The organism is Cobetia sp. Ld8, from assembly GCF_045066615.1.
GTDB lineage: Bacteria > Pseudomonadota > Gammaproteobacteria > Pseudomonadales > Halomonadaceae > Cobetia > Cobetia amphilecti.
Window position 1 is genome coordinate 515,164 of sequence record NZ_JBISHF010000008.1, and the last position, 57,671, is coordinate 572,834.

At 64.3% G+C, this 57,671-nt stretch carries 48 protein-coding genes, 1 tRNA gene and 1 riboswitch (1 of these 50 running past the window's edge); of the genes, 28 read left to right on the forward strand and 21 right to left on the reverse strand.

Annotation, left to right across the window (positions count from 1 at the left end; genetic code table 11):
* Positions 1-416 precede the first annotated feature (416 nt).
* Complete coding sequence (locus ACJJV2_RS13145; RefSeq protein WP_405281525.1) at positions 417-647, forward strand: hypothetical protein; 231 nt, start codon at positions 417-419, stop codon at positions 645-647.
* Here ACJJV2_RS13145 and ACJJV2_RS13150 read toward each other — a convergent pair.
* The 6 genes from ACJJV2_RS13150 to ACJJV2_RS13175 form a co-directional block, all read right to left on the reverse strand.
* Entirely contained in the window at positions 636-2,093 is a 1,458-nt protein-coding gene (locus ACJJV2_RS13150) for an NAD-dependent succinate-semialdehyde dehydrogenase (RefSeq protein ID WP_043332412.1), read from the reverse strand. The genes ACJJV2_RS13145 and ACJJV2_RS13150 overlap by 12 nt on opposite strands.
* Before the next feature lie 98 nt (positions 2,094-2,191).
* Positions 2,192-2,536 carry a hypothetical protein gene (locus ACJJV2_RS13155; RefSeq protein WP_405281528.1) on the reverse strand — a complete coding sequence of 115 codons (345 nt, stop codon included), beginning with the start codon at positions 2,534-2,536 and terminating at the stop codon, positions 2,192-2,194.
* 124 nt (positions 2,537-2,660) lie between these two features.
* On the reverse strand, positions 2,661-3,065 hold the full coding sequence (gene folX / locus ACJJV2_RS13160; protein ID WP_043332416.1) for a dihydroneopterin triphosphate 2'-epimerase: 405 nt from the start codon (positions 3,063-3,065) through the stop codon (positions 2,661-2,663).
* 86 nt (positions 3,066-3,151) lie between these two features.
* Complete coding sequence (folE, locus tag ACJJV2_RS13165) at positions 3,152-3,703, reverse strand: GTP cyclohydrolase I FolE (protein WP_043332418.1); 552 nt, start codon at positions 3,701-3,703, stop codon at positions 3,152-3,154.
* Positions 3,704-4,037: 334 nt separating this feature from the next.
* The gene (locus ACJJV2_RS13170; RefSeq protein ID WP_084589292.1) at positions 4,038-5,135 is read right to left on the reverse strand and encodes a serine/threonine protein kinase; all 1,098 of its coding nucleotides are present in this window, start codon (positions 5,133-5,135) and stop codon (positions 4,038-4,040) included.
* A gap of 182 nt (positions 5,136-5,317) precedes the next feature.
* On the reverse strand, positions 5,318-6,187 hold the full coding sequence (locus ACJJV2_RS13175; RefSeq protein WP_405281533.1) for a ComF family protein: 870 nt from the start codon (positions 6,185-6,187) through the stop codon (positions 5,318-5,320).
* A gap of 162 nt (positions 6,188-6,349) precedes the next feature.
* On the opposite strand from ACJJV2_RS13175, the gene bioB reads away from it, so the two are divergent.
* The 6 genes from bioB to ACJJV2_RS13205 all read left to right on the forward strand — a co-directional run bounded on the left by bioB (position 6,350) and on the right by ACJJV2_RS13205 (position 11,580).
* Positions 6,350-7,528 carry a biotin synthase BioB gene (gene bioB, locus ACJJV2_RS13180; RefSeq protein ID WP_215823958.1) on the forward strand — a complete coding sequence of 393 codons (1,179 nt, stop codon included), beginning with the start codon at positions 6,350-6,352 and terminating at the stop codon, positions 7,526-7,528.
* Between the two features lie 6 nt (positions 7,529-7,534).
* The gene (locus tag ACJJV2_RS13185; RefSeq protein WP_405281536.1) at positions 7,535-8,893 is read left to right on the forward strand and encodes an aminotransferase class I/II-fold pyridoxal phosphate-dependent enzyme; all 1,359 of its coding nucleotides are present in this window, start codon (positions 7,535-7,537) and stop codon (positions 8,891-8,893) included.
* Complete coding sequence (locus ACJJV2_RS13190; protein ID WP_405281539.1) at positions 8,890-9,693, forward strand: alpha/beta fold hydrolase; 804 nt, start codon at positions 8,890-8,892, stop codon at positions 9,691-9,693. Before ACJJV2_RS13185 ends, ACJJV2_RS13190 begins: the two co-directional genes overlap by 4 nt.
* Before the next feature lies 1 nt (position 9,694).
* Complete coding sequence (locus tag ACJJV2_RS13195; protein ID WP_405281541.1) at positions 9,695-10,549, forward strand: methyltransferase domain-containing protein; 855 nt, start codon at positions 9,695-9,697, stop codon at positions 10,547-10,549.
* Between the two features lie 94 nt (positions 10,550-10,643).
* A complete protein-coding gene (gene bioD, locus ACJJV2_RS13200) occupies positions 10,644-11,396 on the forward strand; it encodes a dethiobiotin synthase (protein ID WP_405281544.1) in 753 nt (250 codons plus the stop codon).
* Positions 11,397-11,495: 99 nt separating this feature from the next.
* A tRNA-Leu gene (locus ACJJV2_RS13205) sits at positions 11,496-11,580 on the forward strand.
* Positions 11,581-11,851: 271 nt separating this feature from the next.
* On the opposite strand, the gene ACJJV2_RS13210 is transcribed toward ACJJV2_RS13205, so the two are convergent.
* Positions 11,852-12,223, reverse strand: coding sequence for a hypothetical protein (locus ACJJV2_RS13210; protein WP_043332422.1), 372 nt, complete (start codon positions 12,221-12,223; stop codon positions 11,852-11,854).
* Positions 12,224-12,370: 147 nt separating this feature from the next.
* Entirely contained in the window at positions 12,371-12,757 is a 387-nt protein-coding gene (locus ACJJV2_RS13215) for a YnfA family protein (RefSeq protein ID WP_405281547.1), read from the reverse strand.
* 171 nt (positions 12,758-12,928) lie between these two features.
* Here ACJJV2_RS13215 and ACJJV2_RS13220 point away from each other — a divergent pair, with 171 nt between their 5' ends.
* Together ACJJV2_RS13220 and ACJJV2_RS13225 are read left to right on the forward strand one after the other, a co-directional pair.
* Complete coding sequence (locus ACJJV2_RS13220) at positions 12,929-13,381, forward strand: nucleoside diphosphate kinase regulator (RefSeq protein WP_153635215.1); 453 nt, start codon at positions 12,929-12,931, stop codon at positions 13,379-13,381.
* 221 nt (positions 13,382-13,602) lie between these two features.
* Positions 13,603-14,148 carry a DUF962 domain-containing protein gene (locus tag ACJJV2_RS13225; protein ID WP_405281551.1) on the forward strand — a complete coding sequence of 182 codons (546 nt, stop codon included), beginning with the start codon at positions 13,603-13,605 and terminating at the stop codon, positions 14,146-14,148.
* 146 nt (positions 14,149-14,294) lie between these two features.
* On the opposite strand, the gene ACJJV2_RS13230 is transcribed toward ACJJV2_RS13225, so the two are convergent.
* The 5 genes from ACJJV2_RS13230 to ACJJV2_RS13250 all read right to left on the reverse strand — a co-directional run bounded on the left by ACJJV2_RS13230 (position 14,295) and on the right by ACJJV2_RS13250 (position 20,842).
* Complete coding sequence (locus tag ACJJV2_RS13230) at positions 14,295-16,124, reverse strand: acyl-CoA dehydrogenase C-terminal domain-containing protein (protein ID WP_405281554.1); 1,830 nt, start codon at positions 16,122-16,124, stop codon at positions 14,295-14,297.
* A gap of 323 nt (positions 16,125-16,447) precedes the next feature.
* Positions 16,448-17,653, reverse strand: coding sequence for a uroporphyrinogen-III C-methyltransferase (gene cobA, locus ACJJV2_RS13235; protein ID WP_318833285.1), 1,206 nt, complete (start codon positions 17,651-17,653; stop codon positions 16,448-16,450).
* A gap of 263 nt (positions 17,654-17,916) precedes the next feature.
* Complete coding sequence (gene serS, locus ACJJV2_RS13240) at positions 17,917-19,194, reverse strand: serine--tRNA ligase (protein ID WP_405281559.1); 1,278 nt, start codon at positions 19,192-19,194, stop codon at positions 17,917-17,919.
* Between the two features lie 131 nt (positions 19,195-19,325).
* Complete coding sequence (crcB, locus tag ACJJV2_RS13245; protein WP_166019221.1) at positions 19,326-19,703, reverse strand: fluoride efflux transporter CrcB; 378 nt, start codon at positions 19,701-19,703, stop codon at positions 19,326-19,328.
* A 254-nt stretch (positions 19,704-19,957) separates the two neighbouring features.
* The gene (locus ACJJV2_RS13250; protein ID WP_054555055.1) at positions 19,958-20,842 is read right to left on the reverse strand and encodes a hypothetical protein; all 885 of its coding nucleotides are present in this window, start codon (positions 20,840-20,842) and stop codon (positions 19,958-19,960) included.
* 358 nt (positions 20,843-21,200) lie between these two features.
* On the opposite strand from ACJJV2_RS13250, the gene ACJJV2_RS13255 reads away from it, so the two are divergent.
* From ACJJV2_RS13255 to cobO, 5 genes are all read left to right on the forward strand, one after another.
* Positions 21,201-24,446, forward strand: coding sequence for an FAD-binding and (Fe-S)-binding domain-containing protein (locus ACJJV2_RS13255; protein ID WP_405281564.1), 3,246 nt, complete (start codon positions 21,201-21,203; stop codon positions 24,444-24,446).
* Between the two features lie 281 nt (positions 24,447-24,727).
* Positions 24,728-26,665 carry a cation:proton antiporter gene (locus ACJJV2_RS13260; RefSeq protein ID WP_405281566.1) on the forward strand — a complete coding sequence of 646 codons (1,938 nt, stop codon included), beginning with the start codon at positions 24,728-24,730 and terminating at the stop codon, positions 26,663-26,665.
* Positions 26,666-26,928: 263 nt separating this feature from the next.
* Positions 26,929-28,170 (forward strand): NupC/NupG family nucleoside CNT transporter, encoded by a 1,242-nt coding sequence (locus ACJJV2_RS13265; protein WP_043332439.1) that lies wholly within the window; start codon positions 26,929-26,931, stop codon positions 28,168-28,170.
* Positions 28,171-28,427: 257 nt separating this feature from the next.
* Positions 28,428-28,699: riboswitch (cobalamin riboswitch) on the forward strand.
* Between the two features lie 131 nt (positions 28,700-28,830).
* Positions 28,831-30,717, forward strand: coding sequence for a TonB-dependent receptor domain-containing protein (locus tag ACJJV2_RS13270; protein ID WP_405281570.1), 1,887 nt, complete (start codon positions 28,831-28,833; stop codon positions 30,715-30,717).
* Between the two features lie 124 nt (positions 30,718-30,841).
* A complete protein-coding gene (gene cobO / locus ACJJV2_RS13275; protein WP_284892186.1) occupies positions 30,842-31,441 on the forward strand; it encodes a cob(I)yrinic acid a,c-diamide adenosyltransferase in 600 nt (199 codons plus the stop codon).
* A 34-nt stretch (positions 31,442-31,475) separates the two neighbouring features.
* On the opposite strand, the gene ACJJV2_RS13280 is transcribed toward cobO, so the two are convergent.
* Entirely contained in the window at positions 31,476-32,324 is an 849-nt protein-coding gene (locus tag ACJJV2_RS13280; protein WP_405281575.1) for a helical backbone metal receptor, read from the reverse strand.
* A 166-nt stretch (positions 32,325-32,490) separates the two neighbouring features.
* On the opposite strand from ACJJV2_RS13280, the gene ACJJV2_RS13285 reads away from it, so the two are divergent.
* Positions 32,491-33,315 carry an SIMPL domain-containing protein gene (locus ACJJV2_RS13285; RefSeq protein ID WP_405281578.1) on the forward strand — a complete coding sequence of 275 codons (825 nt, stop codon included), beginning with the start codon at positions 32,491-32,493 and terminating at the stop codon, positions 33,313-33,315.
* Positions 33,316-33,435: 120 nt separating this feature from the next.
* On the opposite strand, the gene pyrF is transcribed toward ACJJV2_RS13285, so the two are convergent.
* Complete coding sequence (pyrF, locus tag ACJJV2_RS13290) at positions 33,436-34,137, reverse strand: orotidine-5'-phosphate decarboxylase (protein WP_153635206.1); 702 nt, start codon at positions 34,135-34,137, stop codon at positions 33,436-33,438.
* A gap of 294 nt (positions 34,138-34,431) precedes the next feature.
* Between pyrF and ACJJV2_RS13295 the strand changes: the two genes are divergently transcribed.
* On the forward strand, positions 34,432-34,869 hold the full coding sequence (locus tag ACJJV2_RS13295) for a ComEA family DNA-binding protein (RefSeq protein ID WP_405281581.1): 438 nt from the start codon (positions 34,432-34,434) through the stop codon (positions 34,867-34,869).
* Positions 34,870-35,516: 647 nt separating this feature from the next.
* On the opposite strand, the gene ACJJV2_RS13300 is transcribed toward ACJJV2_RS13295, so the two are convergent.
* A complete protein-coding gene (locus ACJJV2_RS13300) occupies positions 35,517-36,023 on the reverse strand; it encodes a peptidylprolyl isomerase (RefSeq protein ID WP_043332448.1) in 507 nt (168 codons plus the stop codon).
* Positions 36,024-36,091: 68 nt separating this feature from the next.
* The gene (gene rfaH, locus ACJJV2_RS13305; RefSeq protein WP_176676340.1) at positions 36,092-36,619 is read right to left on the reverse strand and encodes a transcription/translation regulatory transformer protein RfaH; all 528 of its coding nucleotides are present in this window, start codon (positions 36,617-36,619) and stop codon (positions 36,092-36,094) included.
* Positions 36,620-36,872: 253 nt separating this feature from the next.
* On the opposite strand from rfaH, the gene ACJJV2_RS13310 reads away from it, so the two are divergent.
* From ACJJV2_RS13310 to ACJJV2_RS13350, 9 genes are all read left to right on the forward strand, one after another.
* The gene (locus ACJJV2_RS13310; RefSeq protein ID WP_082388128.1) at positions 36,873-38,078 is read left to right on the forward strand and encodes an AmpG family muropeptide MFS transporter; all 1,206 of its coding nucleotides are present in this window, start codon (positions 36,873-36,875) and stop codon (positions 38,076-38,078) included.
* 225 nt (positions 38,079-38,303) lie between these two features.
* Positions 38,304-38,663, forward strand: coding sequence for an STAS domain-containing protein (locus ACJJV2_RS13315; protein WP_043332452.1), 360 nt, complete (start codon positions 38,304-38,306; stop codon positions 38,661-38,663).
* Positions 38,663-39,835, forward strand: coding sequence for a polysaccharide biosynthesis/export family protein (locus ACJJV2_RS13320; RefSeq protein ID WP_405281587.1), 1,173 nt, complete (start codon positions 38,663-38,665; stop codon positions 39,833-39,835). The genes ACJJV2_RS13315 and ACJJV2_RS13320 overlap by 1 nt, the downstream gene beginning before the upstream one ends.
* A gap of 58 nt (positions 39,836-39,893) precedes the next feature.
* Complete coding sequence (locus tag ACJJV2_RS13325; RefSeq protein WP_286987162.1) at positions 39,894-41,348, forward strand: hypothetical protein; 1,455 nt, start codon at positions 39,894-39,896, stop codon at positions 41,346-41,348.
* A gap of 7 nt (positions 41,349-41,355) precedes the next feature.
* Positions 41,356-42,729: an O-antigen ligase gene (locus ACJJV2_RS13330; protein ID WP_197738704.1), complete on the forward strand. Its 1,374-nt coding sequence runs from the start codon at positions 41,356-41,358 to the stop codon at positions 42,727-42,729.
* 146 nt (positions 42,730-42,875) lie between these two features.
* Positions 42,876-44,252, forward strand: a complete 1,377-nt coding sequence (locus ACJJV2_RS13335) for an oligosaccharide flippase family protein (protein WP_405281591.1) — start codon at positions 42,876-42,878, stop codon at positions 44,250-44,252.
* The gene (locus ACJJV2_RS13340) at positions 44,249-45,331 is read left to right on the forward strand and encodes a glycosyltransferase family 2 protein (protein WP_286987165.1); all 1,083 of its coding nucleotides are present in this window, start codon (positions 44,249-44,251) and stop codon (positions 45,329-45,331) included. Before ACJJV2_RS13335 ends, ACJJV2_RS13340 begins: the two co-directional genes overlap by 4 nt.
* Positions 45,331-46,785, forward strand: a complete 1,455-nt coding sequence (locus ACJJV2_RS13345) for a WecB/TagA/CpsF family glycosyltransferase (RefSeq protein ID WP_405281595.1) — start codon at positions 45,331-45,333, stop codon at positions 46,783-46,785. The genes ACJJV2_RS13340 and ACJJV2_RS13345 overlap by 1 nt, the downstream gene beginning before the upstream one ends.
* Before the next feature lie 70 nt (positions 46,786-46,855).
* Positions 46,856-48,100 carry a hypothetical protein gene (locus ACJJV2_RS13350; RefSeq protein ID WP_405281598.1) on the forward strand — a complete coding sequence of 415 codons (1,245 nt, stop codon included), beginning with the start codon at positions 46,856-46,858 and terminating at the stop codon, positions 48,098-48,100.
* A 161-nt stretch (positions 48,101-48,261) separates the two neighbouring features.
* Here the strand turns inward: ACJJV2_RS13350 and ACJJV2_RS13355 are convergent, their stop codons facing one another.
* Both ACJJV2_RS13355 and ACJJV2_RS13360 read right to left on the reverse strand, forming a co-directional pair.
* Positions 48,262-50,088: an SEC-C domain-containing protein gene (locus tag ACJJV2_RS13355; protein ID WP_054555069.1), complete on the reverse strand. Its 1,827-nt coding sequence runs from the start codon at positions 50,086-50,088 to the stop codon at positions 48,262-48,264.
* Positions 50,089-50,243: 155 nt separating this feature from the next.
* Positions 50,244-51,182, reverse strand: coding sequence for a homocysteine S-methyltransferase family protein (locus ACJJV2_RS13360; RefSeq protein ID WP_405281601.1), 939 nt, complete (start codon positions 51,180-51,182; stop codon positions 50,244-50,246).
* A 267-nt stretch (positions 51,183-51,449) separates the two neighbouring features.
* On the opposite strand from ACJJV2_RS13360, the gene ACJJV2_RS13365 reads away from it, so the two are divergent.
* The 3 genes from ACJJV2_RS13365 to ACJJV2_RS13375 all read left to right on the forward strand — a co-directional run bounded on the left by ACJJV2_RS13365 (position 51,450) and on the right by ACJJV2_RS13375 (position 56,674).
* On the forward strand, positions 51,450-53,357 hold the full coding sequence (locus tag ACJJV2_RS13365) for a hypothetical protein (protein WP_043332458.1): 1,908 nt from the start codon (positions 51,450-51,452) through the stop codon (positions 53,355-53,357).
* 69 nt (positions 53,358-53,426) lie between these two features.
* The gene (locus ACJJV2_RS13370; RefSeq protein ID WP_405281604.1) at positions 53,427-55,544 is read left to right on the forward strand and encodes a DNA topoisomerase III; all 2,118 of its coding nucleotides are present in this window, start codon (positions 53,427-53,429) and stop codon (positions 55,542-55,544) included.
* Between the two features lie 71 nt (positions 55,545-55,615).
* Positions 55,616-56,674, forward strand: coding sequence for a ketopantoate reductase family protein (locus tag ACJJV2_RS13375; protein ID WP_405281607.1), 1,059 nt, complete (start codon positions 55,616-55,618; stop codon positions 56,672-56,674).
* Positions 56,675-56,905: 231 nt separating this feature from the next.
* Here the strand turns inward: ACJJV2_RS13375 and ACJJV2_RS13380 are convergent, their stop codons facing one another.
* Positions 56,906-57,568, reverse strand: coding sequence for a bifunctional 4-hydroxy-2-oxoglutarate aldolase/2-dehydro-3-deoxy-phosphogluconate aldolase (locus ACJJV2_RS13380; RefSeq protein ID WP_043332465.1), 663 nt, complete (start codon positions 57,566-57,568; stop codon positions 56,906-56,908).
* A gap of 56 nt (positions 57,569-57,624) precedes the next feature.
* On the reverse strand, positions 57,625-57,671 hold the end of the coding sequence (gene pgl / locus ACJJV2_RS13385) for a 6-phosphogluconolactonase (protein ID WP_054555072.1). Its footprint extends 646 nt past the window's final position; the window shows 47 of its 693 coding nt (coding positions 647-693); its start codon lies off the right edge, out of view; it ends in the stop codon at positions 57,625-57,627.

The following is a 57,671-nucleotide window of genomic DNA, read 5'->3' on the forward strand; positions in this document are numbered from 1 at the left end:
AGGCCTGAGAAGTGAGCGTTGCGGCATGAGGATTGCGGCACGAGAGCCAAGATCCGAACCCGAGATCAGAGATAAGAGATAAGAGTTCCGGCAATAAAAAAGGGCGAGTCGCGTCCGCCACGCCACTCGCCCTGTCTTCAATCCTTGAAGACTATCACCACAGGTCCCGCTCTTTGACTGTAGCGTAAATAAGCATATACACAAGTAAGAGAATGCCGACAAAGCACACCTGTCTTTGGCCCTGATCTGCGGAAAAAGACCGCGATATACCGCTTTGGTCTGACACGCGCAGCGCGAGACACTCCATCTCTACGACCAATGACTCATGCGCCTCTTGTCGCGAGCTTGCCCGCCACTCGCACATGCTGTTCTCTCATCAACAGTGAAAGATCGCTCTCATCAGCAGCGAAAATTCCATGGCCAAGTTGCAGGCACACTCGGCGCAGACCGGTGGGATAAATGCATGGCATGAAAAAGCCCGCCCGGTTTCCCGGGCGGGCTTTTTCATGCTGATGGCGTGTCCGATCATTGCCTTGAGCGCTGGCTATCAATCAGCGATGCAAGGTTCCAAGATGCAAGGCTCGAGGATGCAAGGCTCAAGCAAAGATCGACATTGCGGACCCGATGACGATGGATCAGCCAAGTGAGAGACACAGATACTTGGTTTCCATGTATTCCTCGAGGCCATACTTGGAGCCTTCACGGCCCAGCCCCGATGCCTTGGTGCCACCAAAGGGCGCCGCGGCGTTGGAGATCAGCCCGGTATTGATACCGACCATGCCGTAGTCCAGACCTTCCGAGACGCGCCAGACACGCTTGAGGTCGCTGCTGTAGAAGTAACTGGCCAGGCCGAATTCGGTGTCGTTGGCCATCTCGATCGCCTCTTCCTCGCTCTCGAAGGGGAAGATCGCCGCCAGCGGACCGAAGGTTTCCTCACGGGCGACCTTCATCTCCGGCGTCACCTGCGAGATCAGGGTCGGCGTGAAGAAGCTGCCCCCCAGCGGATGCGGATGGCCGCCCAGCAGCAGTTCGGCACCCTTGTCGAGGGCATCCTGCACGTGCTCGGTGACCTTCTCGACGGCGTCGCCATCGATCAACGGACCGACCTTGACGCCCTCTTCCAGGCCATTGCCCACGGTCAGCTCGGCGTTCATGGCGGCGGCCAGCTTCTCGCTGAAGGCATTGACCACGCTGGACTGCACCAGGAAGCGATTGGTACAGACGCAGGTCTGGCCGGCATTGCGGAACTTGGCTGCCATCGCGCCTTCCACCGCCGCATCGAGATCGGCGTCTTCGAACACCAGGAAGGGCGCGTTGCCGCCAAGCTCCAGCGAGATCTTCTGGATATGCTGCGCGGCATTTGCCATCAGGCCGCGCCCGACTTCCGTGGAGCCGGTGAAGGTCACCTTGCGCACGATGCTGGAATCGGTCATCGCCTTGGCGATGTCCTTGGCCGAGCCCGGCACGACATTGAAGACGCCTCGCGGCACGCCAGCGCGTTCCGCCAGCACCGCCAACGCCAGCGCCGAGAACGGCGTCTGGCTGGCCGGCTTGACCACGATCGGGCAGCCCGCGGCCAGCGCGGCGCCTGCCTTGCGGGTAATCATCGAGGCCGGGAAGTTCCACGGCGTGATCGCCCCCACCACTCCGACCGGCTGCTTGAGCACCAGAATACGCTGGTCACGCTTGGCGGCCGGAATGGTGTCGCCATACACGCGCTGACCTTCTTCGGCGAACCAGCGCAGGAAGCTGGCCGCGTACTGGATTTCACCGGCGGCTTCGGCGAGGGGCTTGCCCTGCTCCAGCGTCATGATCTGCGCCAGGTCATCCTTGTGCTCCAGCATCAAGGCGTACCACTTCATCAGGATGTCAGCGCGCTCCAGCGCCGGCGTCTCCTTCCAGTCCGCGAAGGAGTGCTGCGCCGCCTCGATGGCGCGTTCGGTCTCGGCGTAACCCAGCCGAGGCACGCGGCCGATGATCTCGCCGGTGGCAGGATTGTCGACCTCGATCTGCTCGCCGGAATCCGCGGCTACCCAGCCACCGTCGATATAGGCAAATGGACGAAACAGACTGGTATCGTTGAGATGTTCCATGAAGACTCCCGAGGCGTGCTTGTGGGTCAAGGCAGTGATTCCCGGCTAACCGAGACTACTCAAGACTAACCTGATATAGCCTAGATGCGGGCGTGGCGCTAGATCCACAACCCTGCCAGTACTAGTACCACGATGGCCAGCCCGGCGAGCCACCAGCGCTTGCGCGTCGCAGGCCTGGCGGTGTCGGCCGTGGGCCCGGGCGCCTCGCCGGCCTCGTTCTCGGGCGGCATCGAGACGACTCGCCGCGCCTTCTGCTGCTTGATTCGCGCATTGAAGACCTGCACTGCACGGCCATCGCGAAGCTCGAAGTCCACCGCCAGCCCCGGCCCCGGCAAGCCACGCCCGCGCCAGCCGACCAGATCGAAGGCGTGCTCACCGCCCTTATCGTCCCGAATGGTGCCCTGCTGTTCTGCATCATCGAAATGGATGATTTCCCCGATCACATCATGTCTCCCGACTCTTCAGGCTTCTGCGCCTGATCTTCTCGACATCTGAGCTTCTCGATATGTGAGCTTCTCGACATCTGACCTTCTCGACACCTGAGCTTCTCAACGCCTGCCCGGCTGACTAGTCATGCGCTTCGCGACTGTCCGACAGGGTGATAGACACCGAGTCAGAGAAGCGCAAGGCATGCGGCTTGTCGATCTCGACCTGCGCTGTCAGCACCTGTTCGTGCGCCATCACGATATCCAGCACCTCACGGGTCATGCGTTCGAGCAGCGCGAAGCGCCCTTCCTCGACATGACGGATCAACTGCTTGGTGATGGTGCGGTAATTGAGCGCTTCACTGATGTGATTGAACTGCACGGCGCGTGCCGCGCGATAGCGGATCACCACGTTGATCACGACATCCTGGCGGTTCTGGATCTCGTCTTCATTGATCCCGATATAGGTTCTCAGGCGCAGATTCTTGATGCGAATGGTGGCGAGGTCGTGATCGAGATGTTCATCGTGCAAGGCATGCATCGGCATCGGCAGGGACTCCTGATCAAGGGAAACGCGCGAGATGACTCCCAGACAAGAACGCCGCCTCGAAAGGCGGCGTCTTCACTCTGCTGTCAGCTGATCAACGTCAGGAATTCCTGACGGGTCGGCTGATTGTCGCGGAAGGCGCCCAGCATCACGGACGTCTTCATGCTGGAATTCTGCTTTTCCACCCCACGCATCATCATGCACATGTGACGCGCTTCGACCACGACGGCCACACCACGTGCACCGGTGACCTGCTGAACGGCCTCGGCGATCTGCTTGGTGAGGTTTTCCTGAATCTGCATGCGACGCGAATACATGTCGACGATACGCGCGAACTTGGACAGACCGAGCACCTTGCCAGACGGCAGATAGGCGATGTGGCACTTGCCGATGAACGGCAGCAGGTGATGCTCGCACATCGAGTAAAGCTCGATGTCCTTGACCAGTACCATCTCGTCCGTATCGGAGGTGAAGACAGCGCCGTTGACGATCTCCTCCAACGACTGTTGATAGCCATGAGTCAGGTACTGCATGGCCTTGGCCGCGCGCTTGGGCGTATCCAGCAGGCCCTCACGCTCTGGATCCTCACCCAACGCGGTGATGATCTGGCGGTAGTGGTTGGCAATCTCTTCGGTCATCCGTCTGCCTATGGTATCGGTCAGGGGCGCGCACTAGCGCACGCATAGCAGGGGTAAAGCACAAAAGTCATACACAAGCGATCAGATGGCAAGAAATCGTATAACTTCGTGTTCAATGTCAGGGCCAGATTCTACCTCAGGCATGCCGTCAACGCAGGTCTGTTCACGCGATTGTCGTATCCATGCAACACATGCGCCCCCATCGGTAACCGATGGGGGCGCATGAAGGGGCGATGTCACTCACTTCGCCAAAGGGGCTCAGGCCTTGCGACGACCTTCAGGTCATGTCACGACTGCCAGGCCATTTCACGACTGCCAGGCCATGTCGCGACCGCTAGGCCAGCCAACGCGGCGCAGACAGCGCGACGCGCTGCTGTTCCAGGCTGCGAATGTGGTCGTCCCAGTAGCCCAGGCTCGCCACGTGCGAGAAGGCCTGCGGGAAGGCGGGGTCCGACCAGCGCCGCACCACCCAGGCGCTGTGACGCACCATGCGCAGTGTGCGCAGGGTCTCGATCCACTTGAGCTCACTGCGATTGAACTCACAATGCTGCTCGTAGCCCTCCAGCACCTCGGACAGCTGCATGTGCAGCTCCGGGTCGCTCTGACCGGTCAACAGCATCCACAGGTCCTGCACCGCCGGGGCGCTCAGACAGTCATCGAAGTCGACCAGCGCAAAGCTGTCATCGCGCCCCAGCATGTTGCCGATGTGGCAGTCGCCGTGGGTACGGATCAAGGCGCTTTCCGGCCAGCTCTGCTCCGCGACCAACGGGCGCAGCGCCTCGATGACACGCTGGTAGCTGTCGCGCTGGCGCTCACTCAGCCAGTCGGAGGCCAGCACGCTGGCGCAGCTCTCTTCGAGAATCCGCAGCGGCGAGAGCGTCTCCCGCTCGCGAAACGCGCTCTTGCGCCCCACCGCGTGCACGCGACCGATCAGCTCACCCAGCTGATAGAGGTGCTCGGCAGATTCAAGCTCCGGCGCGCGCCCCACCACATGCGGGAAGAGAGCGAAGTCGAAGCCTTCGAATCGATGCAGCGTCTCGCCGGCCTCGTTCGCCCACGCGGGGGCGCCCGGAACACCGGCCTCATCCAGCTCGGCCAGGAAGGCGTGTTCCTCGAGAATCTGGGCACGGCTCCAACGCTCGGGGCGATAGAACTTGGCCACCCAGCGGCGTCGGTCATCATCGGCGAGATGGTAGACACGATTCTCGTAACTGTTCAGCGCGAACGGCTCGCCGGGCAACCAGAAGCCCAGCGATTCGACAGCGGCCACGACACGGTCCGGCGCGAGAGCATCGAAGGGATGAAAACGCGTGTCTCCATGGCCCTCTGGCGCGGATGTCGTCGACCAGGTGTTGCCATTGGAGCGCGCATCCAACTCGCGCGAGGTGCCGGAAGATTGCGAGTCATCGGGGGAAACAGGATCAATAGGCATGGCAATTCCTCGGGCATGGACCAGCAAACGGCTGCCGGACCTTGCATGCTATGAGATTAGACCCTCTGCACGCCAGTCTTCTCCCTGATTGACCCCGCCTGCCCGCTGAGTTCAACGCCCGTTTCGAGGCTCAGCCCCGGCGGCATGTGTCGGGCAGCTCTACTTCGTGTCGCGTTTGCGGGTCACAGCGCCCCGCGCAAGGCCAGGGGAGTCCGCGCCAGCACGCAGGCATCGACCTCACGGGCACCGGCTCGCAGGCAGGCCTGAGCAAGACTGTCGAGCGTCGCACCGCTGGTCATGACGTCATCGATCAGCAGCACGTGCTCGGGCAAGAGGCCGTCAATGTCATAACGCCCACGCTGCGCTTTCAGACGCTCGCGCCGATCCCGCAGGCGCTGATCCGGCGCTGCCCTGGCCACCGCGACTGACGCCTCGTGCGGCATGCGCCTGTCGCGCACCCGCGCCATATCCCGCTGGTGACCGGCGATGACCGGTGTCAGCCCGCGACACAGCTCTGCCAGCGCATCATGGCCGCGCTGGCGACGGCGATAGGCATCTGCCGGTACCAGCAGCACTGCGCCGTGAGGGTGCGTCTGGCCCCACTCGCGGCAGAAGTGCGCGAGCTCCCGCTGCATGAGTTGGCGCAGCAGTCGCCCAGCGCGGCGCTGATGCTGGTCCTTGTAGCGCTGGAACAGCCCCGCCAGCAGCCCTTCATAACGCAGCGGCGCAAAGCAGCGCGCAAAGGCGGGCGGTGACGACAGGCACCGCGCACAGGCCTGCTGACTCAATGCCAATGAGGCGACAGGCTCAGCACAACGCGGACAGGCATGCTGATTGCGCGCGATTCTCGCCTCGCAGGCGTCGCACCACTCGCGGCGCGATGACAGCTCTCGCTCATGACGCGAGCGAGTCGCTAGAGAGGAAAATGAATGGGTAGGTGAAACTGAAGCGCTCTGCCGTTCGGTCGCGCCGGACATGGCTGCCGTCAGCTGACGCTGACAGAAGGCGCAGGGTCGCGACAGCTGCCAGTGGTCAACCAGCAGAGCTCTCATCGTTGACAGCGCCCACGGAAACTCTATCATCTCAGTTAACCTGACCTTACATGATGCGTTGACTGGCCACTTGCCAGCTCGGCTGCCGACTCCCGGACTCACCCACGGATGACCGGCTCAGCGCGCTCTCGCTCTGCCCGCCTGATGAAGGACCTCAAGCTCATGACCGTAGAAGCCTCCCGCGTGACAACACAAGCCACGAATATCCCTGCGCCTGCCGATGACAGCGTGGTACGCCATGACTGGAGCGTCGCGGAAATCGAGGCGCTGTTCGCCCTGCCCTTCAATGACCTGCTGTTCCGTGCCCAGCAGGTGCACCGCCAGCACTTCGACCCGAATGCGGTGCAGGTCTCCACCCTGCTGTCGATCAAGACCGGCGCCTGCCCGGAAGACTGCAAGTACTGCCCGCAGTCCGGCCACTACAACACTGGCCTTGGCAAGGAAAAGCTGATGGAGATCGAGAAGGTGGTCGAGCAGGCACGTGCCGCCAAGGACGCCGGCGCCAGCCGCTTCTGCATGGGTGCGGCCTGGAAGAGCCCGCGTGAGCGCGACCTCGAAGTGGTCACCGAGATGGTGCGTCAGGTGAAGTCGCTGGGACTCGAGACCTGCATGACGCTGGGCATGGTCGATACCGATCAGGCCAGAAAGCTCGCGGATGCCGGCCTCGACTACTACAACCACAATCTGGACACCTCACCGGAGTACTACGGCGAGATCATCACCACGCGCAGCTACAGCGAGCGCCTGGATACCCTGGCCAGCGTGCGCGAAGCCGGCATGAAGGTGTGCTCCGGCGGCATCCTCGGCATGGGCGAGACCACCACCGACCGTGCCGGCCTGCTGCGTCAGCTGGCCAATCTGGAGCCACAGCCGGAATCGGTGCCGATCAACATGCTGGTCAAGGTGGCGGGCACGCCGCTGGAGAATGTCGATGACCTCGATCCCATCGAGTTCATCCGCGCCATCGCCGTGGCGCGCATCATGATGCCGAAGAGCCACGTGCGCCTGTCCGCCGGCCGCGAGCAGATGGACGATTCCACCCAGGCACTGGCCTTCCTCGCCGGTGCCAACTCCATCTTCTATGGCGAGCGTCTGCTGACCACCGGCAACCCGCAGGCCAACCGTGACCGCGAGCTGTTCGAGCGCCTCGGCCTGCACCCGGAGACCCGCCAGGAAGTCGCCAGCGACGAAGTGCGCGAAGCCGCCCTGAAGGCCGCCATGGAAGAACAGGCACGTGCCAATGTCGAGGGCAGCCTGTTCTATGACGCCACGCGCGAGGCGACGCCCGCCAGCAGCGAAGGCCAGGTGCGCGAACGCAAGCCCTGCGGCCTGGTGGTGTGATCGCTCGTGGCCACCGACACGCCCGCCAGCGCGCGCTTAAGCCCTCAGTCCAGCGCCAGCTTCACGCATCTGGAGGACCTGCTCACTCAGCGTGAGCGGGTCGGCCGCTATCGCCGGCGCCTGACGCTGGATTCCCCACAGGGCCCCCACGTCAACCTCGCCGGGCAGGCAGCCGGTGCAGAGACGCGCCCGCTGCTCAACTTCACCGCCAACGACTATCTGGGGCTGGCCAACCACCCGGCGCTGGTCGAGGCCGGCTGTCGCGCGGCGCGTGAATTCGGTGTCGGCAGCGGCAGCGCACACCTGGTCAATGGTCACCAGCGCGCTCACCACCAGCTGGAGGCTCGCCTGGCCGAGCTGACCGGGCGGCCACGCGCGTTGCTGTTCTCCACCGGCTTCATGGCCAATCTGGGCGTGATCGATGCGCTGGCGAGCGCCTCGCGCGAGGCCGGTCGCAGCCTCGAGATCTTCCATGATCGCCTCAATCACGCCAGCCTTCTCGATGGCGCGCGCCTGGCGTCCTCCGGCACCACTGCCGTGCGCTCGCGTCGCTTCCACCATCGCGATATCGAGGACCTCGAACGCCAGCTGGCGCGCTCCCGGGCCGATGACAAGCTGGTGATCAGCGATGGCGTGTTCAGCATGGATGGCGACTGCGCCGATATCGCGGGCCTGAGCCAGGCCTGCGCCCGGCACGGCGCCTGGCTGATGATCGATGATGCCCACGGGCTGGGCGTGCTGGGCGAGCATGGCGAAGGCCTGGTCGGGCGCGATACCCCGCTGGCTGACGTGCCGGTATTGGTCGGCACCCTGGGCAAGGCGCTCGGCAGCAGCGGCGCCTTCGTCGCCGGCAGCGATGCGCTGATCGAGAGTCTGATCCAGCTGGCGCGCCCCTACATCTACACCACCGCGCAACCGCCGCATGTCGCCGCCGCCACCCTGGCGGCGCTGGAAATCGTCGCGCACGAACCACAACGCCGTGAGCAGTTGCAGGCCCGCGTGCAGCAGTTCCGTGAGGGTTGTACGCATCTGCTGGCGGGCAGTGGGCTCGCGCTCGGGCTGTCGTCAGCCGACAGAGAGGCATTCTCTGCCGCGCTGACCCCGATTCAGCCGCTGATTCTGGGCAGCGAAGCGCGGGCATTGGCCTGGAGCGCGGCACTGCGCGAGCGTGGCGTACTGGTCTCGGCCATCCGCCCGCCCACGGTGCCCGCCGGCAGCTCGCGCCTGCGCTTCACCTTCTCCGCCGAGCACACTGCCGAGGATATCGCGGCACTGCTAGACGCTCTCGAAGCGGTACTGGCAGCGGAAAAGGCCCAGCCCCACTCTTCTTCCCCAACAATCAGCTCAGAAGGAGTCACGCCATGACGCTGACTCGTCTGGTGATGTTCAGCGGCTGGGGTATCGATGCGCGCATCTGGCAGCCCTTGATCACCTGCCTGCAAGCACGCCTCGCTCACGTCACTGAGACGGATGATCAGGCAAAGAGTTGCCCGCTGGAGATCATCGCGCCGGATTGGCCAGAAGAAGGCCCGCAGGCCGATTCACGGGCAGGCTCAGAACCGACAGCCTTGCAAGCCTCACTGGGCGGCGCCGATACCCTGTGGCTGGGCTGGTCGCTGGGTGCCCTGCGGGCCGAGGCGCTGGCGAAGGAGCAGGCGCCGGCCGTCCTTGTCTCGCTGGCCATGGGGCCAAGCTTCATCGACCAGGCCCCATCTGAACAGATGATTCCCGCCCTGGCACCAGAGGTGCTGAACGACTTCCGCACAGCCTTCGCGCGCAACCCCACCGCCAGCTGGCAACATTTTCTGCGCTGGCAGGCCAGTGGTGAGGCCTCTGCGCGTGACTGCCTCAGACAATTGCGCGAACTGATCGGTCGTCACCCCGTCAGTCGCGAAGCGGTGCTGGCGACAGGACTGGCGGAACTGGCCAGCCGCCAGATGTCGCTGGCACCTCAATCAGAGTTACCGCTCGAGTTCTGGCTCGGCAAGCAGGACCCGCTGCTGGCACCGGGCCTGAGTGCGGCGCTGCGCGCGCAGGGCCAGGTGGTCGCGGAATTCGAGGGTGGCCACTGCCTGCCATTGAGCGCGACCGAGGCGCTTGCCGATGCCCTGCTCGCACGCATGGGCCTCGCCACCCACGTCACGCACATCAGCGAGGAGGCCTGAGATGTCGATTGCCGTCAGCGCGCCGCCTGCAGAGCTTGCAACGCCCCCGCTCACGCCTGCCACGAGCCGTCAGCAGGTTGCCCGCGCCTTTGATCGCGGCGCTGCCGACTACCTCACGCTGGCGCAGGCGCAGCACGCCATGGCGGCCTCCCTGTTCGCCTCGCTCCCTGAGCGGCTGCCGGCCGATGCCCGTGTGCTTGATCTCGGTTGTGGGCCCGGACATTGGACCCTCGAACTGGCGCAGCGCTACTCTGGGGCTTGCTGCATGGGGCTGGATCTCTCGCTTGAGATGCTGCGTGAAGCCGCACGCCAGACGAGCGAGCTTGCGAGTGGCAGCCCTGAACGCCTGCACTGGCTACGCGCCGATGCCGAGCGCCTGCCACTGGCCGATGCGAGTCTGGACCTGGTGTTCTCGAGCCTGGCCGTGCAATGGTGCGACAGCCCTCGGCAATGGCTCGCCGAACTGTCACGCACCTTGAAACCCGGCGCTCGAGCGCACATCAACACCCTGGGGCCCGGCACCCTCAAGGAAGTACGCCATGCCTGGCAGCGCGCGGATGATTCCGTGCGCCACTTCCCCAGCGCCGCCCATCTTGCCCGCCATGCAGAAGCCGCCGGGTTGCGCTGCCACTGGCAGTTACGCCCGCGGATATTTCACTATCCCGATGTCGACGCGGTCATGGCCTCGATCAAGGGCATCGGGGCACAGACCGCCACTGGCCGGCGCCTGACACGCGCCGAGGTGCAGCAGGCCAAGGCGCGGCATGAAACGTTGCGTACCGCGAAGGGATTGCCTGTAAGCTATCAAGCCATTGAACTTGTGCTCGAAAAACCGTTCAGAATTGCGTACGGATAACACTGATACTTTGCTTGAAGGCAATTACCTGCCTCGCTCGGATACAATGAAAACTGATATGAGAACCGCGGACAGCTCGTCACGGGACACTGCTTTGCCTACGCGAGCCGAACATGGCATCGCCGCCTTCGTGACCGGTACCGATACCGAAATCGGCAAGACCTTCATCGCCAGCGCCCTGCTGGCACGTGCTCGCCTGCGCGGCCTGACCACACTGGGCCTCAAGCCCGTGGCCTCTGACTGCTTCGAGAATCACGATGGTCTGGTCAACGCCGACGCCCTGTCATTGCAGGCGCAGTGCGAACCGGAAGCGGAGTATGAAAGCATCAATCCCTGGCGCTTCGCGCCGGCCATCGCACCGCACATTGCCGCGCGTCAGGTGGGGGTCAATCTCGAGGTGGCGAAAATCGCGGCGCATGTGCGGGGCCAGCAGACAAGCGCACCGCGCGACCTGCTGCTGGTGGAAGGCGCTGGCGGCTGGCGGGTACCGCTGAATGACGATGAGGATTTCTCGGACCTGGCCATCGAGCTGGGCTTGCCGGTGATTCTGGTCGTCGGGCTACGCCTGGGCTGCATCAATCATGCGCGCCTGACGCTTGAGGCCATCGAGCGCGATGGGCTGGAGATCGCCGGCTACGTCATCAATCATCTGGAAGCGGATATCGAGGTCAGCGAAGACAACATGGCGACGTTGTCACGCACGCTGCGAGCCCCCTGTCTGGGTGTCGTTCCGTGGATGTGCGATGAAGATCTCTCCAATACACGCCACGCCGCCGAGCGCGCCGCCAGCTATCTGCAACTGCCCTGCGGACTGGAATCACGTAGCGTGCATGTCGTACAGGAGTGAGGCGCTGCAGGCACAGCACAAGGCGGGGAATTTCAGGGGATAATCGACACAAGCGATTGACTTGAAAGGCATCACAGGTAAAATGCAGCCCTGCTTCTCGCGGAAGTGGTGGAATTGGTAGACACGCCAGATTTAGGTTCTGGTGCCGCAAGGTGTGGGGGTTCGAGTCCCCCCTTCCGCACCATCAGCATACTCTGCTGATGCTCCCCAGCTGCCTCGCGCAGTCAGCAAGTCCTCCCGCTTTTGTCTGTCGTGCATGCGTCGTGTCATCTGATGCCTTCTGCACCCATCATCATCGTCAGTGCCTTCCCGTTGGTTGCTATACCCGTTTCACGCCCGCTCTCTGCGTTACTCTGCTTTGCAAACAACCTGCTCGACGCTCTCCTGCTCTGCGTTCCTCTGCTTTGCGACCCTCGGTCGATCTGCGGTGCGGCATTCGCGCGTCTGGACGAACCTCAGCGTCGTCTTAGGCTGTCCTGCAGATTGGCCAGGCTGACACGCGCCTGATCCAGCAACAGCTGGCGCTCTTCACGGTCATGATGTGCGGCATGCGCCGCGGCGAGTTGCAGGTTCACGTATTCGATTCCACTGGTGAAACGATAGAACTCGCGACGCGAGGCCACCTGGCGAAAGGCGTCGAGCAGTGAGGGATCAAGCGCCAGCCGCTCACCACGCGCAACGTCTGGCTCCGCCTCCACCAATGCCGATAGCAGTGGTTGCACGGCCTGATTCCATTCCTCTCTGCGCGGCCGCCAGCGACCGAGCCAGAAGCCGATGAAACCGCCGATGCCAAGGCCGCCCAGCCCCCATAACCATTCCCACTGCATGCTGGTGCCTCATTGCGTCAGATCGAATCCCGAGGGCCATTGCCTCATCTTGGCGCAGTATACCCAACAATGAGCGCTCTCATGCTCAACGCCCGACATATTTAATAAAATACTAATAAACAAGACATTTAAACAAGACATTTGCGCTCATTGCGCACGGGCGCCCAGCACGATGATGGCGCTACCCGCCAGGCAGACCAGTGTCCCCAACAGGTCCCAGCGACTGGGCAACTGCTGCTCGACCAGCCACAGCCAGGCCACTGACGCGGCGATATAGACACCGCCATAGACGGCAAAGGCGCGCCCGGCGTGACTGACGTCGACCAGTGAAAGCAGCCAGGCGAACAGCGCCAGGCTGAGCATGCCGGGAATCAGCCAACCGGGGCTGCGCTCCAGTTTCCACCAGGCCCAGAAACTGAAGCAGCCGGCGATCTCGGCGAGCGCCGCCAGCGGATATATCCAGAGAATCGACATCGATGGGTCTCGCGTGAGGTTGGCAGCCCTGGGTGACAGCGCCATGAAAGTTGTCGGCATCAGACGACTCCCGCACCCCGTCAAAAGCCGCTAGGATTAATTAGCGGACAATCCATGGACAATCACGGCCGATGGATTCCCTGTCCGTCTCTCCGTATTGACCAAGCCAGGATTGGCGCCGTCTTGCTGCGCATGATATCGCGCAGTGACTCGATAACAAGGAACCCCACGATGACTCGGCAACGACTGATCATCAACCGCCTGGATGCTGACCGCCTCCAGCGCCTGATCGACGCTCAGCAACACGATGATGAGCTGTCCCTTCGCCTCGAAAGCCGCCTGATCCAGGCAGAGATCGTGCCCCCCGATGACTTCCCCGAAGACCGCGTCAGCATGCGTAGCCGCCTGCGCCTCAAGGGGTCGCGCTCCGGCGATAGCGAGCTGACATTGCACTACCCTACCCCGGAGGATGGTGAGTGCATGTCGCTGCGCAGCCACCTGCCGCAACCCGAAGAGCAAGAGACCTCACTGGCGCTGTGCATCATGTCGCCACTGGGCATCGCGCTGCTGGGAATGGCGGTCGGCGAGCAGATCACGCTGCCCCGGGAAGATGGCCAGAGTGACGTCATCCGTCTGGAAGCCATCCTGCATCAGCCGGAAGCCTGCGGTCAGTTCCATCTCTGAAGGGCCAGGGCCACTTGATTCACGCCTGAAAAGCGCCGGATTCGACAGTCAGCCCTGTGCTGACACAGGCTGGCAGCGCGGCAATACGCTACGCTGACAGGAGCCAGCAGGGTTGCCGGACCCTGCTGGCTCACGCCATTGCTCCTTGACATAACACGCCATCGATCCCGCTGCGCACCTGCGCATGCGGGCATTTTCAATGTCTGTCTGGAGAATGCCTCATGGGTATATTATCGCACCCTCATGTCAAGACAGCCGCTCACCGGCGCCTGCATGAAGCTCTCGAGCACTACGCGGCCAGTCATCAGCATCGTGAGAACATCCGCATGCATCTTGTCTGCGTGCCTGTCATCTTCACTGCCAGCTTGATCCTGCTGTGGAGACTGCTCGGGGGGCAGGGGCTATCGAGTGAACCGGGGCTAGGTATGTGGATGCTGCCCGGGGGCGTGGTCACCCTGGCGGTCCTGGCCGTCTATGCGCGCTTCTCCCTCAGGGTACTTGGCGTGATGGCCGTCTGGGCCCTGGCAAGCCTGGCGCTGATGTTCGTGATGCTCGGGCTCAACTGGCCGGTGACACCGATGATGCTGGCGGCCTTCGTGGTCGCCTGGATCGGTCAGGTCGTCGGCCATCGTATCGAGGGCCGCAAACCGGCCTTCCTCGATGATCTGCGTCAGCTGCTGATCGGCCCGCTGTTCGTGCTGGTCGAGCTGTTCCCCGCCATGCGTGACTGGTTGCTGAAGCAGGATGAGCCAAGCGAGCGGTCATGAGCGGCCAGTGGGCATGCAAGCTTGCCGACACGGCCCGATGGACAGGGATTCCGGCAACACAAAAAGCCCAGCGACCTGACACAGTCGCTGGGCTTTTCATTGGACGCTACTGACGGTCACGGTGTCTTACGTCATTGCGGCTTGCGTCATTGCTCCGGCGCGAAATCCTCGAGACTGAAGGCCATCAATGGCGCGGCACCAGCACTGATCTGGGCTTCCAGGGCGACGGCGCGCGGCAGCACGCGTGCCACGAAGTACTCCCCGAGCGCCAGCTTGCGGCGATAGAAGCCCTCACCGCTGGCACCTGCTTGCGCCAGTCCATGCGCCGCCGCACGCGCCATGCGCAGCCACAGATAGCTGTAGACACACAGCCCTGCCAGATTGAGGTAGTCACAGGCCGCCGCGCCCAGCTCTTCCGGGTTGTCATCGGCGCGGGCCAGCAACTGCTCGGACACTCGCTCCAGGCGCGCCAGCTCCGTCTTGCAGGCCTCGGCGAACGGGCGGGTCTGGGCGTCGTCGGCCTGACGCTCAAGCTCGGCTCGCACCAGGGCGGCAAAGCTTGCCACATGGGCACCACGGTTGCGGTAGAGCTTGCGCCCGACCAGATCCATCGCCTGAATGCCGTTGGTGCCTTCGTAGATCATCGCGATGCGTGCATCGCGCACGTACTGCTCGGCGCCCCACTCCACGCAGTAGCCATTGCCACCATAGAGCTGCTGCGCCATGACGGTGGCATCGAAGCCACGGTCGGTCAGCAGCGCCTTGGCGATCGGCGTCATGAATTGCACCAGCGCATCCGCGTCGGCCTTCACCGCGTCATCGGCGTGATATTTGACGCGGTCCAGCTGCTGGCCCACGAAGACGGCAAAGGCGCGTCCGGTCTCGTTCCAGACGCGCACCTCAAGCGCCATGCGGCGCACGTCAGGATGCACCAGAATCGGGTCGGCCGGCTTGTCGGGCGCCTTGGCGCCTGTCGGTGCCCGGCTCTGCAGACGCTCGGCGGCGAAGTCCATCGCGCTCTGATAGGCCACCTCGCCCAACCCCAGCCCCTGCAGACCGATGGAGAGACGCTCGTAGTTCATCATGGTGAACATCGCCGCCAGCCCCTGATGCGGCTCGCCGATCAGCACGCCTTCGGCACCGTCGAAGTTCATCACGCAGGTCGCGCTGCCCTTGATGCCCATCTTGTGTTCGATGGAGCCACAGCTGACCGCATTCGGTGTCGTCGGCTGGCCGTCGGCATCAAGCAAATGCTTGGAGACCAGAAACAGTGAGATGCCGCGCGTGCCCGGCGGCGCATCCGGCAGCTTGGCAAGCACCAGATGCACGATGTTGTCGACCATGTCGTGCTCGCCGCCGGTGATCCAGATCTTGGTACCGGTGAGGCGATAGCGCGGCAGCCCCAGCAGCGGGTCATCGCCCTCGAGGGGTTCGGCACGGGTGCGAATCAGGCCGAGGTCCGTGCCGCAATGCGGCTCGGTCAGACACATGGTGCCCAGCCAGTCGCCGGCATACATGCGCGGCAGAAACACCTGCTTGACGGACTCCGGCGCGTGGCTGTCCACCGCCAGACAGGCACCGGCATTCAGCGCCGGATAGAGCGCGAAGCTGGTATTGGTGGCGTACAGCATCTCTTCAAAGGCCACGGTGAGCATCTTGGGCATGCCCTGACCACCGTATTCAGGATTGCCGCCCAGCCCCATCCAGCCGCCTTCGGCGAGTACCCGATAGGCCTCCTTGAAGCCCTTGGGTGTCGTGACGTGGCCATTCTCGAAACGCGCACCCTCGGCGTCACCGCTCAGGTTGAGCGGCAGCAGCTCGGCCTGGGTCACGCGCGCACCTTCCTCGAGAATCGCCTCGGCCAGCTCGACATTCACCTCTTCGGTGGCTGCCATGCCCGCCCATTCCTGCTCGGCGGCGAACACCTCATCGAGAATGAAGCGTGCATCCTTGAGTGGCGCCTGATACTTGGCCATATCACTGTCCTCACTGACTCATGTGCTTAGGGCTTTCGCGAAAGACTTGCCTCTCACCCCGTGATGAACGACGGGCTTCGCTCAGCAGAATTCAAACGATTGCTTGAAACAATAGGCGCAATCAGATGCCACGTCATCTCGACCTTGGCCCAAGAGCCGCCCAGCCATGCGCCAGCACGATGATCAGGGCCACAATGCCAGGCCTGCCAATGACCAGTCCCGCGATAACCCGTCCAACAACGCAAGACGCCGCCCCGGGGTTACCGAGGCGGCGTCTGGTCACTGCTCATGTCGCTGCTTTTAGCGCTTTCGCTACGGTCGCTCTAGACCGATACCACATTGGCCAGCGGCGTCGGGTGCTTGCCATCTTCCCATCCCAGGCTGCTGTTGGCATTCGGCGAGAACCACTTGAGCGAATCGTGCAGCTTGACCACATCCCCGACGATGATCAGCGTCGGCGGCTTGAGGCCCTGACCGGCGATCTGCGCCGGCATGTCCGCCAGCGTTGCCACATGCACACGCTGACGCGCGGTGGTGCCCTGCTCGACCAGCGCGATCGGCGTGGACGCCGCCAGACCATTGGCGATCAACTGCTCGCAGATCAGCCCCAGGCTGCCGAGCCCCATGTAGAAGACCAGCGTCTGGGCCGGACGCGCCAGCGCCTCCCAATCCAGATCACAGCTGCCATCCTTCAAGTGGCCGGTGACGAAGCGCACCGACTGGGCGTGGTCGCGATGAGTCAACGGGATACCCGCGTAAGCCGCGCAACCGGAAGCCGCCGTGATGCCCGGCACGACCTCGAAGCTGATGCCGGCACCGGCCAGGGTCTCGAGCTCTTCCCCGCCGCGCCCGAAGATGAAGGCGTCACCGCCCTTCAAGCGCACCACGCGATGCCCGGCGCGGGCGTAATCCACCAGCGCCTGATTGATGCCTTCCTGGGGCACGCTGTGATCGCTGCGCGCCTTGCCGACATACAGGCGACGCGCCTCCGGATTGGCCAGCGCCAGAATCTCGTGACTGACCAGGCGATCATGAATGATGACATCGGCCTGCTGCAGATGGCGCAGCGCCTTGAGCGTCAGCAGCTCCGGATCACCCGGCCCCGCGCTGACCAACGCCACCTGGCCATGCGTGCCCGTGAAGCGATCCTCCTCCTTCACGGGCAATACCGCCTCGCCTGCCACCAGGCGTGGCGGCAGACGCACGCTGGAGTCCCGGGGGTGACTCGGCGCGAACACCATCACGTGCTGCTCGCGCGCATGACGCAGGATACCGCGATCGCGCCCTTCGCTGCCGGTGGCGACCAGCCATAGCTGGCCGGGGGCCGGCACGGGCAACAGGGTATCGGCAACCTCCCAACCTTCACGACCACACAGGGTCTCCAGCATCGGCATGCGGGCATCACCGTAGACACACAGGTCTGCACCGAGGCCGGCAAAACGCTCGGCCAGCGCGACAGCCTCCTGGCCGCCACCGATCAGGCACAGCTGGAGTCGTGAGGGGTCACAGGAGAGATTGAGAAATTCCATGGGGCACATCCACAAACGCGGCGAGGCTGGGGAGCAGCCTTCGATGGGTCGCATTTTAGAGCATAAGAACCACTCTCTAAAATAACTAATAAGAATAACAACCCTGATGCTACGTTGTAGTCACGCAGAGGAAATAACGAGTGAGGGAATAACGAGTGGTGCGATCGGGCGAGGCCTATGTCTCCGCAATAAACGAAGGCCCCCGCTTCCATGGGAAAGCGGGGGCCTTGACTACGCGAATCCACTACGGCGATTCACGCACCTCAGACGTTGATGGTTTCCACCCCGCCCATGTAGCCACGCAGCGCCTGCGGCACAGTGATGGAGCCATCGGCGTTCTGATGGTTTTCCAGCACGGCGACCAGGCAGCGGCCCACGGCCAGACCGGACCCATTCAGGGTATGCACCAGCTGCGGCTTCTTCTGGCCTTCGACACGCACACGCGCCTGCATGCGGCGCGCCTGGAAGTCACGGCAGTTGGAGATGGAGGAGATCTCGCGGTAGGTCGCCTGGCTCGGCAGCCAGACTTCCAGGTCATAGGTCTTGGCGGCGGCAAAGCCCATGTCGCCGGTGCACAGGGTCACGGCACGGTACGGCAGTTCCAGCGCCTGCAGGATGGCTTCGGCGTGGCCGCGCATCTCTTCGAGGGCTTCATCGCTCTTCTCCGCCGCGACGACCTGCACCATCTCGACCTTGTCGAACTGGTGCTGGCGAATCATGCCGCGGGTATCACGGCCATAGGCACCGGCTTCACTGCGGAAGCACGGGGTATGGGCGGTGAACTTGAGCGGCAGACTGCCGGCGTCGATGATCTCGTCGCGCACCATGTTGGTCAGCGGCACTTCGGCGGTCGGGATCAGGAAGAAATCACGATCATCGTTGAGCTTGAACAGGTCTTCCTCGAACTTGGGCAGCTGGCTGGTACCCATCAGGGAGTCGCGGTTGACGATATAGGGTACGTAATATTCTTCGTAGCCATGCTCCAGCGTCTGCTTGTCGAGCATGAACTGCACCAGCGCACGGTGCAGGCGCGCGATGGAGCCATGCATCACGGCGAAGCGTGAACCGGTGATCTTGACCGCCAGCTCGAAGTCCAGCTGGCCCTTGAGCTCACCGAGATCCACGTGGTCGCGCACGTCGAAATCGAATTCACGCGGCGTGCCCCAGCGGTGCAGCTCGACGTTGTCGCTTTCGTCAACGCCTTCCGGCACTTCGGCGTCCGGCAGGTTCGGCAGACTGGCCGCCATGGCGTCGGCCTTGGCCTGCAGCTCATTGAGCTCGGACTTGGCGGCGTCGAGACGCTCGCCCAGATCACTGACTTCTGCCAGCAGCGGCGCGATGTCTTCGCCGCGTGCCTTGGCATTACCGATGGACTTGGAGCGAGTGTTGCGCTCGTTCTGCAGGGATTCCGTCTCGACCTGCAGGTCACGGCGGCGCGCTTCCAGCGCGGCAAAGGCTTCGGTATCCAGCTGATAGCCACGACGTGCGAGGCGCTCGGCAGTCGCTTCAAGATCAGCGCGCAGAAGTTTCGGGTCCAGCATGTGGGAAGGCTCTCTCGTCGGATCACTCAGGCCGCATCGCGGCGCGGAAAGGTTATGCGCACTAGTCTACCTCAGCCATGCCCTGCTTCGCAGCCGCCCAGGCGACAGGAGGGCGCGCCCGGCCACGGGAATCACAGCAGGACGCGTGCGATCTTCATGCCCAGCGCGACCATGCCCAGACACGCCACCACACTGACGGCGACATAGACCAGCCCCGCCAGCATGCGTCCGCTCATCATCAGATTGAGCGCCTCGAGGGCAAAGGTGGAGAAGGTGGTGAAGGCGCCGGTGAAGCCGGCCACCATGATCGCCTGCCAGACGGGGGCCAGCTTGAGCTCCTGGGTCACCCAGATGAACAGGAACCCCATCAGGCAGCTGCCGATCAGATTGACGCCGAGGGTCCCCCACGGGAAACCACGCCCGGCGGCGCCGATGATCCAGCCACTGACAAGATACCGTCCCAGCGCCCCGATGGCGCCGCCCGCTGCTACTGCCAACCAGGTTCCCATGTGCCTTGTATGCCCCGTGCTCTATTCAATGCGAGTGAGCGCTGGGCAACGCCATGGATCGGCCGCCAGCCACTCTGGCACCCGAGGGTGCCGCCTAGCGCTCCATTGTAGGAAAATCGCCAGCCCCGGGGAATCCACGACTCACGAAAGGCAGGTTGAACAAAGCACGACACCCGCGATGCGCCTCCTGACCAATGGGCATCGCGGGTGTCTGAGGGTGGCTGAGAGCGTAAGGCATCAGGCGGCAGAGCGCCTCATTCACTGCCGGGGGACGCACTGCCCTGCTCGATCTCCGCGCGCAGTTGCTCCAGCACATGCTGCCATTGGCGGTGTGCGCCCTCCTTGCCCCCGAGCTGCTCCAGACCCCGTGCCGTCCAGGTGCCGGGGGTGCCGATACGCGAGGCAAGCTCGCCGGGCGGGGTATCGGGGTGGGCTTCCATCAAGGCCAGCGCATCACGCAACTGCGCCATCAGCAACAGGCGCGCCTGGGGGCCGCTCATGCCGGGCACCGTCTGGAACCAGTCGAGCAACGCCTGCTGCTGCGCCATCTGCCAGGCATTCACGCAGACCGCCAGCATGCTGGCCTCGAAGGCCGCTTCATCATCGAAAGCGATGATCTGCCGGACCGCCGGCCCGAGCAGGTCGCGCGTCAGCGGGTCTTCCGGATAGAGCGTGAGGGCGCTTTGCCCCTCACAGACTGCCAGCCCCGTCATCACCCGCACCACTCGCGCCGGCGCGAACCAGCGCTGCAGCTGCTGTAGTGGCACGCCGGCCGCCAGCACCATCAGGTGATGATCCTTGCTCAGTGCGTGACTTTCACGCAGCTCACTTGCCAGCGCCTCGAGCTGCTCTGGTCGCACCCCGACCAGCATGCACAGGCTCGATTCACACACCGCGACGTTGCTTACGTGGCGGATGGCCCCAAAACGCCAGCCCAGACGGTGACTGCGCACGTCGTTGCGCGGCGAGAGGTGGAATTCAAGATCATGCCGCGAGCGGCCTTCGCGCTGACAACCGCGCGCCAACGCGACCAGCAATGACTCCGCCAACTCCCCCACCCCCAGCACTCCCAATCGCGTGGGCGGCTGGCGAGACTCGCGATGACAGGTGGAGGTCGAGGAATAGGTTGACGATGCCATGAGCTAACTCCTGATGACTCAGCGGAAGAGGGAAGACAGCTTCAAGGTAAGAAACGGAGGGGATACGCCATGACGGCCTGCCTTGCGATGGCTGACGGTACCACCGAAGCGGTGACTGGCGCCTGACAATCGCTCTCGGCGAGCGCGCATCATCCCCCTTGTTGCTTGCATTCGGGCGCACACGCCTTGGTTTGATGACTCCTCACAGCGTAGTCATTCCTCACTCCTTTCACCTGAATTCCCGCCTCACGAGTGACGCAATGCCGCGCTGGGCTGGGGCCACACGCCCAGCTCAGGTAAGCTTAGGCCCATTGGCCCTGGATGCCTGCCTGACGCGACTCACTGCCCGAGCGAGATCATGACCGAACGCCTGCTGGATATGCCCGCCCCCGTCGATTCCCTCTATCTGGACTTCCTGGCCGCCCTGCGAGATGCAGGCTTTGCCGGTGACATCAGTCCGGACTATGCCAACCGCACCGTGTTGTCGACCGACAACTCGCTCTATCAGGTGCTGCCTCAGGCCGTGGTCTACCCGCGCCATGCCGAGGATGTCCAGCGCATCGCGCGCCTCTCCCACGAGCCACGCTTTTCGGGCGTCACCCTGGCGCCACGCGGCGGCGGTACCGGCACCAATGGCCAGTCGCTCAATGACGGCGTGCTGGTGGATGTCTCGCGGCACATGAACCGCATTCTCGAGATCGATGTCGAGAACCGTCGCGTGCGTGTCGAGGCCGGCGTGGTGAAGGACCAGCTGAATGCCGCGCTCAAGCCGCATGGCCTGTTCTTCGCCCCGGAGCTCTCGACCTCCAACCGCGCCACCATTGGCGGCATGATCAATACCGATGCCTCCGGTCAGGGCAGCTGCGAATACGGCAAGACGCGTGACCACGTGCTGGCGCTCGACAGCGTTCTGCTCGACGGGACACGACTGTCGAGCCATGCCATCGATGATGCCGAGCTCGAGACACTGTGTGCACGTGAGGATCGCGTTGGTGAGGTCTACCGCACCGCACGTGCGATCGCCGATGAGCGCGCCGAGGAAATCGCCGACATCTTCCCGCCGCTCAACCGCTGCCTGACCGGCTACGACCTCGCCCACCTGCGCGAGGGCGATGGGCGTTTCAACCTCAACAGCCTGCTGTGCGGCGCCGAGGGCACGCTGGGCTTCGTGGTCGAGGCCGAGCTGAATGCGCTGCCCATCGCGCCCTGCTCGACGCTGATCAACCTGCGCTACGCAAGCTTCATGGACGCACTGCGCGACGCCAAGGCGCTGATGGCGGTCGAGGGCAATCGCCCGACCTCCATCGAGACGGTGGATGACACCGTACTCAACCTCGCCATGCAGGACTTCGTGTGGGACAGCGTCGAGGAATTCTTCCCGGCCAGCGCCGAAGGCGCCCCGGCCATCGGCGGGATCAACCTGATCGAATTCAATGCCGACAGCGAAGAGGTGCTGGATGCCAAGGTCCGCGCCTTCAGCGAGCACCTGGCCAGCGATACCAGCGTCGAGCGTCTCGGCTTCACCGAAGCCCGCGGTCGCGCGCAGATCGGTCGTGTCTATGGCATGCGCAAGCGCTCGGTGGGCCTGCTGGGCAATGTCGACGGCGAAGCCCGCCCGCTGCCCTTCGTCGAGGACACTGCCGTTCCGCCGGAGCATCTGGCCGATTACATCGCCGAATTCCGCGCCGCGCTGGATGCCCGTGGCCTGCGCTATGGCATGTTCGGGCATGTCGATGCCGGCGTGCTGCACGTGCGCCCGGCGCTGGACATGAAGGACCCCGCCCAGCAGGCGATGATCCGCGAGATCTCCGATGAGGTCGCCGCCCTCACCCACAAGTACGGTGGCCTGCTGTGGGGCGAGCACGGCAAGGGCGTGCGCTCCGAGTACTCCCCTCGCTTCTTCGGTAGCCTCTACGGTGCGCTGCAGGATGTGAAGGCGGCCTTTGACCCGCACAACCAGCTCAATCCGGGCAAGATCGCCTCCCCGCGCCTGTCAGTGGCGCTGGTCGACGACGCAGGCACGAGTGATGCTGGCGCCAGCGAAGGGAGCAGCGAAGGGAGCAGCGAAAGCAACAAGCGTGATCACGCTGACAGCGCCGTCGAGGCCTTCGACCCCCGCCTGATGCGTATCGATGACGTGACCATGCGCGGCGATCTCGACCGTCAGATCGATGAGCGCGTGTGGCAGGAATACGCCAGTGCCGTCTACTGCAACGGCAATGGCGCCTGCTACAACTACGACCCCAACGACGCCATGTGCCCGTCGTGGAAGGCGACCCGCCAGCGCATCCACTCGCCCAAGGGACGTGCCAGCCTGATGCGTGAGTGGCTGCGCCTGGAAGGCAACGCCGGACGCGACGTGATCGCCGAAGCCCAGGCTGCGCGTACCCCGGGCCTCAAGGGCACCGGCATGTGGCTGGCGCGTCTGCCGGCGCGCATCAGCGCCTCGCTCAAGGCGCGGCGTGCCGGTACCGCACAGGCTGAGGGTCAGTCTGACGCCAACTTCGACCAGCAGGTCTACGACGCCATGTCCGGTTGCCTGGCGTGCAAGTCCTGCGCGGGCCAGTGCCCGATCAAGGTCAACGTGCCCGATTTCCGCAGCCGCTTCCTTGAGGTCTATCACCATCGTTATCAGCGTCCGCTGCGCGATTACCTGATCGGCAGCCTCGAATTCATGCTGCCGTGGGCCGAGCGCGTCACGCCGCTCTATAACGGCCTATTGACCAACAAGCTGGTCAGTCGTCTGCTGGAAGGCCCGATCGGCATGGTCGATGCGCCGCGCCTGTCACGCGCCAGCCTGCGCAGACAGCTCAAGAGCTGGGGTGTGTCCGAGGCGACGCCGACCCAGCTGGGCCGTCTGACCGAATCCCAGAAGGCCAGAAGCGTGATCCTGGTGCAGGACGCCTTCACCAGCCACTTCGAGGCCCAGCTGGTGATCGACATCATCGAGCTGCTGTCGCGACTCGACATCCATGTCTTCGTCGCGCCCTTTGCCCCCAACGGCAAGCCGCTGCAGGTGCAGGGCTTCACCGGCGCCTTCCAGCGTACCGCGCGTGCCCAGGCCGAGCGCCTCAAGGCGATCGCCGACTTCGGCGTGCCGCTGGTCGGCATCGACCCGGCGATGACCCTGACCTATCGTCAGGAGTACGTGAAGACCCTCGGCCCGGACGCGGTGCCCGACGTCCTGCTGCTGCAGGAATGGCTGATCAGCCTGCGCAAGCTGCTGCCGGTCGGCGTCACCAAGACGGTGCTGGGCAAGATGGACCCGGGCATGAAGCTTCTGAGCCACTGCACCGAGAGCACCAATGCCCCGGGCTCGGCCAAGGCCTGGCAGCAGGTCTACTCCGCCTTCGGCCTCAAGCTCGAGACCATCGCCACCGGCTGCTGCGGCATGTCCGGTACCTACGGCCACGAAGCACGCAATCTCGAGACCTCGCGTGCCATCTATGACCTGTCGTGGAAGGCCGTGGTCGAAGACGACGCCAATAAGGGCAAGCTGGTCGCCAGTGGCTATTCGTGCCGCAGTCAGAGCAAGCGTTTCTCCGGCAGCCAGTTGCCGCATCCGCTGCAGGCATTGCTGCCGCTGCTGCGTCGCGCCCAATGAGTGATCGCGTCTGCCCGACGCCATCACGCGGGCACGAGAGAGAAAGGAAATGAGGAGAGCGCGATAAGGCAACGCGACGTTGCATACCACGGAATCAATCGCTAGGCTGCGCCCTTTCGGCCTGCCGCGCGGCAGCTGAGTGGCGCCTGCCCCCTGCTTCAAGCCTGTACAGACCAGCAGGGGCAAGGGCCACTGACAGACGGCTGAGACACAACGAAACGATGAGCGGTGACCGCAACAGTGGCACCGCTCATTTTCGCTGACTCCAAGGAAGACACCCGATGACCGAACCTGCTCTGGCCCTGACCCTGATCGGTCTGATGGCCCTCGGCTGCCAGTGGCTGGCCTGGCGCATGCGTCTGCCCGCCATTCTGCCGCTGTTGATCGTCGGCATCCTTGCCGGCCCCGTCACGGGCTGGCTGAAGCCGGATGAGCTGCTCGGCGATCTCTTGTTCCCGCTGGTCTCGCTGGCGGTGGCGGTCATCCTGTTCGAGGGCAGCCTGACGCTGGACTTCAAGGACCTGCGCGGCCATGGCCATATCGTCAGGCGGCTGGTCACCACCGGCGTGGTGATCACCGGTGTGATCGGCACCGTGGCCGCCCACTATCTGCTCGACATGCGCTGGGAGATGGCCGCCGTGCTCGGCGCCCTGCTGGTGGTGACAGGCCCGACGGTGGTGATGCCATTGCTGCAGACGCTGCGCGCGCGCGGCAACCTGACCCAGATCCTGCGCTGGGAAGGCATCATGATCGACCCGGTCGGCGCGCTGCTGGCGGTACTGGTCTATGAGTACGTCGCGCTCGGCATGACCGGCAATGCGGCCTCGCATACCCTGTTGCTGTTCGCCCAGACGGTGGGCCTCGGGCTCGGCATGGGCGCGCTGGGTGGCTGGTGCTGGGGGCTGGTGCTGCGTCATTTCTGGCTGCCGCAGAAGCTGCACAACTTCGGCACCCTGATGGTGATGCTGGGGCTGTTCGCCATCTCCAACACCCTGTTCCATGAATCCGGCCTGCTGACCGTCACCGTGATGGGCGTGTGGCTGGCCAACATGCGCGGCGTGCCGACCCAGCAGATCATCGAGTTCAAGGAGACCCTGACGGTTCTGCTGATCTCGGGACTGTTCCTGCTGCTGGCGGGGCGCCTGACCGTCGAGCAGCTATCCCTGCTGTCGTGGCCGGCGTGGATCTTCCTGGCGGTGTTGATGTGGGTCGCACGCCCCCTGACGGTCTGGCTGTGTACCCTGGGCAGCGGGCTGACGCTGCGCGAGAAGGCCCTGCTGGCCTGGCTCTCGCCGCGCGGCATCGTCGCGGCGGCAGTCGCCTCGCTGTTCGCCCTCAAGCTCGAATCCCAGGGCATCGAGGGCGCCGAGATGCTGGTGCCGATGACCTTCCTGGTCATCATCGGCACGGTGGTGGTCCAGAGTCTGCTGTCGCGTCCCATCGTCAAGGTGCTGGGCGTCGGCGAACCGCCGCCCTCGGGATTCCTGATCCTGGGCGCCAACTCGGTGTCGCGCCAGGTCGCCCGTGAACTGGTCGACGCCGGCTTCTCGGTGCGCCTGACCGACACCAACTGGGACGCCGTGCAGGAAGCGCGCATGGCGGGCCTGCCGGTCTACTATGGCAATCCGCTGTCTGAACATGCCGCCCAGCATCTCGAGCTGACCGGCATCGGCCACCTGATGCCGCTGTCGCCCTATCGCGAACTCAATAGCCTGGCCGCGCTGCACTTCGAGCACATTCTGGGTCATGGACGTGTCTTCCGACTCGCCGAGGACAATGGCAAGAACGCCAAGCGTCAGCAGGACCAGGCGCTGGGGCATCTGCCGCTGCTGTTCGATGGCAAGATCACCTATGCCAAGCTGGCGAGCCTGCTCTCTCAGGGCGCGCAGTTTCGGCGTGCGCGCATCACCGAGAGCTTCAGCCTCGAGGATTACCGCAGGATTCACGAAGAGCGCCTGCTGCCGCTGTTCTGCATCAGCAGTCAGGGTCGCATCCGGATCGCCAACACGGCCGTGGCGCTGGAGCCCAAGGCCGGCGAGACGCTGATCAGCCTGATCCATGCCGACTCGCCGGAGCTGAACAAGACCTCCCAGCCAAGGACCGACAAGGCCGAAGCTCCCCAGGCCGACAAGGGCACGGGCGGCAAGTCATCACAGACGCCGCCGGGCTCGGGGTCAGGCCCCCTGCCGGCCAGTCGCCTGCCGGGCGCTGGCACCTGACAGCGGGCAGACTCAGCATCTCATCGGAATATCACGACGCACCATCACGACGGAAGGCACGAGGCTCGCTCATGGCGGGCCTCGTGCGTGTTGACGCAGGCACGCCTCGCGCGATTCACAAAAAATGCGTCAAACGTTAGTGGCAGACTCCGACAGAGGGCAAAAATACTGGTAGAGTACGCGCCAGTTTTGGCCATACCGTCCTGTGGCCAGCGCTATTGCCTTGTCCTCAACGTAACACCTACGCATTCAGGAGCTGCTTGATGCAGATCGTCATGGGCCTGGTGGGCGTCTTCGCCCTGCTGGGGATTGCCTTCCTTCTCTCTGAAAACCGACGCGCCATCAGCCTGCGCACCGTACTGGGTGCCTTTGCCATCCAGGCGATGCTGGGGATCTTCGTGCTCTACGTGCCTGCCGGCAAGAGCATGCTGCTTGGGCTCAGCGAAGGTGTACAGGCCGTAATGTCCAGTGCCAACGTCGGCATGGACTTCCTGTTCGGCGGCCTGGTCAGCGACAAGATGTTCGAAGTCTTCGGCGGCGGCGGCTTCGTGTTCGCGCTGCGCGTACTGCCGATCATCGTGTTCTTCTCGTCACTGATCGCGGTGCTCTATCACCTGCGCGTGATGAACGTCGTGATCAGCGTGCTCGGCGGCGGCCTGTCGAAGGTGCTCGGCACCAGCCGTCCGGAGTCCCTGTCCGCGGCCGCCAACATCTTCGTCGGCCAGACCGAAGCCCCGCTGGTCGTGCGCCCGTTCATCGCCGGCATGACCCGCTCGGAGCTGTTCGCCGTGATGACCGGTGGCCTGGCCTCGGTGGCCGGTTCCGTGCTGGTGGGCTATGCCTCGCTGGGCATCGACCTCAAGTACCTGCTGGCAGCCTCCTTCATGGCGGCGCCGGGTGGCCTGCTGATGGCCAAGATGCTGATTCCGGAGACCGAGACCAAGACCCAGAGCGTCGAAGAAGCGCTGGGCAAGGACATCGATCGCCCGACCAACGTCATCGATGCCGCCGCCTCCGGCGCGGCCTCTGGCGTGCAGCTGGCGATCAATGTCGGCGGCATGCTGCTGGCCTTCATCGCGTTGATCGCGCTGGGCAACATCATCGTCGGCTGGGTCAGTGGCCTGTTCGGCTATGAAGACATCACGCTGCAGCTGCTGCTGGGCTATGCCTTCGCCCCGGTGGCCTGGGTCATCGGCGTGCCGTGGCACGAAGCCATCCAGGCGGGTAGCTTCATCGGTCAGAAGCTGGTGCTCAACGAGTTCGTCGCCTTCGCCGACCTCGCCAGCCACCAGATCAAGCTGTCCGAGCACTCTGAAGCCATCATCATCTTTGCACTGTGCGGCTTCGCCAACCTGTCCTCGGTCGCCATCCTGATGGGCGGCCTGGGGCTGATGGCTCCGAACCGTCGCGGTGATATCGCGCAGATGGGCATGAAGGCGATTCTCGCCGGCACGCTCTCCAACCTGATGTCAGCGAGTCTCGCCGGTCTGTTCCTGTCTCTCTAGAGACGCTCGCTTGTGAGCCAGTCTCCAGAGAGCTGGCTTCTGTAGCACGAGCTTCCATGGAGCAGACACCGTCATCTGGCCAGACCGTCATCTCGACAACGCCCGCCCCGTGCGGGCGTTGTCGTATCTGGCACAACCGAAGACTTACCCTCTGACGCAGCCTCTGGCTTACCCTCTGACTTTTCCCCCTGAATGACCGCACCTGAGCGGCCCTGGGTGGCAGCCTGCGCAACGCCGGTTTGCCGATTGACTCCCTCACCCCCGCCCCAGACAATGGTTCACGTTGAAGCCAGGGTGTTCGGGAAACGGGTGAAAACCCCGTACTGCCCCCGCAACGGTGATCGCAACGCTCATGCAGGTCGACCACGATCGACAAGATCGACACGGCCAGCCACTGCCTCCGGGAGGTCCTGTTATTCAGGCCTCCCCCTAGGGAAGGAGGTGGGAAGGCGCATGAGAGGGTGAGACTCCTGCCATTGGAGTCCACCAGGCGTCAGTCCGGAGACCGGCCCTCGCTTCCACACTGGTTGATGCGGAGGGCCTCACCAGTGGCAAGTCTCCCGCGACGGGCCTGCTTGATTAGGGCGCGCGCGGGGGGCGTGTGCTCGCGCACCCTGTCACGCTGTCCTCCTCATTGCGTCTGACGCTTGAGGATCATTCATGAAACACAACAACACTCGTGGTCGCGCATCTGCGCAGGCCAGCTTCACCCTCGTCGGTAGCCTGCTGCTGCTGACCCCGCCCGCCGTCGCTGCTGATGCGCTGACCACCGATTCATCCGAGGACCTGGACACCGTTCAGGTCACCGCCAATCGCATTCCGCAGCTGCAGAATGATGTGCTGGCCAGCACCGAGGTCATCACGCGTGACGAGATCGATCGCCTGCAGGCCAATTCGCTGGTCGATCTGCTGCAATCACGCAATGGCATCGAGGTCGCCCGCAGCGGCCCGATGGGCAGCCAGACCAGCCTCTTCATGCGCGGTACCGAGTCCGACCACACCTTGATTCTGGTCAATGGCCAGCGTGTCGCCAACAGTGCCGATGGCCTGGCGCATTTCGAATTCCTGCCACTCGCCGCCGTCGAGCGTGTCGAGATCGTGCGTGGCCCGCGCGCCAGCGTCTACGGCGCCGATGCCATCGGCGGTGTGATCAACCTGATCACGCGTGGCGGCAGCGAAGTCGGTCAGCATGCAGAAGTCACCCTGCGTGCCGGCAGCGATGGCACCTTCCGCCAGAACGCCCAGTTCAGCTCGGTGGAAGACGACACACGCCTCTCGGCCAATCTCCATCATGATGAGAGCGATGGCTTCTCGGCCCGCGATACCGGCAGTGAAGATGATGGCTACGAGGCCACGGGCGCCGAACTGCGTCTTGGCCACGACTTCGGTCAGCAGGCCACGCTCAGCCTCGGCGTCGCCAACACCGAGACCGATTACGACTATGACGACTGCTACGACAGCAGCTTCAGTGCCTCGGAAGACTGCCACGGCGAAGGCAGCCAGATGGTATTGGATGCCAGCCTGCTGACGCACCTGAACCCGAACTGGGACATGACGGTCAGCGTGGCGCGTACGCGGGATGAGTACGAGAACACCGAAGCCGGCAGTGATGCCGAGCGTGTCGCCAGCACCCGCAACGAGGTCGGCCTGCGCCACGACTTCTACACCGACCTCGGCACGCTCAGTCTGGGGGTGGACCATCGCGAGGAAAGCCTGGATGCCGATGGCCCCTACTTCACCGCCGAGGGCTACAGCGTCGATAGCCGCTATGCCACCGGCGTCTACGGCAGCTGGCACCTTCAGCAACAGCGTCACCACGTCACGACCAGCCTGCGTTATGACGACGACAATCGTTATGGCCACCAGATGACGGGCGGCTCCAGCTACGCCTATGATCTGACGGCCGCGCAACAGCTCGGGGCCAGCTATTCCAGCGCATTCAAGGCACCGAACCTGATCGACCTCTACAGCCCCTACGGCTCCGGCAATCCGGACCTCGATGCCGAGACCTCCACCACGGCCGAGCTGTTCTGGCGCCTGCAGCAACATCACTGGCATCTGGGGCTGAATGCCTTCCAGACCGATATCGACAATCTGATCAGCTACGAAGGAGTCGACTTCTCACCGATCAATATCGATCGCTCGCGTATCCGTGGCGTCGAGCTGAGCAGTGGCTGGCAAGGCGAGGCCCTGAGCGTGAACCTTGCCATGACCTGGCAGGACCCGGAGGACCGTGATACCGGTGAGCAATTGAAGCGCCGCGCCCAGCGCTTTGCGCGTCTGGACGCCGATTACGCACTCGACGACTGGAGCTTCGGCGCCACGCTGCGTGGCAGCGCCAGCCGCAGCGATACTGACGCAGACACCTACACCGACACGCGCACTGCCGGCTATGGCGTGGTCGATCTGCGCACCAGCTGGCAGGTGATGCCGAACGTCAAGCTGAGCGCCAAGCTGGATAACGTCTTCGATCGCGAATATCAGCTGGTCAATGGCTACAACACCCAGGGCCGTTATGTGGAAGGCGGTGTCACCTTCTTCTTCTGATCGGCTTTCCCGAGGGCACCTCGTTTGAAGTGCCTCGGGCGACAAGCAGCCACACATACCACAGCACCGATCACAGCACCGTCCCCCGGGTCGGTGCTGTGCCTTTGACTCACGGAGCATACGCATGACGGACCGCAATACCCGCCACAAGGCCGCGATGGAAAAGCTCAAGTCGCATGTCGATGACAAGGTGGCACAGGCCACTGAGGAGCGTGGCCAGCTGCTGGTGTTCACCGGCAATGGCAAGGGCAAGACGACCGCTGCCTGGGGCACCATCACCCGCGCGCTGGGCTATGGCTACAAGGTCGGTGTCATCCAGTTCATCAAGGGGCTGTGGGAATGCGGCGAGCGCGAACGGCTCGCCGAGGATGCCAATCTCGAAGTGCATGCCATGACCACCGGCTTCACCTGGGACACCCAGAATCGTGACGCCGATACCGCTGCCTGCCAGGCCGTGTGGCAGCAAGCGCAGCGCCTGATGCGCGATGACAGCGTCTATCTGGTGGTGCTCGACGAGCTGACCTACATGGTCAAGTTCGGCTATCTGCCGCTGGAGGAGGTGATGACGGCACTCGAGAATCGCCCAGCAGAACAGACCGTCATCATCACCGGGCGCAATGCCAATCGTGAAATCGTCGCCTGTGCCGATACCGTCACCGAGATGACCGAGATTCGCCACGGCTTCAATCATGGCCTCAAGGCGCGGCGCGGCATCGATTTCTGAGCGTGCTGCACGAAGCGCCCTGACTCCGCCGCCCTCAGTCCGACGCCGGCACCTTCGCGATGGCAGCGCAGACCTCTGCCATCGCCTCGACACTGCGCGGGCCGGGCCGGCTGATCAGGTCAGGAGTCAGACCCACCAGTGCCACCTCGGAAAGCGGCCCAGCCTCATTGCGCCAGGCGGCAACCCACTCCTCGCGCGCCGGCCCCTTCGCGACCGGATGCAGAATCAGGCGCGGCCTGGCCAGCCACAAGGCTTCCCGGTTGATCTGCGGCACCACGGCGGGTGAGTCCGTCAGCAGCGGCTCACCGCCGCAGCGCCGAATCAGCTCATTGACCAGGTGATTACCACCCAATGTCGTCATCGGGCTCTCCCCCAGCTGGAAGAAGACCGGCAAGGGGGCGCTGTCGCGGGAGCGCTCCAACTGCTCGATTCGCGCTGCGAGCGCCGCCACACGCGTATCCGCGATATCGCGGGTGCCCAGCAAGGCGCCAAGCCGAGCGATATTGGACAGCACGTCGTCGAGTGTGGCGGGCTCGCTGACGAAAACGGGCATCCCCAACGTTGTCAGACGCTCATGCATCTCATCGGAAAGCCCACTGCCCCATGCCACGATCAGGTCAGGCCGCGCACTGAGTAGTGCCTCCAGGTTGGGCCCGTGATAGCTGGCCAGGCGCGGCAGCTCGCTGACCGCAGGGGGGAAATCACTGCCCTGACTCACGCCGATCAAGGCCGGCAAGCCTCCCGCCGCCGCCACCAGCTCGGCCGCGTGCGGGGCCAGCGTGACCACCCGCTGCGCCGGCTGTGACAGTGCCACGACGTCGCCTGCATCGTCGATCACCTCACGCCCTGCGGCCAGGGCAGGCGACGCCATCAGTAATGACATGACGAGCGCCAATACAGCCTGTGCAGCGCCACGTATAGAGCGCAGTCTCTCGTGTACCTTCACGCATCGCCCCCATTGCTGATACTTTCAAGCCTATCGCGCCCGCATTCATGCCCCTCACCAAGCGCCAGGAAACAATGTTGCCACTTTATACAAGGGAAATCCCATGCTGATGAACCACGCCACCAGAGGCCCCGCCCCCCTCGCCCAGCGCCTGCGTCGTACCGCCATGCTATGCGGCCTGGCGCTCTGCACCGCCGGCGCCACGCACATGGCCCGCGCCGATCAGACGCCCGCACCGGCTCTGGTGCATGTCAGCGCCAGTGCCAGCCTGGAGGCGGCGCCCGACAAGGCAACCATCCAGGCGCGCCTGTGGGAGAAGACGCCCGCGCGCAAGGTGGATGACAAGGCTCCGGACAGCAAGGCCGAGGGCCAGGCGGCCCGCAAGGCACGCGAGTCACTGGAATCACGCATGACGACACTGATTCAGGCACTGGAGAAAGCGGGTATCGACAGCCGTCAGATCAGCGCCGGCAGCCTCAACCTGCGTCCTGAGCAGTACTACGAGCGCAACAATGGTCAGCAGCAGCCCCAGCAATGGCGCCGTACACACCTCGAACGCCCGATCAGCCTCTCTCTCGATGACCTGGACAAGGTACCGGAAGTCATCGACCTGCTGCTGGGCGCTGGCGTCAATCAACTGGCCGGTGTGCAGTATCAGATCAGTGAACGGGATGCCCTGGAAGACAAGGTATTGAAGGAAGCCTTGACCAAGGCACGCCACAAGGCACAACTGATGGCCGAGACCCTCGGCGCGACCCTGGGCAGCGTGCAGTCGATCAATGAGTCCTCACACAGCCCGCGCCCGCAGATGATGGCAATGCGTGCCGACATGGCAGAGGCCAAGAGCAGCGGCAGCGAATACCGCCCCGGCGAGCTGAGCCTCGAGAGCAGCGTTCAGGTCAGCTGGCATATCAAGTCTGCCGATTGAGGCAGTCGCGCAAAACGTGAGCGAGTGATCAGCAGCAGTGATCACTGCCATGAAAAATACGCCAGCCGCAGAGTCTGCGACTGGCGTATTTTTTTGCCCATGAGGCAGACAATCAGCCGATCAGGCACCCAACTCCTGCTCGATCAGCGCCAGCGCCGCCAGCGGATCCTCCGCCTGAGTGACAGGACGTCCGATCACCAGATGAGTGCTACCGGCCGCCATGGCTTCACCGGGCGTCATGGTGCGCCGCTGATCACCGGCCTGCGCGAAGCTCGGGCGAATACCCGGCGTCACCTTCAGGAACTCAGGGCCACACAGCGCCTTGAGGCTCGGGGTCTCACGAGCGGAGCACACCACACCGTGCATGCCGCTCTGCTGGGCGAGGGCCGCCAGCCGCTCGACCTGCGCAAGCGGCGTGACATCCAGACCGATACCCGCCAGATCAGCCTGTTCCATGCTGGTCAGCACCGTCACGGCGATCAGCTGGGTATCGAGGCCGCGAGTCGAAAGGGCTTCTGCGGCGGCCTGCATCATGCGCGCACCACCGGAGGCGTGGACATTGGTCATCCACACGCCGTGCTCCGCTGCCGCCAGCACGGCCTGGGCGGTGGTGTTGGGGATGTCATGGAATTTGAGATCGAGAAAGACCTCGAAGCCGCGTTGATGCAATGCCTTGAGAATCTCGGGACCCACACGCGTGAACAGCTCCTTGCCTACCTTGACGCGACAGCGCGCAGGATCCAGCTGGTCTGCCATGGCAAGCGCAGCACTCATGTCCGGGTAGTCGAGGGCGATGATCAGGGGGGAAGTCGTGGCAGGCATCCGGGCTCCAGGCGATGTGGCAGGCGCAATGACAGGAGGTCATGGGCTCGGGGCAACATTATAGCGCTCGGCTCTGTCGTTGTATGCCCAGGGAAAGACGAATCGAATCAGCAGGCTAACGCTCGTAGTGCTTTCTTGCGTTGAGCGCAGAAAGCCGCGCAAGGATGAGAAATCGTTTAAATCTAAATGACTACAAATCTAATGCCTGAGCCAGAGTATTTCTCGCGCAGGGCCTCGGGTGGTCGCCCCGCGCACTCCCCATCGACCGCCCTGATGTGAGCATAGGAAGCGACCATGAAAACCCTGCTAGGAACACTTCTCGTGACCAGCCTGCTGGTACTGTCACCGACCAGCCAGGCCGCAGACATGAACATCAACACCGCCACTGCCGCACAACTGACCGAGCTCAAGGGCATCGGTGGCAAGAAGGCCCAGGCCATCATCGAATGGCGCAAGGCGAACGGGCCCTTCACCGACGTGGCACAGTTGACGGAAATCAAGGGAATCGGCCCCAATACGCTCAAGCGCATGAACACGACATTGACGCTGGGCGAGCCGGGCAAGACGACCTCGGCCATCAACACGAAGAGCCCGTCGGTCAAGCAAGACGAGGCTATCCAGAAGAGCCAGACTGTCAAGAAAAGCCAGAGCATCGACAAGACCACCACCGGGAAGGCCGTCGACTCCCACAAGGAAGTCGAGAGCCTCAAGACTGCCAGCAACAATAGTTGAACCGTCACGCCGGGCAGGCAACCTCGTGTCAGTGGCGGGGTTGCCTGTCCAGCGACTCTCTTCCTCTCAGAGAACTGGCAAGAACTGGCAAAAGCTTTCAAGCAGCCCGCAGGCAAGCCAGCGTCATGCAAATGCAGTGCTAGCCATTCCCCCTCTGAACCCCACAACCAAAAAAGCCGACCCGAAGGTCGGCTAGCGGGGTTTCCCCCTCCCCTGACGGCGAATCGGCACCTGCAAATAGCCCGATTCTGACAGCGGCCATCCTGGCCTGCCCCTTCCCCAAGGGGCTCCCTGAATGCCAGCCTCTGTCGGCAGCTGACACCTGTGCTTCTGACACCTTTGCTTCTGATATCAATAGCTCTGACATCAATAGCTCTTCCGCCTGTGTCGGCCTGCTGCGGCCTCGACAGAGACACTCTACCCCGCCATGCCCCGCGCAAATCTGATCTGCATCAAGTCCTGAAGGCTTCCCGGCTCGATCCGTGCGGCTGGCGCGCAGACGACTGATCCATATCAATTTTCTCCATCGCTACAGGCCTCAACAACAGACAGCCCCGCTGCCGAGGATTCCGGCAGCGGGGCTGTCTGTTGTCGAAGAGGGGCTACAACGAGGCGCTTGAGCGTCGCACCCATCCGCAATGCCTACCTCAGCGACGCACCTTCTTGTCTTCGATCTCGGTATGGCTGACATCGAGACCGAGCGGATGACCGGCCGAGAGTTCGGCACGCGTGGCATCGCGCACTTCCAGCACCTCGACTTCCCAGCTCAGCGCCTGACCTGCCAGCGGATGATTGGCATCGACCTTGACCTGCTGCTCACCGACTTCCAGCACCGTGACCGACCGCTGGCCTTCCGGGGTGCGGGCCTGAAAGCGCATGCCGGCGTTGATCTCGCCCGGGCCGAAGGCATCACGCCCGAAGTACTGCACCAGGCCTTCATCCCGCTCACCGAAGCCCTCGGCTGGCGTCAGATTGACGACCTTGCGGTCGCCGACATCGCAACCCTCAAGCGCGCTCTCGAGCGCTGCCAGAATATTGTCGTGGCCATGCAGGTAATCCATCGGCTCACGCTCAAGGGAGCTATCCAGCACAGTGCCATCAGCGGTGCGCAGGGTGTAATGCAGGCTGACGACCTGCTGGGAAGTAATCGCCATGGGAACCACTCCAGAAGAAAGGTGCAATGCGGTCTCGCGGATCAAGCCGGATGAGACAGGATGACAGCTCAGCTTTCGCTGCGCCGCAGCTGACGACTGGACAGCTCGACACGCTGTTGCTGATTGATCAGATTGAGCAGCACGATGACGCGCTCATCGCCCTTCGCGCTCTCGAAGACGCCACTGAGCGAACTCAAGGGGCCATCGATGATCTCGACCTGCTCGCCGGCCCGGAAATAGACATTCTCCGGCGGTTGCTCCTGGCGTTGCTCGCCGCTGGCGATCAGGGCTTCCACCAGAGGCGTCGGCACCGCCGTCGGCGTGTTGCCGAAGCTGACCAGCTTGAGCACGCCACGGGTCGAGCGAATCGGACGCCAGTTGTCATCCATCTGATCAAGGCGTATGAACAGGTAATAGGGGAAGAGCGGCTCTTCAACCCAACGCAGCTTGCCGCCGCGCTTCTTTTCCACCTCCAACAGGGGGTGGAAGACGTGAAATCCCTGATTGGTGAGGTTCTCCGCCGCACGGAAGGATTCCCCGCCCTTGCACTGGATCAGATACCAATGCGCCTTGGCAGCTTCTCGGGCTTCACTCATGATGACCTCTCATTGCCTGCCTGCCCCACTCATGCGTGTCTCGACCTGCATCATGCCTGTCGGCTGACCGGCAGGACAATGCATGGCTCTTGCCCTCAGGCAGTGCGACAATCCGGCCATGAATGACGCAAGCGGCAGATAGCCGCTCACCGTGCGTGTGACACGCGCGGCCACACCCTCTGCATGGACAGGCAAGGCTTTGACTTCAAAGGATTTACGCTTACTCGTTGGCCGTCATGGTATCACGTTCCTGATGGGCTTCGCCTCCGGGCTGCCACTGCTGCTGACCGGTAGCGTGCTGCAGGCCTGGATGACGGATGCCGGTGTCTCACTGGACGCCGTGGGCCTGCTCGCGCTCGTCGGCCTGCCCTACACCCTCAAGTTTCTGTGGGCGCCATTGCTGGACCGCATCATGCCGCCGGTGCTCGGTCGGCGCCGTGGCTGGCTGATGATCGCCCAGCTGGCCCTGACCGCACTGATCGCGTTGCTTGCCTTGCAGGACCCGCACATGTCGCCGCTGACCATGGGCGCCATCGCGCTGGCGGTCAGCTTCTTCAGCGCCACCCAGGACATCGTGATCGACGCCTATCGGCGCGAGCATCTGCCGGACAACGAGCTGGGGCTGGGCTCCAGCTTCTATGTCTATGGCTACCGCATCGGCATGCTGATGGCCTCGGCCGGTGGCCTGGTGCTGGCCGACATGATCGGCTTCCGCGTGACCTACCTGATCATGGCCGCGACCCTGGGCGCCTGCATGCTGGTGACCCTGCTGGCACCGGAGCCCGAAGCACAGGCCGCGCCGCGCGCCCATCATCTGCATGAGATCCTGTGGGACCCCATCCGCCACTTCATGAAGCGCGATGGTGCCATCTGGCTGCTGCTGTTCATCCTGCTCTACAAGCTGGGCGATTCCGTGGCGGGCAATCTGACCACGCCCTTCTACAAGGACATCGGCTTCAGCAACTCCCAGATCGGCGCGACCGTCAAGCTGTTCGGCCTGTGGCCGTTGCTAGCCGGCACCTTCTTCGGCGGCCTGATGATCATGCGCATCGGCATCTATCGGGCGCTCTGGTGGTTCGGCATCCTGCAGATGGTGTCGACTGCCGGCTTCGTCTGGCTGCATCACGTCGGTGATTCGCTGGCGTGGCTCGCGGCGGTGGTCGCCTTCGAGAACCTGGCAGCCGGCATGGGCAGCGCTGCTTTCATCGCCTTCATGGGCGCGCTGACCGACAAGCGCTTCACCGCCGGCCAGTACGCGATGCTCTCATCGATCATGGGCCTGCCGCGCGTGGTGATTGCCGCGCCCTCCGGCTATCTGGCCGATGCGGCCGGCTGGGACAGCTTCTTCTGGATCTGCACGCTGGCCGCCATACCGGGCCTGTTGCTGTTGCTGCGCTTCCGCCACTGGGGCGCGATGCTGGCCACGCCACACAAGTCACCCGCCATGTCGGGCGAGTGACAACGCCGCGCAGCCAACCTGGACAGTCCGAAAACAGCAGGAGAGCCCGAAAACAGCAGGTAGCACCACGAAACCCAGCAAGAAAGAATGAGGCAAGTCAGTCGGCGTCGTTGACACTGTAACAGCAGGTAAACGATGCTTATGCGGCATAGTGCATAAAGATAACAAGCTGCACCGCAGGCCCAGCTGGCGCCAGGCGGTGACATCAAGCACAGGGAGCCCGTCATGCCCATCACCACCCGGATTCACGAAGGCATCATGATCACGCCGCCTGCCCAGCTGACAGGCGAGCTCGCGCGCTATTTCCGCCAGGAGATGCTGGCGATGATTCCTGAGCACACCGGCACGCTCGCGGTGGACCTCAGCCATGTCGAGGCCATCGATGCCGATGGGCTCTCGGTGCTGGTCAGTCTGCATGATGCGCTGTCCCCGGCGGCGCTGGTGGTGGTCGAACCCTCTCCGGTCATGCAGACAGAGCTGGAGCGCGTGCGCCTGTTCGAGCTCTTCGATATCTACTATCAGCGCGACCCGCTGCTGGAGTCGAGCGGTGACACGCGGACAGGGCCTTCTCGTGAGGTAGCCTGATGAAACGCGACCTGACTCGGCCCGGCTCCCTTTACCTCTCTCTTCGACGCCTGCTGGGTGTCGCGTTCACGGCCGGCCTGATGGGCGGCTGTACGCCGATCATGCTGGACGACACCCCCGCCGAAGATCACTGGCAACAGGCGACCCACTGGCCGCTGGAGCTGCCTGCCCCTCATGCCGATGATCGCTTCATGCAACTGCCCGCGGGCGATGACCAGCGGTTGGCGGCGGGCGATCGCCTGAGCGTCAGGGTCGCCGGTAGCGAGCTCTTCGATGGCAGCTACGAGGTGGATCATGACGGACGCCTGCGCCTGCCGTGGCTCTCGCCGGTCGAGGCCTCCAACAAGACCATCGACGCCCTGGCGGATGAGATCACCCGGCGTCTGGTGCAGGAAAAGCTGATTCGCCCGGGTCTGGCGCATATCAGCATCCGGCTCGAGGAATGGGCGCCGCTGGCCGTTGCGGTGTCCGGCGCGGTGTTCTTCCCGGGCGAGGCGGTCATCAATACCCGCCTGCCCGAAGAGCGCATGGTGCGCCGCGATTTCGCCGGCGGCGATGCCAGTCAACAGCGTCGCCTGTCGGCGGCCTTGACCACGGCTGGCGGCATCCGCCCCGACGCGGACCTGAGCCATATCGAGCTGATTCGCGACGGCCAGACACAGGTTCTCGACATGCGCGGCCTGATCGACGGCGAGTATGCCGCCAATCCCTGGCTGCGTGTGGGCGACCGCATCCACGTGCCCTCCAGTGGTGCCTTCCAGGCCGCGCTGATGCGGCCCTCGCCGCTCACCGCGCCGGGCATCGTCATCTATGCCTCCAACCTGACCACCCCTGCCAACAACAACAACGTCAGCAACTACACGGTGTTGCGCTCGCAGGTGCCCTACGGCGTGCGCATGCTGCAGGGCGTGATCAATGCCAACTGCGTCGGCGGCATCCAGGCGACCTCCGGTTCGCGCCGCGCGGTGCTGATCAGTACCAATCCGATGACGCATCAGCCGGTCGTGGTCGATCGCGGTATCGATGCCCTGCTGGCCAATCCGGCGGATGTGGGCGTCAATCCCTATCTGATGCCCGAAGATGTGGTCGGTTGCTATGACTCCGGTGTCACCAACATCCGTGATATCGCCCGCACGCTGACTGACCTGCTGACGCCGGCCACTCTGCTGTAACCCATCGCCTGTCCGTTGATGGAATGCGACTGATCACTACCACGCGACAAGGATGTGCATGACAGAGTCCCGCTCACCCGACACACCACAAGACGCAGCCAAGCCCTCACTGGGGCGCCGACTCCTGGGCGTCCTGCTGGGCTGGGCGGCGCGTGGCTCCAGCATGCGCCCGCGCACCCGCCGCGCGGCCTACCTGTTGCTGGCGACCGCCATCCTGAGTGTCATCTGGGGGTTGACCATCGCCTTCATCGCCGTGGCACCTGTCACCTACACCACCAGCTGGACGATGATCCTGCCGGGCACCGGCTCCGGCCTGTCGGTGAACTTCGAGAGCATCGGCCAGGCCAGCACCAGCGCCAACTCTTCCTACTCAAGCTCCTCGCTGGACCCCAAGGTCAACTATCGCGCCATCGCCGAGAGTCCTGCCGTGCTCGAGCGTGCCGCCAGCACGGTCGACATGCATCCCGACGATTACGGCAAGCCCAAGATCAAGCTGACCGACCAGACCGCGCTGATCGGCTTCCAAACCAGCGCGCCGAGCGCCAAGGCCGCGCTTGCACGTGCCAATGCGCACATCGATGCCTTCAATGAGGTGATCGAACAGCTGCGCAATGATGAGCAGGCGCGCCGCGAAGCCGTCATCCGCCGCTCGCTCGAGACCTACGATCGCACGCTCAAGGAAACCCAGCGCAAGCTGCTCGAGTTCCAGTCCACCTCAGGGCTGGTTTCCATGGAGCAGTTCAAGGAACTGACGCTGAGTGTCGAGGCGCTCAAGGACACACTCGAGACGCGTGATGGCGAGCTGTCGGCCCTCAACGCCCGTCTCGCCACCCTGTCCAGTCGCCTGGGGCTGGATGCCGGCCAGGCCGGTGGCGTGATCGCCCTGCAGCGCGACGCCCGCTATCAGGCGCTGCTGACTCAAGCCGCGGAACAGGCGGCCAGCCTCGATGAAGCGCGCGGCAAATGGGGCGAGCGCAATCCGGAAGTCATCAATCTGGCCGCGGGGCTTGATTCCCTCGAGCGCTCGCTGGCCTCACGCATGCGCCAGTTGCTGCCCCGTCAGTCCTCGCGCAACCAGAATGCCCTGCGTGCCGCGTCCGGCCATGCCAATCAGGACACCCTGGTCGGCGAGCTGATCACCCTGGATACCCAGCGGCGCGGCGTGATCAGCGAGCTTGCCACCGGGCGGGCCAATCTGGCGGCCCGCCAGCAGCGGCTGGACAACAGCGTCGCCAAGGCCGCCCAGCTGCAGGACCTGCTGCGCGAGCAACAGGTCGCCACGGCGGTCTACACCACGGCACTGGCCAAGATTGATATCGGTCAGATCGACCCCTTCGCCAGCTACCCGATGCTGCAGATTCTCGATCCGCCGCCATTGCCCGAGAAGGCGGATTCGCTGGGCATCAAGCTGGCCATCGTCGGCGCGCTTGCCGCAAGCGTCTTCAGCATCATCGGCCTGATTCTCCTGTGGATCAGAAAACCCTACCTGCTGCGTCTGCAGCAAAGCGTGTGAGCCGCCGATGTTTTCCCTGAAGGCGGGGCCAGAGGCGGATGTCCGCCCCGAGACCCCGGAAGAACGCATCATCTGGTTCTCGATCACCGCGACCTACCTGTTCTATCTGGTCGGCGGCCTCTACGTGCTGGCACCGGTGCTGGCATGGTCATTGGTGATGCGTGCCGCCTGGCTGCACCTCAAGGGCCGCCAGCGTTTTCCGCGCCTGCCCTGGCCACTGTGGGTGTGGATCATCGGCATGATCGTGATGGAGTTCTCGCTGCTGGCCGGCCATCTGATCGAGAACCTCGGCACCGGCAAGCTGATCAAGTCCTCCATCGGCTGGGCCAAGGGCTGGGCGCTGCTGGCAGTCTTCCCGATCATCGGCTGTCTGGCGATCCGCCCGGCGGTGATCATCCGCGCGGCCATGCATGTCTGCCTGCATACCATGCTGTTGCTGCCGGTATTCGTCGGCGCCTGGCTGGCGGGGCTGCCCCAGGTGCCCTTCGTCTCGCCACTGCAGGCCATCGGTGGGCCGGGGCCGGAATTCTTCGCCGTCTCGCTCTATGAGATCGACCCCGGCAGCGGCATGCCGCGCTGGCGCCTGTTCACGCCCTGGGCGCCGGCGGTGGGCTTTGTCGCCAGCATCTATTTCGCCTGTGCCCTGCTCGAGAAGCATCCCTTGTGGAAGGCGATCGGCATCGGCGGCAGCGTGCTGATGATCCTGATGTCCGGCTCGCGCATGGCGCTGGTGTCGCTGGTGTTGATCAGCGCCGGGATGTTCCTGCTCAAGCGTCTGCACAAGCCGTGGCTGTGGTTCAGCTTTTCCGGCGTCAGCCTGATCGGTGGCTTTCTCGGCGCGCCGATCCTGGAGGCCATCGACAACTTCATCGCCGCCTTCAAGGGCTCGCGGGCGGACTCGACCCGCGTGCGGGCCGCGCTGGGGCGCATCGCGGTGGACCGCTGGCGCAACGAGGCGCCGTGGTTCGGCCACGGCATCGTCGAACGCGGCCCGCACCTGGTGGAGTACATGCCGATCGGCTCGCACCACAGCTGGTATGGGCTGCTGTTCGTCAAGGGCATCTTCGGCCTGTTCGCGCTGTTGGTGCCGATGCTGGTCAGCCTGCTGCATCTGCTGCGCTTCGTGGTCGGCCGCCCTGTCGTGCAGCTGGGCTTGATCATGGTCGGCCTGCTGTTCGTCTACTCCTTCGGTGAGAATCTGGAAATCCTGGCCTACCTGATCTGGCCGGGCCTGATCCTGATCGGCAAGGCGCACCAGCTGGCGGGCCTGCCCGCCAGCGAAGGACATATCCACAACATGGGGCCGGTAGATGTGGAGAAGCCGCTTTCAAGGGCAGCGCCCGCCTCCGCCGATACCGGCAGCAGCGACACGGCAACCTAGTCCGATCACGGGATAGTGGAACAAGGCTGCGCCAGATCACGCCAATTCATCAGTACATTGCGCTAGAGTGGCTACACCAGCCGTTCAAAAGCATGACTGACAAGACCAGATGCCTGGAAAGGCACGACAAGCCAGGGAGCCAGGCGATGGGTGTGATCACGCGACTCAAGATACGTCTGACAGGTGGCGGAGACGGTGGCAATGGCCGCTTGATCCGCAATCTGGCCTGGATGGGCATGTCGCAAGGGGTGCACCGCATCGCGCGATTGGGCGCGACCCTGGTGGCGGCGCGCATGATCGCGCCGGAGTCCTTCGGTATCGCCGCCATCGTGCTCACCGCGCACGAGATCATGCACGCCATCTCCAATGCCGCCGTGGTACCCGCTCTGGTGCAGGCCGGTCGCGAGGGATATGAACGCCTGTGCCGCGATGCCTACTGGTTCAATTGGGTGGTGTGTCTTGGCCTGATGGTGCTGCAGATGGCACTGGCCCCGCTGCTGGCCTACCTCTATGACGCTCCCGATCTGACCCTGCCGCTGATGGCACTGGCACTGATCTTCCCGATGCTGCCCCCCGCCGCCATCAACGCGGCGCGAATTCTGCGCAGCAACCGCCTGCACATCACGGCGCGCATCGAGATGGGCCAGAGCATCGGCGAGGCCGTCGGCGTGATGCTGCTGGCCGCCATGGGTGCCGGGTTCTGGGCCTTGATCCTGCCCAAGCTGATCGTGACGCCCATCTGGACCCTGACCTACCGCTGGTGCGAGTCATGGCGCATCGATGAGCGCCCCTCCACGCTGTGGTCGCGGCCGCTGATGAGCTTCGCGCGCCCGATGATGGGCGTCGAGGTGGTCTCGGTGCTGCGTCAGCAGATGGATTACCTGCTGGTCGGCGCCCTGTTCGCCATGGACGTGCTCGGCGTCTACTTCTTTGCCTTCAATGCCGGACTCGGCATCAGCCTCGGCCTCTTGCGCGCCTACTCCACCGCCATCTTCCCGCAGCTGTGCGGCGACATGACGTCTCACGAACGACTGGCACGCATGCACCACGGCATGCGCCTGTTCGCGCTGGTCGCCGTGCCCGCCATCATCGCCCAGAGCCTGCTGGCACCCTGGTATGTGCCGATCCTGTTCGGGGAGGCCTGGGTCGAGCGTGGCGCCCTGCCGATCCTGATCCTGATCTGCCTCTCCGCCCTGCCGCGCATCCTGCTCGACAGTTGCGGCCAGCTGCTGCGCGCCCAGGGCATGCCCGGGGCAGACCTCAAGCTGCAGATCTTCATGACGCTGATGCTCGGCGCCGGCATGTTCGCCGGCGTGCCCTTCGGCATCAATGGCGTCGCGGCCGGCATTCTGGTCGGTATCAGCCTGGCCGCCCTGCCCGGCTACCTGTGGACACGCCGGCTGATCCTCGCTCAGGACGGCTGGGTGACAGATGCGCCGCCACCAGACACACCAGACACACCTCACGCAGCATCCACCGCATCGCTTTCCCCAGACAGGGACGTCCAGGAGGCCAGACCATGACCCCGACCTTTTCGGTCATCATGCCGATCTACAACGTCGAACGTTTCGTCGCGGCCGCCATCGACAGCGTGCTGGCGCAGGAGGATGGCGACTTCGAACTGCTGGTCGTCGATGACTGCTCCCCCGATGGCAGCCGGGCGATCTGCGAGGCCTACGACGACCCGCGCCTCACGCTGATCACGCATCCGGTCAATCGTGGCCTGGCCGGGGCCCGCAACACGGGCGTGCGTGCCGCTCAGGGCCGCTATCTGGCCTTCCTGGACTCCGATGACATCTGGGAGCCCGCCAAGCTGGCGCGCCACCGCGAGCACCTCGAGGCACGCCCCGAGGTAGGCCTGTCCTTCTCGCGCTCGGCCTTCATCGATGCCGACGGCGAACCGCTGGACTACTACCAGATGCCGAGCCTGACCGACATCACGCCGGGGCTGCTGTTCTGTCGCAACCCGGTGGGCAATGGCTCGGCGCCGGTCATCCGCCGCGAGATTCTCGAGGCCATCGCCTTCGACTGTGAGGTCAAGGGGGGCGGCGTGCTGCCTTGTTACTTCGATGAGAGCCTGCGCCAGAGCGAAGATATCGAATGCTGGACACGCATCGCCCTCAAGACCGGCACCACGGTGGAAGGCATTCCCGAGCCGCTGACCCGCTACCGGCTCAATGAAGGCGGGCTTTCGGCACAACTGGAGCGCCAATACCAGAGCTGGCTTGCGATCGTCGAGCTGACGCGCGCCTACGCGCCTGACTTCATCGAACAATGGTATCCCCGCGCCCAGGCCTACCAACTGCGCTATCTGTCGCGTCAGGCGATTCGCCTGCGTGACGGGGATGCTGCCTGGGCGTATTGCCGCCGCGCCGTCAAGGCATGGCCGGGCATCTGGAAGGCGGAATTCGGGCGCACCGCTGCCACGGCAGGGGCCGCCCTGATGTTGCGCGTGATGCCCAAGAGTCTCTATCTGCGCTGTGAAGGGCTCGCCCAGGGAGTCATCGGCAAGGCGCAGAAGAAGAAGATCGACAATGCGCCGCGCCCGCAGCCGGCCAGACCGAATCAACAGCAGGACGCTCATGAAGTGGAGTCGCCATGATGAGCCAGCCATTGGATCAAGCCCTCTTCACCACTGAGCGCATCAAGACGCTGCCTCACGTCAAGGTACTGGGGGTGCCCTTCGTCAACACCAGCCTCGACACCTGCCTGAGCCTGCTCAAGAGCTGGATCAGCGACCCGCAGCCGCGCACCGTCAATTTCGTCAATGCGCACTGCCTGAACGTGGCCCAGGTCGATCGCTATTACATGCAGGTGCTGCATGACAGCGACCTGCTGCTGCCCGATGGCAGCGGCGTCAAGATGGCCTGCCGCATGCTTGGCCAGGAGCTCGAAGCCAACCTCAATGGCACCGACCTGCTGCCCCACCTGTGCGACATGCTGGTGGCGGAGAACAAGCGCCTGTTCCTGCTCGGCGCCGCGCCGGGCGTGGCCGACAGGATGGCCGCCAAGCTCCGCGAACAATGGCCGACGCTCGAGATCAGTGGCATGCATCATGGCTTCATCGGCCCGGAAATCATCGACGACGTGCTGGCGCAGATCAATCAGGGCACTGACCTGTTGCTGGTGGCGATGGGCGTGCCGGCCCAGGAGAAGTGGATCTCGACCTACCGTGAGCGACTCGAGGTGCCGGTGGTCATGGGCGTCGGCGGTCTGTTCGACTTCTATTCCCAGCGCATCCCGCGGGCGCCGGGCGTCGTGCGCAGACTGGGCATGGAATGGGCCTGGCGGCTGCTGATGGAGCCACGCCGCATGTTCAAGCGCTACGTGCTTGGCAACCCGAGCTTTCTGATGAGCGTGCGCAAGTATGGGGAAGAGGCGATTCCCGGCCGCGGCCTGTGGATGAAGTCACGCTCCAACTGGCGCCACTTTCGATGGCGAGTGAGCAACTGGCTGACCCCGCGCGCGCGCCGCGCCATGGATATCGTCGGTGCCAGCGGCGTGCTGCTGGTGCTGTCACCGCTGCTGCTGGGCACCGTGCTGGCCATCCGCCTGGAATCGCCAGGCCCGGTGCTGTTCGGCCAGGAGCGTATCGGGCGTCATGGCAAGCCGTTCAAGCTGTGGAAGTTCCGCTCGATGTACATCGACGCCGAAGAGCGTCTGCGCGAACTGCAGGCCGCCAACGAGAGCGAGGGTGGCGTGCTGTTCAAGATGAAGCAGGACCCGCGAATCACGCGGGTGGGTCGTATCATCCGCAAGCTGTCCATCGATGAATTGCCGCAGCTGTGGAACGTGCTGCGCGGCGAGATGGCACTGGTCGGGCCGCGCCCCGCCCTCGCCCGCGAGGTGGCGCTCTACGAGGCGCGTGCGCGCATGCGTCTGGATGCCACCCCGGGGCTGACCGGGCTATGGCAGGTGTCGGGCCGCTCGGATCTGTCCTTCGAGCAACAGATCCATCTGGATCTCTTCTATCTGCATCGTCAGGGCATCAAGGAAGACATCAAGCTGCTGTTGCGCACGATTCCTGCCGTTCTGACCAGCCGGGGAGCCTACTGATGCGCGAGACTCCCTCTCTCATTCGTGCCGCACTGCGTCAGTCCCACGACTCATGCCAAGGAGGTGTGCAATGCATGTGATCCTGTTGGCGGACCGCCTCGGTCAGGAAGTCGCGCCGATTGACCGCCGTTATTCGCCGGCGCTGCTGCCGATCGCCGGACGCAGCGTGCTGGAGCGCAACCTCGACCTGCTGGTCGGGCGAGGCGTGACGCATATCAGCCTGATCATCGCCCGTGACCCCGAGTGGTTCCGGGCGCGTATCGCCGATGGCTCACGCTGGGGCATCGATCTCGACATTCTGCCGATGCCCGGCGAGCGAGACCCGCGCGAGCAGATCAAACGCCTCGGCACCATGGCCGCCCTGCCCGCCCCGGTGCTGCGCGCCGATGTGCTGCTGATGCCGGAGTGGTTCAAGGATGACAGCCTCGCGATCAGCGAGCAGGCCATGGCGTCGGGCGCGCCGGTCTGCCATCCAACCAGCGTGACAGACCCGTCTCTCGCTCGCCTGCACTGGCCGGAGCTGCGCGACAATCCCGGGCTTGGGCCGGCCCTGCTGGCCTCGCTGTCGCACTATCACGCTTTGGTGATGCAGGCACTCGATGCCGATGACTCAGGCCTGACACCACATGGCGAGCGCGGAGTATTGCCCGGCGAGCAGGACCTGCACCACGTCTACTACGCCGCCGGCGCGACCCGCCTGGATGAATCGCGCCTCACCGGTGGCTTCGCCGGCATCACCACCCATGTGGAGCCCGGCGTGCTGCTCAAGGGGCACTGCTGCCTCGAACAGGGCAGCTACGTGGAAGAAGGCGCCATGCTCGAGGACTGCGTCATCCTGCCCTTCACCCGCGTGCACGGTGGCCAACAGGTGAACGCCGGCATCCTGTTCGAAGGCGAGGCGCTCGACAGGACAGCCCCGCACTGGCTCAAGGACCGCCGCCATGCAGGCGCCGCCTCGCAACGCGGCGTCGCCTACCGCAACCCGGCACGCCCTGAATGGCAAGAGCGGATTCTGGCGGCCCTGATCACTCTGGCCACACGCCCCTTCGGCTCACGCTACAAGGAGCTTCGCCATCGTCTGCGCCAGGTGCAGGACAGCCGCATGCGGCTTTTCGGGGCACTGCCCGAGCGCTCGCCACCGCCACTGGACAGGGTCGGCATCAGCAGTGCAGGCGCCATCCAGCCCCCGGATTGGCGCGCCACACCGGATGCCTTCGCCGCGACGCTGGAGGCCATCCAGGTCGGCCAGACGCCGGGGCTACGCGGTGCCATTCGAGAAGCCTGGCGACTGCGCCAGCAAGGCAAGCAGCAGTGATCGCACCTGTTCGCTCTTCCCCCTGAGTCCGCCTCGCGATGCAAGGCAAGACACGAAAAAACCCCGCAGTGCCATGGCACTGCGGGGTTTTTCATACGGGCCTTGTCATACGAACGCTTGCGATCACTCGTCAGGCAGCATGAGCGGCCTTTGACACCGGCTCAGCGATGCTTGGCCAGCCAGGCAAGCGCGCCTTCGCTGCGCTTCCACTGGTCCCGCATCAGGGTGCGGTACTGCCAGGCCTCACCACGCGTGCCGGGCTCCGGCGCTTCCACCGCCAGACTCACCGGTCGCGGATGCTCCGCCAGCAGCAGGCTGATCAGATGCGAATTGGCTTCCCGCACGATCTCGAGTGCCTGCTCGGCGTCCTTGTCGCGACCCAGCCGATAGAGCGCCAGCACCTGGCCCATCAGGATGCCCAACAGCGGCATTTCCTCATCGACGGCACGTCGCTCGATATCATGCTCGGCGAGGGTCACGGCCTCGTCGTTGCGGCCTTCGCGCAGCAGCTGATCCAGCACCAGCTCACGCAGGCCGAGGCTGTCTTCCTCGTCGAGCTTGAGCAGGCGCTCCGCCAGCTGGCGCGAACGCTCGCGCTCACCGCGCTCCATGCCGATCACCAGACCCAGCCCACAGCGCAGCAACTGGGCGTTGTCGCCATCTTCCCAGCGCAGCAGGCCGCCGGCCTGTTCGATCTGATCGAGCCAGCGATCGAAGCGCTGTGCCAGCGGCACGAAGAAGGTGTCCGACATCCACGGCAGGCTACCGAAGCGACTGGCCAGCGCCAGGATCAGCCCCTGACACACCGCCGGAACGTCCAGCCATTCGGGGCTGGCGCACAGCTGCTGCAGCCACTCGTTGGGGTCCTGGACATCCCAGGGATCGATATCCAGCGCCAGTGCCGCCTCTTCCTCGATACGCGCCGGGAAGACCGCCTCCCAGAGCCCGAGTGTCACGGCCTGCTCCGCATTCTGACGGAACAGCAGACTGCCATCGTCCTGCGTTTCCAGCGCCAGACGCGGCGGATGCTCGATCACCTCGAACAGCGCCTGCAGGGCGGCCAGTGAATCCGACAGCGACTCATCGGAATTGACCATCTGCTCGGCGAGCGTGGCACGCGGGTTTTCGGCCAGATCCGCCAGGAATTCCAGCTGACCGGGCTCGATGTCCTTCTGCTTGGACAGACGACGCCACCAGAAGCGCGCACGATCCTGCGCCTCTTCGGGCTGGCCCTCGTGCAGCAGCAACATGGCTTCGATATACGCCAGCGTCGGCGAATCGGGCAGCGTCTGCTGGGCACGAATGAAGGCGGCGCGCGCCGAGCCCAGATCATCGCTGTCCAGATGCAGCAGACATTGGTGCTCCAGAGCGACGCCGCGCAGGAAGGCAGGACCACGCTCCAGCACCTCATCGAGCAGCAGCGCCTTCTTGCGGGTGAAGCCGCGCTCCTGATAGAGGTCCAGCAGCAGCTCGAAGCCAGGCTCGGCCTGCTCGGGCAGACGCGACCAGTCGCTGGTATCGAACAGCGCCTCCATGATTTGCTGAGCCCGACCACGATTGCCGCTCTCGGCGCTGATCAGCCCCGCCTCGAGCAGCGCCTGCGCCGGCGCGAGACCAGAGGCCAGCGCCGCCTTGAGCTGTTCACCCTTGAACTCGCGCAGCGACAGCATCCACATCAGGTGATCCGGAATCGCCGGCAGCTGCACCTTGTCGCAGCACTGCTTGTACTTGCGACCCGAGTCACACCAGCAAGGCTCGTTGCGTCCGGGTGGTGCCAACGACTCGCGCGCGAAGTCGAGTCGCACCAGCGGAGTCTGGCTCCACAGCACCGGCGCCAGCGCTACCGCCAGCGCTTCGTCGCCACCGCTGTAGTTCACGCCCTCCGAATGCGCCCACTGCATGAAGGCAGGAAAGGATTCATCGGCGCGGATGGCATCAAGTGCCCCACTGGCGTAACTCAAGAGCCGTTCGACCCACTCGGCAAGCATGGCATCTCCCTAAAAAAGCGTTTCACAGTCCTGCAGACACCGCATCCCGGTCGTCGCCTCGGCGTTCACCTCGGCGTTTCCTCAGGCGCGATGCCCGTCAGAACCTGCGAATCAAGGGGCGGAGTCTATCACGAGGAAGCCTCGCCCCTCATCGTTCACTCACTCAAGCGGCTGACGCAGCGATAACCTGCTGACCTGAGCTGTTCGGCCAGGCAGGCGATATGCGCCGGGCCCACCTCACAGCAACCGCCGACGATACGAATGCCGGCATTGACCCACCCCAGCGCATGCGCCGCGTACTGCTCCGGCCCCAGGTCTTCGCGTGCCTTGAGGTCCTTGACGGTGCCGCCGGGATTGAGCTCCGCGATGGAGGTGAAGCCGTTGGCATAGGCACCGGTCGGCAGCGGGCTGGCCAGCAGATTTTCCAGACTACCCTGAATGGCTTCCGGCGCGCTGCAATTGATCAGGATCGCGTCCACGCCCATCGCTTGCAGCATGCTGATCGCGTCGGCCAGCGGCTCACCACTGCGCAGGGTCGCGGTCAGGTCATCCTTCACCGTCAGCGAGACCCACACCGGCAAGCCGCTCTCGAGTGCGGCGGTGGCGGCGGCGCGAGCCTCGACGCAGGAAGACAGCGCCTCACACAGCAGGACATCGACCAGCGGTGCCTGCAATTCCACCAGCCGGCGATAGCTGGCCAGGGATTCGTCAGCACTCGGCGCGACATCGGGGCGATAGGTGGCGACCAGCGGCGGCAGGCAGCCTGCCACGCGCACATCCGCCTCGCCACTCAGGGCGATGGCATCCCGCGCGGCCTTGCCAGCGGCGGCATGAATGGCTGCGATCGACTCGCCGACACCCGCCAGGCCCAGACGCTGCGGCGTGGCCGTGTAGGTATTGAGCGTGATGACGCGCGCGCCGGCACGAATGAAATCGAGGTGCAGGTCACGCACCAGCTCAGGCTGGTCCAGCATCACCTGAGACGACCACAGCGGCGTCGGCTCACGACCGCTACGACGCACCAGTTCCTGGCCCATGCCGCCGTCCAGCAACACGACTTCAGCCCCGTCACCTGTACCCTTTCCTGCTTCCAAGTCTCGTTCCACACAACCTCCAGAGCTTTTTGATGTCCTAGCGTGAGCCTGACGACCTGGCGAGACCCGCTGGCCAGTCAGTGGCGGGCGAAATTCTACCACGCTCGACCCGCTTGCGGCCCTTGCTCACTGGAGCCAAAAGGCTGCCCAATGCTACTGTTGACGACACCCTTTGCCCCGCGCTGCGCTCGAGGCTCGTGCTCACGAACCTCTCGGCAGACCATGTCGCGCCAGATGCCCCACCCCGTTCAATCAAGGAAGCCTGCCTTGCTGTTGCCGAGCCCCTTTCGTCCCCGAGCCAACACTGCCAACGACGCGCCCCAGGTGCGTCTGGAGCGTGAGGGCCGCGACGAGATTCGCCGCATTACCCAGGCCGTGGAGCGTGTGCCCTGGTCGGTGAGCCTGATGCAGATCCTGTGGACCGCAGGCCCGGTGACGCTGATCGGCGCCTGGGGCGGCTATCTGCTCGGTTACGGCAAGGAACCGACCTTCGAGAACTACATCTTCTTCATCTCCTACACCGTCATCACCGGTGTCGCGGGCATCGTGGCCAATATCGCCCACAACCTGACCAGCTCACGGCGCTATGACCGCACCGAAGCCAAGATCGAACGCGTCATCGACACCGTGCCGGAGCTGATCCTCGCCACGCGCAATCTGATCGTCGAGAGCCTCGAAGGCGATGCCCGCCGGCGTGAAGCGGCGGCCATGCTGCTGCGCAAGCAGGATCTCGCGCCGGAGGGGGTCGAGCTGGCGGCGCTGGAGCTGCTCGATGACCGTGATGCCGCGCGCATCATCAGCCAGATCGACGTTTACCGTCGCGTGGGCCTGCATGCGCGTATCCGCGACATGAACAGCCTCAACCGCGAATGGCTCGAGCCCCAGTTCAATGAGCTGGCCGAGCTGGCCCCCGAGGCCATCGGCCTGTTGCGTGAGCGCTTCGAAGGCCGTGCGCCCGACCTGCACAGCGGTGTGCCGCGTGACGAGAACTTCATCGAGCGTGTGCTGGCCGCCATCGAGCAGGACAACGACCTGCTGATGACCCTGCAGGACGTGGAGGAGATGCTGATTCTGGCCTTCGAGCTGATCAGCGGGCGCAAGATTCCGCTGCTGACCTTCGAATACCGTGGCCGCTGGAAGCTGGCGCGCGCACTGGACAACCTCGAGCATGCCCGCTCGCGTTATCGCATTCGTCAGGCCACCGGCCTGTCACGCCTCAAGGCGCTGACGGTCTATCTGGCCGAGCAGTCCGGCACCCTGGTGGAGGATGCCGCCTCCGGCCTGCGCGCCGAGGTACTGCTGGAGCGCTCCACCCAGGCGATGGACGCCCTTGCCGAGCAGGTGACGCATCTGGCGATCGCGGTCAATGAGGGCGATCGTGAACACCGCGCCGCGCTGCGCTCGCGCGCCGACATCCTCACCAACGCCATCCGCCTCTACAAGACGGTGACCAATGCCTACGAGCAGGTCGGGCGCAGCCACGCCGTCTTCCTCAAGATGTCCAAGCGCTGGGAGAACATCGCCTCGCAGATGTCCGATGACGCCACCCGCCTGCGGGTCGGCCCGGGCCGTCGTGGTCTGCGCATCCAGGAAAAGACCATCGCGCTGGACGATGAAGCCAAGGCGGAGGTCTGCAAGCATCTGGCCGATCACTTGAACGAGAGCCGCATCAAGCGCGTCGACAGCGAGATCGCCTACCAGGCGCGCGAGACGGTGCTGCGCGTCGGTGTCGACAAGGCCAAGGCGATGGCGGTCGAGATCGCCCTCGCGCTGGAGCCCCACATACACCTTTCACGCCCGGCCGTGCAGCGCGCCATCAATGGCTCCAACGCCGCCTATTTCGGCCAGCTTGAGCCCAATCAGTCCGCGGCGGCCAAGGCGGCCCTGGGCAGCGCCATGGTGCGCGAGATCGACGATGACCTGTCGCGCACCGCCGAATCCCTGGCCATCGCGCTGGTGCGCCACTACCGCGTCGAGCTGGAGCCGCTGGCCATCGAATTCCTGCGCGATACCTTCGGCGCCCGTGAAGCGACGCTCAACATGCTCAGCAACTATCAGCCCGCCGACCACCACCCGGTCAGCTATCTCTCCAATCGCCCCCCGCTGATCCAGACCGCCAACCGCGACTGGTATCGCGCCCTCGTCCAGGCACGTCGCGCGCTCGACGACGATTGATCCCCGCCTCGGGCCAACGGCATACTGTATGGATCATCATATCGACAGCCTTTGACCGCAGGATGCCCGATGCGCCTGATCATCGCCGAAAAGCCCAGCCTCGCCCGCGCCATTGCCGAGGCGCTGCCCGGACGCTCAAGCAAGCGCGACGGCTATATCGATGCCGGTGACACCCGTGTCACCTGGTGCATCGGCCACCTGCTGGAGCAGGCCCCGCCGGATGACTACGACGAGCGCTTCAAGCGCTGGTCGCTGGATCACCTGCCGATCATCCCCGAGCAATGGAAGCTCAAGCCACGCAGCCAGGCGCGCGGTCAGCTCAAGACCATCCGCGAGCAGCTCAAGCTGGCCGATGAGGTCGTGCATGCCGGTGACCCCGACCGTGAAGGCCAGCTGCTGGTGCAGGAAGTGCTGGAGCACATGCGCTGGCGCGGGCCGGTCAAACGCCTGCTGATCAGTGACATGAACCGCCCCGCCGTCAGCCGTTCCCTCAACAAGCTGGACGACAATCAGCGCTGGCAGCCGCTCTATGAAGCCGCGCTGGCGCGCCAGCGCGCCGACTGGCTGTATGGCATGAACCTGACCCGCGCCTGGACATTGACCGGGCGTCAGGCCGGCCACGATGGCGTATTGTCAGTGGGACGCGTGCAGACGCCGCTGCTGGGGCTGGTCGTGCGCCGTGACGAGGAAATCGAGGCCTTCGAGCCTCGCGCCTTCTTCCCGCTGTGGATAGAGGCTGGCGTGGCGGCGGGCAGCTTCAAGGCCTGGTGGCATGCGCCCAGCTCGCCCTGGCTGCAACGCCTGGCGGACAAGGGCACCCCGCTGCCACTGGATGACAAGGGGCGCCTGCTGGATAGCCGTCCCGCCGAGCGCCTCGCCCGCCATCTCGCGACCTTGACCACCCTCGGCGATGGCCATGTCGAAAGTGTCGAGGCCAGCGACAAGTCACAGCCCGCGCCGCTGCCCTATTCGCTCTCGGCGCTGCAGGTCGATGCCGCGCGCCGTTTTCGCCTGCCCGCCCAGAAGGTACTCGACACCTGTCAGGCGCTTTACGAGCGTCATCAGCTGATCACCTACCCGCGCTCCGACTGCCGCTACCTGCCGCGCGAACATCACGCCGGCATGGCCAATCTGATGATCAGCGCCTGCGTGGGTGACCGCGAGCTTGAACGCTACAGTGGCGGCGCCGATTTCAGCCTGCGCTCGCGCGCCTTCAATGACAGCAAGGTCAGCGCGCACCACGCCTTGGCGCCGACCGGGCGCGAGCCGGACTATGCGCGCCTCTCGCGCGATGAAGCCAATCTCTACCGCATGATCACGCGCAACGTGCTGGCCCAGTTCTACCCGGCCTATCGCTATCGCGAGGTCAAGGTCGAGCTGCGCTTCGCCAAGGAGCCCTTCCGCGCCAGTGGCCGCAGCGTCATCGACGAGGGCTGGAAGGTGCTGTTCCAGCGCACTGCGGAGGCCGGGGGGACAGCTGACAAGAAGGCCTCTGACAAGAACGCAGCCGCCGGTGACAAGACCCCGCCGCCACTGCCCGCCCTGACGGAAGGCGAACCGGCCTGCGTGCTCGACTGTGGTATCGAGGAGAAAGAGACCCGCCCGCCGGAGCCCTTCAATGACGCCAGCCTGATCCAGGCAATGATGAACATCGCGCGCTACGTCGAGGATGAAGCAGTGCGGCGCACGCTGCGCGATGTGGATGGCCTGGGCACCGAGGCGACACGCGCCGGCATGCTCGAGACCCTGATCAATCGCGGCTATCTGGTGCGCGAAGGCCAGGCGATGCGCTCGACGCGTATCGGCCGCGCGCTGATTCATGCGCTGCCGCCTGCCGTATCGCGTCCGGAGCGCACCGCACAGTGGGAGCAACGCCTGAGCATGATCCACGAGCAAGGCGACCCGGCGGCGCCCTTCCTGAGCGAATTGATCGTGGATCTGCGTGCGCTGCTCGCCGATAGCTCCGCCAGCCGTCTGAGCACGGCATTGGCCAGCGTCGGTGGTGCGACACCCGCGCCGCGCAAGGGCGGCTCGCGTCGCAAGGCCACGTCCTACAAGAAGCGCGCGTCTGGCAGCTCTTCTGGCAGCACTGCTGGCAGCAATAAGGACGGCGCTTCTCGTAAAAGTGCCTCATCCAGAAGTCCCCGCAAGCGAGCGACTGGGTCACGGCGCAAGACCGATAGCTGACAGCAGGTCAGGTGAAGTACAACCGGCCTTTCCCGCGCTCACGCACTGCTCTCCATGACAAGATGATGAATATGCACACAATGACTGATCCGGAAGATAACTGGCTGTGGATCATCGGTCCGGGGGCCATCGGGCGCCTGCTGGCGGCTTCGCTGATGGCAGCGCGCCAGCGAGAGCTGCGTGAGCAGGGGGCAACCGAGCTACCGCGTGTCCTGCTGCTGGGGCGTCAGGCAATGGCGGGGCAAGCAGTCGTGCTCGACATGACCACACCGGAATCACACGCTGTTAGCGCAAAGATAAATTATTCAACAATTGACACACTGCAAGGCTCTCCATCTAAAAAGCCTTCCGCCATCTGGCTGACGACCAAGGCCCACGGCGTACCCGCCGTCTGGCAGCAACTGGCACCACATATCACGCCCGAGACTTCCGTGACCTGCTGGCAGAATGGCCTGAGTGCTCAGCCGTGGCTGACCGAACGCCACGCCAACCTGCTATGCGCCAGCACCACCGAAGGCGCCTGGTTGCCAGCCGAGACTGGCGCAAACACGACGCCTGACGCTGGCTCGACAGCGGATGACCTCCAGCACCTTGGCGTGCAACACGCCGGGCGCGGCCACACCTGGCTGGGCGCATGGCAGAGTGACGGTGATGGCGACGGTGACGGCGATCCCGACCGTCAGTCCCACCAGGCCGCTCTCGTGCAATGTGACTGGCTCAAGGCTGCAGGGTTTGCGTGCGAGCGGACGCCAGACATCCAGACTCGCCTGTGGCACAAGCTGGCGATCAATGCGGCGATCAATCCCCTGGTGGCACGCTATCGCATTCGCAATGGCCAGCTGCGCGACCGGCCATTTGCGCCAATGGTGCGCCAGGCGGTCGAGGAGATCAGCGCGGTACTGGATAGCGAAGGCATCCCTGCCCCGGGGGAAGGCTGGCAGGCGCTGGTCGAGCAGGTCATCCGCGCGACCGCCAACAATCGCGCCTCGATGCTGCAGGATGTGCTCGCCGGTCGCCCTACCGAGGTCGAGGCGATCCTTGGCCCATTGCGCCGCGCCGCCGCCCGACATGGGCTGGCCCTGCCCTTGCTGGATGACCTCTACTGTCAGCTGAGCACGCCGCAGCGCTGAAACCGGCATCACAATCATCCCAGCGACTCCAGCCAGACAAGTTAGCCTCGCTTCTCTCCCCAGATGACGCGCATAAAAAAGACCCGCCTCGCGAGAGACGGGTCACAAGCAACAGCCAAGCTGTCGAGAGAGAGCAGTACTGGCAGCCTGTCAGCCTCAAGCACGACGGTGTGCATGACGCTGGCAGGCAACCGCTGGATCAGTGACCAGCACTCATCCAGATATCAGGCTTCAGCGGTGGAAGCGCTCTGAGGCTTCACGCGCCAGCTCACGGATACCATCCCAGTCACCCGCATCGATCAGTTTCTGCGGCGCAACCCAGCTACCACCGACACACATCACGTTCTTGAGCGCGAGGTAGTCAGCGGCGTTGCTCAGGGAAATGCCACCAGTCGGGCAGAAGCGAGCTTCGCTGATCGGGCCACCGAAGGACTTGATCGCATTGACGCCGCCCGCGGCTTCCGCCGGGAAGAACTTGAAGCGACGGTAACCGTACTGCCAGCCCGTCATCAGCTCAGAGACGGTCGCGACACCCGGCAGCATCGGCACGCTGCTGGTCACGCCATACTGGTACAGCGCTTCGGTGGTGCCCGGCGTGACGATGAAGTCGACACCCAGCTCTTCCACCTGGCGATACTGTTCCGGCGTCAGCACGGTGCCGGCACCGATGCTGGCGTTGGGCAGCGCTTCACGCATCAGGCGGATGGCTTCCAGCGCGCAGTCGGTACGCAGCGTGACTTCCAGTACGGTCAGGCCACCTTCATAAAGGGCCTTGCCCAGCGGTACGGCGTCCTCGATGCGCTCGACGGCGATCACCGGCAGCACGGAGGCTTTCTGGCAGATGCTGTCGATCTCGGTGGTGCGAGTCGACGGAAGCTGTTTTTCAAAGCTCATGGCGTTCTCCTTGTGCCGCGGCCAGCCTCCCTTGTGGCTGGCCGCGGCCGATGTGATCAGGGGGCCCAGTAAAGCGCCAACGGCGCGGACAGGAAGGCACGAA

Excerpts from the sequence above, each read along its gene's own strand:
- ACJJV2_RS13150 (WP_043332412.1), bottom strand. The coding sequence starts at position 2,093 with ATGGAACATCTCAACGATACCAGTCTGTTTCGTCCATTTGCCTATATC.
- ACJJV2_RS13335 (WP_405281591.1), top strand. The coding sequence starts at position 42,876 with ATGGGTGTGATCACGCGACTCAAGATACGTCTGACAGGTGGCGGAGAC.
- ACJJV2_RS13330 (WP_197738704.1), top strand. The coding sequence starts at position 41,356 with ATGTTTTCCCTGAAGGCGGGGCCAGAGGCGGATGTCCGCCCCGAGACC.
- bioB (WP_215823958.1), top strand. The coding sequence starts at position 6,350 with ATGACCGTAGAAGCCTCCCGCGTGACAACACAAGCCACGAATATCCCT.
- ACJJV2_RS13260 (WP_405281566.1), top strand. The coding sequence starts at position 24,728 with ATGACCGAACCTGCTCTGGCCCTGACCCTGATCGGTCTGATGGCCCTC.
- ACJJV2_RS13215 (WP_405281547.1), bottom strand. The coding sequence starts at position 12,757 with ATGCCGACAACTTTCATGGCGCTGTCACCCAGGGCTGCCAACCTCACG.
- ACJJV2_RS13320 (WP_405281587.1), top strand. The coding sequence starts at position 38,663 with ATGAAACGCGACCTGACTCGGCCCGGCTCCCTTTACCTCTCTCTTCGA.
- folE (WP_043332418.1), bottom strand. The coding sequence starts at position 3,703 with ATGACCGAAGAGATTGCCAACCACTACCGCCAGATCATCACCGCGTTG.
- ACJJV2_RS13325 (WP_286987162.1), top strand. The coding sequence starts at position 39,894 with ATGACAGAGTCCCGCTCACCCGACACACCACAAGACGCAGCCAAGCCC.
- ACJJV2_RS13295 (WP_405281581.1), top strand. The coding sequence starts at position 34,432 with ATGAAAACCCTGCTAGGAACACTTCTCGTGACCAGCCTGCTGGTACTG.
- crcB (WP_166019221.1), bottom strand. The coding sequence starts at position 19,703 with ATGGGAACCTGGTTGGCAGTAGCAGCGGGCGGCGCCATCGGGGCGCTG.
- ACJJV2_RS13280 (WP_405281575.1), bottom strand. The coding sequence starts at position 32,324 with ATGTCATTACTGATGGCGTCGCCTGCCCTGGCCGCAGGGCGTGAGGTG.
- ACJJV2_RS13355 (WP_054555069.1), bottom strand. The coding sequence starts at position 50,088 with ATGCTTGCCGAGTGGGTCGAACGGCTCTTGAGTTACGCCAGTGGGGCA.
- ACJJV2_RS13265 (WP_043332439.1), top strand. The coding sequence starts at position 26,929 with ATGCAGATCGTCATGGGCCTGGTGGGCGTCTTCGCCCTGCTGGGGATT.
- ACJJV2_RS13255 (WP_405281564.1), top strand. The coding sequence starts at position 21,201 with ATGACCGAACGCCTGCTGGATATGCCCGCCCCCGTCGATTCCCTCTAT.
- cobA (WP_318833285.1), bottom strand. The coding sequence starts at position 17,653 with ATGGAATTTCTCAATCTCTCCTGTGACCCCTCACGACTCCAGCTGTGC.
- ACJJV2_RS13315 (WP_043332452.1), top strand. The coding sequence starts at position 38,304 with ATGCCCATCACCACCCGGATTCACGAAGGCATCATGATCACGCCGCCT.
- ACJJV2_RS13230 (WP_405281554.1), bottom strand. The coding sequence starts at position 16,124 with ATGGCCAAGTATCAGGCGCCACTCAAGGATGCACGCTTCATTCTCGAT.
- pyrF (WP_153635206.1), bottom strand. The coding sequence starts at position 34,137 with ATGCCTGCCACGACTTCCCCCCTGATCATCGCCCTCGACTACCCGGAC.
- ACJJV2_RS13350 (WP_405281598.1), top strand. The coding sequence starts at position 46,856 with ATGCATGTGATCCTGTTGGCGGACCGCCTCGGTCAGGAAGTCGCGCCG.
- cobO (WP_284892186.1), top strand. The coding sequence starts at position 30,842 with ATGACGGACCGCAATACCCGCCACAAGGCCGCGATGGAAAAGCTCAAG.
- ACJJV2_RS13340 (WP_286987165.1), top strand. The coding sequence starts at position 44,249 with ATGACCCCGACCTTTTCGGTCATCATGCCGATCTACAACGTCGAACGT.
- ACJJV2_RS13375 (WP_405281607.1), top strand. The coding sequence starts at position 55,616 with ATGCACACAATGACTGATCCGGAAGATAACTGGCTGTGGATCATCGGT.
- ACJJV2_RS13370 (WP_405281604.1), top strand. The coding sequence starts at position 53,427 with ATGCGCCTGATCATCGCCGAAAAGCCCAGCCTCGCCCGCGCCATTGCC.
- ACJJV2_RS13175 (WP_405281533.1), bottom strand. The coding sequence starts at position 6,187 with ATGAGAGCTCTGCTGGTTGACCACTGGCAGCTGTCGCGACCCTGCGCC.
- rfaH (WP_176676340.1), bottom strand. The coding sequence starts at position 36,619 with ATGAGTGAAGCCCGAGAAGCTGCCAAGGCGCATTGGTATCTGATCCAG.
- ACJJV2_RS13225 (WP_405281551.1), top strand. The coding sequence starts at position 13,603 with ATGGGTATATTATCGCACCCTCATGTCAAGACAGCCGCTCACCGGCGC.
- folX (WP_043332416.1), bottom strand. The coding sequence starts at position 3,065 with ATGCCGATGCATGCCTTGCACGATGAACATCTCGATCACGACCTCGCC.
- ACJJV2_RS13270 (WP_405281570.1), top strand. The coding sequence starts at position 28,831 with ATGAAACACAACAACACTCGTGGTCGCGCATCTGCGCAGGCCAGCTTC.
- ACJJV2_RS13190 (WP_405281539.1), top strand. The coding sequence starts at position 8,890 with ATGACGCTGACTCGTCTGGTGATGTTCAGCGGCTGGGGTATCGATGCG.
- ACJJV2_RS13380 (WP_043332465.1), bottom strand. The coding sequence starts at position 57,568 with ATGAGCTTTGAAAAACAGCTTCCGTCGACTCGCACCACCGAGATCGAC.
- ACJJV2_RS13300 (WP_043332448.1), bottom strand. The coding sequence starts at position 36,023 with ATGGCGATTACTTCCCAGCAGGTCGTCAGCCTGCATTACACCCTGCGC.
- ACJJV2_RS13145 (WP_405281525.1), top strand. The coding sequence starts at position 417 with ATGGCCAAGTTGCAGGCACACTCGGCGCAGACCGGTGGGATAAATGCA.
- ACJJV2_RS13310 (WP_082388128.1), top strand. The coding sequence starts at position 36,873 with ATGGGCTTCGCCTCCGGGCTGCCACTGCTGCTGACCGGTAGCGTGCTG.
- ACJJV2_RS13285 (WP_405281578.1), top strand. The coding sequence starts at position 32,491 with ATGCTGATGAACCACGCCACCAGAGGCCCCGCCCCCCTCGCCCAGCGC.
- ACJJV2_RS13210 (WP_043332422.1), bottom strand. The coding sequence starts at position 12,223 with ATGCAGTGGGAATGGTTATGGGGGCTGGGCGGCCTTGGCATCGGCGGT.
- serS (WP_405281559.1), bottom strand. The coding sequence starts at position 19,194 with ATGCTGGACCCGAAACTTCTGCGCGCTGATCTTGAAGCGACTGCCGAG.
- ACJJV2_RS13345 (WP_405281595.1), top strand. The coding sequence starts at position 45,331 with ATGAGCCAGCCATTGGATCAAGCCCTCTTCACCACTGAGCGCATCAAG.
- ACJJV2_RS13170 (WP_084589292.1), bottom strand. The coding sequence starts at position 5,135 with ATGCCTATTGATCCTGTTTCCCCCGATGACTCGCAATCTTCCGGCACC.
- ACJJV2_RS13195 (WP_405281541.1), top strand. The coding sequence starts at position 9,695 with ATGTCGATTGCCGTCAGCGCGCCGCCTGCAGAGCTTGCAACGCCCCCG.
- ACJJV2_RS13250 (WP_054555055.1), bottom strand. The coding sequence starts at position 20,842 with ATGGCATCGTCAACCTATTCCTCGACCTCCACCTGTCATCGCGAGTCT.
- ACJJV2_RS13220 (WP_153635215.1), top strand. The coding sequence starts at position 12,929 with ATGACTCGGCAACGACTGATCATCAACCGCCTGGATGCTGACCGCCTC.